Here is a 56,897-nt window from a genome sequence, read left to right as displayed (position 1 = left end):
AGGAGAACACCATGATCAACCCGACTGGGGAGGACGGCATCGGCGGCGACATCCATCAGCGCAGCGAGGTGCCCCACCCGACCGTCGTGGTGTCAGTCGACGATGTCGAAGCGTCCATGAAGGTCGTGATCGAGCAAGGCGGCGAGGCGGTCGGCGACGTCGAGGTGTTGGGCGACATGGGGCGCTACTGCTACTTCCGCGACAGGGAGGGCAACGTGATCGGCCTATTCGACAAGGTGGGCGCCGCGAGCTGATCGCGCGCCCCGGGCGCCGCGAGCTGATCGCGCACGCAGGGCCCAGCGCGGCTCCTGTCGCACGCGCGTGACAGACTTCTCGGGTGCCAGACTCGACCGCCCCCAACCCCCAGGCGGCCGGCGAGCAGTCGGCTGGCGAGCAGTCGGCCGGCGAGCAGTCGGCCGGCGAGCAGGCGGGCGGGGAGCAGTCGGCTGGCGATCAGGCGGGCGGGGAGCAGTCGGCTGGCGATCGCTCGGGCGGCGATCAGGCGGCCCGCGACCAGACGTTCCGCGATCAGACGGGCGGCGAGCGGTGGCGCGCGAAACTCCAGTCGCTGGCGCAGGCAACGGCGCCGGCAGCGGATGCCTCAGTCACGAGCCCGAGCGACCCGCGAGCCGCAGCATCCGATGCCCGCCCCGGTCGTGTGATGGCACTCCAGTTCGAGCTGCGCGAACAAATCCCGGCGGGGGTGCGGCGCTGGGGCGGGCCGACCGCGCGGACGGCGGCGCCCACGACGGGGCTGCTCAATGAGGTGCGGCTCGCGGTGCGCCCCGTCGCGCAGAGTGCGAGCGGCAACTGGTCGCGCGCCGGGCTCACCTGGAGCAACCTGCCGTATCAGGCGAGCAGCGCCAACCTGCTGCCCGAACACCAACTGTGGTTCTCTCAGTTCGCGGCCCTGCACCGCCCGCTGCGCGACCTGCAGGTAAATCGGGAACCCGACTGGATCACCCTCGACGACTATCAGAGCCCGCTGCTGTGGCGACTGTTCGAGGAGGCCCGGGAGCTCGGCATCGCGTTCGTCGGCGGCGCCGGCGGAAGCCGCGGGGCAGAGGTTGTCGTGGCCCGGCAGGCGCGCGTGAGCTTGGATGTGCAAGCCCAGCACGGCGACCTCACCCTGCGGCCACTCGTCACGATCGACGGGGAGGCTGACCCCGAGGCATCCGCTGGACCGGTGGGCGCGCACGGCGTGTACCGGTTTGTGCTGGAGCCGGCACCGCGCATTGTGCTCGCACCGCTCGACCGGCCGCTCACGCCCCAGCGGCGGGACCTGCTCGCGGGCCGCGACGCGATCACCATCCCAGCCGAGGGGGTCGCGGAGTTCCTCGCCGACTTCGCGCCTGAGCTCAGCCGCACGACCGGGCTGACGAGCGCCGACGGATCGGTTGAACTGCCCGCACCTGCCACCCCCGCTCCCCCGCCCGCGCCGCCCGTCGAACGCGAACTCACCGACACCCCGCACCTCGCAGTGCGGACGGTGCCGACCGAGCAGGCCGACTGGTTCGACCTCGGCATCATTGTCACGGTCGGCGACTATGACATCCCGTTCGGTCCGCTCTTCACGGCCCTCGCGAAGGGGCTCACCCGCTACAAACTCATCGACGGCACCTACCTGCCGCTGCGGCAGCCGGTCTTCGAGCGGCTCTTCGAGCTCATCTCGGAGGCAAAGGAGCTCGCCGAGTGGGAGACGGGGCCGCGCATCTGCCGGGCGCAGGCGAGCCTGTGGGCCGACTTCGAAGATCTTGCGGATGAGACGGAGGAGGCCGCGACGTGGCGGGCCTCCGCGCGGGGGCTGCTCGATGCATCCGAGATCCCCGCTGTGAAGCACGGGCTCGCGGCGACCCTGCGGCCGTACCAGCAGCAGGGCTTCGAATGGCTTACATTCCTCTTCGGGCATAAACTCGGCGGCATTCTCGCCGACGACATGGGGCTCGGCAAAACGCTGCAGACGCTCGCCCTCATGGAGCATGTACGGCGCACCCAGTCGGGTCCGCCGTTCCTGGTGGTCGCGCCGACCTCGGTCGTGTCGACATGGGTATCGGAGGCGGCGAAGTTCGCACCCGACCTGCGGGTTGCGGCGGTCAGCTCGACGCGGGCCAGCATTGCGGATGTCGCGGCCGACGCCGACGTGGTGGTGACGTCGTACGCGCTCTTCCGGCTCGACTTCGAGGCGTACCGCGCGGTCGAGTGGGCGGGGCTCATCCTCGACGAAGCCCAGTTCGTGAAGAACCACACGGCACGGGTGCACCGCTGCGCGCGCGATCTCGCGGCACCGTTCACGCTCGCCATCACGGGCACCCCGCTGGAGAACAACCTCACCGAACTGTGGGCGCTGTTCGCGATCGTCGCACCGGGCCTGTTCCCGTCGGCGCGACGCTTCACCGAAGAGTATGTGCGCCCCATCGAGCGCGGCGAGGGTGAACGCTTGGAGCGCTTGCGCCGCCGCATCCGGCCCCTCATGCTGCGGCGCTCGAAAGCGCTCGTCGCGCCCGAGCTGCCGGAACGGCAGGAGCAAGTGTTATCGATCGAGCTGCAACCGGAACACCGGCGCCTCTACGACACCGTGCTGCAGCGGGAGCGGCAGAAACTGTTCGGCCTCATCGACGATGTCGACCGCAACCGGATGATCATCTTCCGCTCGCTCACCCTGCTGCGGATGCTGAGCCTCGACGCCTCACTCATCGATGACGCCGAGCATGCCGGGGTGCCGTCGAGCAAGCTGGAGGTGCTGGTCGAACAGCTCGGCGAGGTCGTGTCGGAGGGGCATCGGGCGCTCGTGTTCAGCCAGTTCACCTCGTATCTCGGCCTGGTCGCGGCGCGGCTGGATGCTGCGGGCATCGCGTATTCCTACCTGGATGGGTCGACGCGGCAACGTGGGCGCACCATCAGCGAGTTCAAGGAGGGTGAGGCGCCCGTGTTTCTCATCAGCCTGAAGGCTGGCGGGTTCGGGCTGACGCTGACGGAGGCGGACTATGTGTTCCTGCTGGACCCGTGGTGGAATCCGGCGGCCGAGAATCAGGCGATCGACCGAACGCATCGCATCGGCCAGACCCGCAACGTGATGGTCTACCGGATGATCGCTGCCGACACCATCGAGGAGAAAGTGCTGGAGTTGTCGCGGCGCAAGGCGGGGCTCTTCACCTCGGTGTTGGATGACGGCGACCTGTTCAGCGCGGAACTCACCGTCGATGACATCCGGTGGTTGGTCGAGGGGTAGCTATTCTCCGGGGCCTGTCCGCTAGCTACTTGTCGACGATGACTTTGCCGAGGGGCATGAGGGCGACGGGCACCATCTTGAAGTTGGCGATGCCGAACGGGATGCCGATGATGGTGAAGCAGAGGGCGATGCCGCTGAGGATGTGCCCGATGGCGATCCAGATGCCGGCGAGGATGACCCACACGATGTTGCCGAGGAGTGAGCCAAGCCCGGCGGTCGGCTTGTCGATGACGGTTTTGCCGAAGGGCCACAGCGAGTAGACGCCGATGCGCCAGGATGCGATGCCCCACGGGATGGTGATGATGAGCACGCACATGATGATGGCGGCGGCGGCGTAGCCGAGGAACAGCCAGATGCCGGAGAGTACGAGCCAGATCACGTTGAGGATGGTTGTCATGGTTGTTCCAGTGTGGTGCATCCGGCCGGGAACATGGTGTGCCACCGACAGTGTGGTCTCGCGCGCGGTTCACCTGGCACGCAGCATTTCGCGCACCGCGGGACTCTTGCTGGGCATCGAGATGGGCCGCTGTTGGGGGTCGACCGTCGGTGGCGGCACGAGCCAGTAGTCGCCGTCGCGCCGTGTGACCTCCCAGTGGTTGTTGTGGAGGAGCAGGTGGTGGTGTCGGCAGAGAAGGATCCCGTCGGCAACGTCGGTGCTGCCTCGGTCTCGCACCCAGTGTTTGATGTGGTGTGCTTCGGTCCAGGAGGGCGGCCTGTCGCATCCGGTCCAGCGGCATCCGCCGTCTCGGGCGGCGAGGGCGACCCGTTGGCGGCGGGTGTAGAGCCGCTGTTCTCGGCCGACGTCGAGTGGTTGGCCGTGCGCATCGAACGTGATCGCTTGCACGCCGTCGCTGCAGACGTGGCGCTCGACGGTGGCGATCGAGATCGGGTCGGCGGCGCCTTCGATGCGGCCGCTCCCCTCGCGCGATGCCAGTGAGCCGGCGGGAACGAGCACGCGAACCGACGGCCGGTGGAGACCGATGAGACTGGTGGGCGCGGCGTCGGCGGCGATGCGGATGAGCTCGAGGAAGCCGTCGGACGCGAGCTGCTCGGTCGTGCGGTCGTCGCGGAGGATGCGTTCGGCGCGATCGGCGTCGGGTGATGCCGCGACGAAGCGGGGCCCGCCGCGGCGGGGCGAGGTCAGCTGGTCGTAGCTTTCGCGGACGATGACGGCGGTTTCCGGATCCATGTCCCAGACGAGTCGGCTCATGCCGCCCGGTCGCTGATAGATGCGGATGGCGCGCTCCGCCCGACGCTGTTCTTCGCGCACGGCGATGCCCGCAGCATCCATCTCGTCGCGGAGGTCGCGCGCGCGGCGGTAGAGGCGATCAGCGTCGAGGGGTGCGGCACCGAGGGCGCTTCCGGACGGCCGCCCACCCGAGGAGGGCACCAGCTTCGGCGAGGAGGGTGGCCGCAGCATCCGCGAGCATGGCCGGAGTGATGGTGTCGGTGGGGGTTCCGAGGCCGTTGGCGATGGAGCCTGCAGAGTCGAGGGAGAGTTCGCCATCAGCTACCGCGCGGGAGACTGCCGAAAGCCAGGGGCGGGTGGGTTCGTGAAGTTCGCCGGTCACCTGGTCGACTCTGCCCCCGCGACGCGCTTCGTCGATGTCCATCCCCATGCGAACGGTTCGCCGGGCGTCACTCGCGGTCGCACCGGTTGCGACTCGCACCATCTCTTCGGGGGTACGGTGTCCGCTGCGCTGGGCGAGGCCTTCTGAGCCAAGCTCGCGAGCCGAACGTCGCGCGATCTGACCGGCCACCAAGGCAGCACGGGAGTCGAGCGTGCGCCGCTGGGCCGCGAGTTCGCGCTGCAACGCGACGACCTCATTGTCATCGAGCGAGTCGTAGACCTCGAGCGCATCCGGGATCTGGCGGAGCGCAGCAGTCGCCGCTGCAAACGCGAGATTCACTCTGGAGGCTGATGGCAGCGGGATTTCATGCCCCGCGGACGACTGCACCGACAGGGCACCCAGGAGGCACTCTTCGGCGTTCAGAACGGCGGTCGGGGTCATACGGCAATCATTCCAACTCGAACACACGTTCGAAAGACCTGGGCGCAGATCAGTGGAGAAGACGTGGCTCGCCGCACGGTGGAGGAGCTTGCTGTGTCCTCCACCGCAGTGTCCGGCTGGAACACACCACAGGTCGGGTGTTCGGCCCCGATATGAGAGACGCAGAACCCTACATTTCCACCATGATCATTGAAGCTGGATACGACCTTTTTGAGGTGCTCGAGCCCCCCGTGTGCCGCGAAGACGACGATGGTGGCGGCCTTTGGGTGCTTGCGATGGATCAGGACCTTCGAAACCTGTTCATCACGAAAGTCTGCAACGAAGTGCCGCGCGACCTGGCTGAGGCTATTCCCGACCTGCTCGCCTCCTTCGACTGCGACTATGGGGTGGTGCGCTACTACGCCCTGGCACACGTCGGCCCCGCCATGTCGCGTGAGTGCACGCACGACCTCTCCGAGGAGGACAGCGTCTTGCGTTCTGCAGCAGAACTGGCGGAGTATCACCTGCTTGGCAGGCTAGTCTTCGGCGCGAATGGCCTTGTCTGCTCCAGCGCTCCGCGATACAGCTTTCGGGACTACCTCGGGCTTGAGCATCTCCCCCGCGTTGCCGCGTTTCCGGGACCCCATGACTTCGAATGCGCGTGCCCCGCCTGCACTCAGCGCGCTGAGCGGCTGGCAGAGCGGCGCGCAATACACGACCGTGGATGAGAGGCGGTCACCCTGTCTCCACCAGCGTGATGAACGCACTCAACTCCGCGACCCCCGCGGGCGTGGCCGGCAGGTGCTCGGTGAGGTGCGGCGAGTGCACAAGGTAGGCGGCCCATTGGGCGCGCGAGATGGCGACGTTGAGCCGGTTGCGCATGAGCAGAAAGGCCATACCGCGCGGCGCCTCGACCGGGGATGACGCGGCGAGGGTGACGATCGCGATGACCGCCTCCTGGCCCTGGAACTTGTCGACCGTGCCGACCCGCACTCCCCCATGCCCGGCGGCGGCGAGGGCGGCGTGCACGAGCGCGACCTGCGCGTTGTACGGCGACACCACGATCACGTCGCGCTCGGTGAGCGGGTCGCCGCGGCGGCGTTCCGCCGTCCAGGCACAGCCGAGCACACTCTCCACAATGCGCACCACTTCGGATGCTTCTTCCACCGACTCGACGGCGTTGCCCGTGTGGGCGACGGGGGTGGGGTGGAGGCCGGGCGCGACGCCGTCGAGGTGGCGAGCCGCAGCATCCGGATGCGAGTGCAACGCTCCGGCGTAGGAGAGCGTGGAGACGGGGGCGGTGACGGCGGGGTGCATGCGGCGGCTGGCGGCGAGGAAGTAGCCGAGTTCGGGCGGGAGCACGTCGTGGCCGTCGCTGATCCAGCCGAGGGCGGAGCCGTCGATGGGTTCCGGATGCGTGCCCTGGCTGACCTGCGGGAGCTGCTGCGGGTCGCCGAGGAGCAGCAGGTTGCGTGCGGCGACACTCGCGGCGATGGTGGCGGCGAGGGAGAACTGGCCGGCTTCGTCGATGACGAGGAGGTCGAGGGAGCGGCGTGGGAACCGGCCCGGATGCGCGAGATCCCACGCGGTGCCGCCCATGACGTAGCCGCGTGGGTTGGTGGCGGCGAAGAGGAGCTGCCCGTCGCTGGGGAGGGCGGTGAAGCTGACGTCCGCGTCGGTGACCTTGCCGACACGCGAGGGGTCGAGCCCGGCGCCGACGATGGCGCTGAGCACGTTCTCGACGACGGCGTGGGATTGGGCGACGACCCCGACCTTCCACCCGTGCTGCTGCACAAGGGCGGCGATGACGCGCGAGGCGAGGTAGGTCTTGCCGGTGCCGGGTGGGCCCTGGACGGCAAGGTAGGAGTCGTCGAGGTCGAGCACGGCCGCGGTGACGGCCGGGATGTAGTCCTCATCGACGGCGGGCGGGAGGGTGCCTGAAAGGGTGCGCGGCGGTGTGCGTCGAAGGAGGTCGACTGCAGCATCCGTGGGCCAGGGTCCGGTGCCGTCGGGGCCTCGCGCGTCGACGATGGCCTTGGCCCATTCGGCGATAGCGGGTTTCTGTTGGCCAGGGTCGGGCGGGGGTGCGGGGCTGAGCGCGACCGGGAGGGTGTCGTAGCGTTCGGTGTCGGCGCCGAGTGTCTCCTGGATGAGGATGCTGTCGTCATCGACGTCGAGGATGGTGATCTGGCGCGTGCTGCGTGCGCCGGGTTCTGCGCGCGGGTTCGCGAAGGGGGCGGGTTGCTCATAGAGCGCGAACGGGCCGGACCGCGCGCTGGGCTTCACGGTGGATCCGGGACCCCAGGTGCCGTAAAGACGCACGTGGCGGCGGTCGGTGCGCTGCCTCCCCTCGCGGAACCACGCCTCCTCCACAGCGCCGCGCGACACGATGAACGCATCGCGGGTGTCGGACCATTCCTGCAGGGGTGAGATGAGCCTAGAGAAGTGGCCCCACCAGAAGGTTTTGTGTTCGCGGCGGTGGTAGTCGATCGCGGCGGCGGCGAAGGCGGCGGCCGTTTCATCCGCGGTGCGGTCGGGCGAGGACCCTGCGAGGGCGATGAGTGCGTCGTGGAGGGGCGACGGCTCGAGTTCGAGGAGCTCGGCGTTGTCCGAGGCGAGCGGTGTGACATCCGCAGCGCTGGCGAGGCTGAGGAGCCAGTCGCGGAGTCGGAGGGTGGAGACGCAGTCGTAGCGGTTGTAGTCGGCGATGTCGTGGAGCTTCTGAGCGAATCCGGCATGGTCGCCGGCGTCGCGGAGCTCGACGGCGTTGGCGTATTCGACGATGGAGTCGGCGGCGTTGGTGACCCCGTCGGCGTCGCGGAGTTCGTCGCCCATGTAGAGGGGTTCGAGTTTTTTGATCGAGTAGGAGCGGCTGCCGACGCGGAGGGCGCGGGTGACGATCGGGTAGAGGTCGACGAGCACGTGGTCGCGGAGGAGCTGGTCAACTTGCGTTTCGCCTTCGCCGTGGCGGGCGGCGAGGGTGGCGAGGTGGGTGCGTTCGTAGGAGGCGTAGTGGTGGATGTGCATGCCGGGGTTGCGGCGGCGGCGTTCGGCCACGTCGTCGAGAAACTCCCGCAGCGCGACCTTCTCTTCGGCGAAGTCGTGCGCCCAGTAGGCGGTGAAGCGGCCGGCGGTGTCGACGTAGCCGAAGAGGTAGTCGAGGCCCCAGCGGCTGCCAGCGCCGTCCGTGTAATGGCCCTCTGTATACAGGGGGTCGCCTTCGAAGTCGAAGAAGATGTCGCCGGGGTCTGGGGTGGGGATGGCGGCGAGGGCGGCCGGGTCGACGACGGCGTAGGGCGGCGCATCCGAGGTTCCGGTGCCGTCCATCGCCTGGAGTTGCAGCTGCGCTTGGGCGCGGAGGCCGGCGATGGTGCTGTCGGCGATGCCGTCGATGGGTCCGGTGGAGGAGGCGAGTTGGTCGATGGTGTGGATGCCGGCGTCGGCGAGGCGGGCGTGCTGGGTGACTCGGAGGTTGGCGACGAGCAGCACGTCGCGGGTGGCGTGGATTTCGGCGTCGCAGGTGTCGCAGCGTCCGCAGATGGCGTAGTGGGGGTCGCCCCATTCGACGGCGGATGCTGCGGCCATCCGGTCGCGGATCATCCGGTGCAGCCGCTCCCGTCGCCGCCGATACACGGGCGCGATGTCGGCGACGTGGTGGGGGCTGATGCTGCCGTCGCCGAGGATGAGTTCGACCGTGTCGCTGGTGGGGATGCCGAGGCGGTGGAGCTGTTCGGCGTAGGCGGCGAGTTGGAGAAGGGCGGTGACGCGGGCGCTGCGAGCGAGCTTGGTGTCTTGCACGATGTAGCGGCCGTCGTCGCCGCGGATGATGAAGTCGGCGAAGCCGAGGAAGGCGATCTCCAGGCCGCTTTCGGGGGTGCCGCGCTCATGGAAGGTGGCCTGGAAGACGACGTCGCTTCCGTCGCGGAACGCCTGCTCGGTGGCGCGCGCCGCCGCGTCGAGCTCTTCGGCGTCGCGGGCGTTGACGCGGGGGATCTCGACGACGTTTCGTGTCTTCTTGTATTCGTCGAGGACCCGGGCTTCGTGCTGGTCGCCGAGGGTGCTGGTGCGTTCGAGCATGGCGTCGGGCGGCATGTCGAGGCCCTCGGCCCTACCGAGCTTCACGTCGAGCGCACGCACGAATGCGAACTCGCACTTGGACGCGGTGGTGAGGTCGCTGGCGCTCGTGTAGACGACGGTGTGGCCGTCAGGTGCTGTGTTCAGGAACATCCACGACTCCCAGATGATGAGTTCAGGGGTCGCCTCACGTAGTCCGTGCTCGGGCCAGCGCCGAGGTTCATGCTTCTCCGTCTGACAGCATTCGGATGAGGAGCGCAACCATGAGGTCTTTCTCTTTCGGGTCACTCATGGCGACCATCAACGTGACGGCAGCGAGCGCGTTGTTGGTGATCAGCGGGCTGCCATTCCGGTCGTGCAGAATTCCGTTGTGGCTCAGGAAGGTCACGAAGAGTGCCGCCGCGCTGCGCTTGTTGCCGTCGGACAGCGGATGGTCTTTCACGATCAGGTACAGGAGGTTTGCCGCCTTTTCCTGCACCGACGGATACAGTTCCTGACCGGCAAAGCCCTGGTAGATGGCTGCGATTACACCATCGAGCGTCTCGCCACGCTCTTTGCCGAAGAGTGTGTCCTGGGGGAATTCCGCGCCCACGCGCGCGATGACTTTTCGCGTCTCCTCTACCGTGAGCACCCAGCCCGGTCTCGCTCCAGGCGAGGCATCGATCTGCCCTTCGTCGTAGTCGCGGAGCAACTGGAGTCCCGGCAGGTATTCGGCGAGCACGCCTGCCACCCCCGCGACGAGTTCGTCTGCGGAACGTGACAGGATGCGCACAATCGATCCGAGATCATCAAGGCGCTTATCGTTAAGCGCGACGCCTTCGAGGAGGTATCTCTTGAGGACGTCGTTCGTCCAGCGGCGGAACCGTACGCCCTCGGCAGACTTCACCCGGTATCCGACGGAGAGCACCATGTCGAGGTCGTAGTGTTCGACCTGCCGCTCGACAAGCCGATCACCCTCACGTTGAACTGTCGCAAATTTTGCGACAGTTGCCGTTTCCATCAGCTCTTCCCGCCGCGCATTGGCAATATGCTTGCCGATCGTTTTCACGTCGCGACCGAACAACAGAGACATCTGCTGGCGCGTCAACCAGACGGTTTCAGCATCAGTTCGAACCTCAAGCGAGATTGAGCCATCGGGCGATTGGTAGAGCTCGAGCCCGCGGGAGGCTTGCTCGTCGATGCTCATCGGCAATTCCTTGGTGTTGTGTCGTCGGGATGTCGAGTCGTGTACCGAATCTAGGGGTAACCGCTGACGCTGCCTAACAGTGATGCACCATCGCGGTCAAGCCGAGCAGACGCGAAGATGCTGATGCCTGCGAACTTGACATCGCCGCATCGACAACGATTGTGAATGCGGTCTGGCCGACTACGGTGCCTGCCACGCGGGAACGGTAGCGTGCGCCACCCACATTCGAACGAGACGTTACGCCACCGTGTAGCTCGTCGTCGAGGTGGCGACACCAGCCACGATCCACGCGGCGGTTGTGAGGATGATGATGCCGAGCGTCACCCCGCCGGTGATGATCCCGGCGACCGAGTTGCCTCGCCCTACGCCGACAGCTTTCGCTTTGCGCAGTCCCACGATGCCGAAGATTACGGCAAGCAGCGCTGGCACGAAGGCGAAGAATGCCGAAACGAGGCCGATGAATGGGATCGGCGTCCAGATGCCGGTGACGATCGCAACGATCCCCAACACGAGCGCGGTGACAGCCATGCCATTCGACGGCGGGCGCACCACCTGCTGGTAGATGACCTGTTGTTGGGGTTGCGGCACATAACTCACGTCCGAAGTATGGCAGCGGTGAGGGCCCGCTGCGCTAGGCCCCAAGCGAGGGGCGGATGTCACGGCGCTAGATAATGTACATATTTATGTACATTTCTTCTCTGGCCGAATAGGTTTGAACCATGGAAGCAGTAACTGCCGTCGCTGACACCCGCGCTGGACTGTCGAAGCTCTTGCGCACATTCCGCACGGACCCGAACGCCGAACCGGTGACGATCGGCTCGCATCGCAAGCCCGAGGCAGTCCTTATGCCGTTCGATCGCTACCGCGCACTAATGAGCGCGAATGCGGCTCTGCCAAGCACCGTGCTCGACGACCTTCGGGGGCGTGCGGACCTCATCCGCCGCATCGCAGCGCTGAACAGAATTGCGGATGTCGCGGTGTTCGGCTCGGTGGGCCGGCAGTCCGAGAGCGCAGACAGCGACATTGACCTCCTGGTGACACCGGCGGATGATGCAAGCCTCTTCGACCTCGCACAGTTCGAGATCGACATGGAGCAGCTCACCGGGCGCAAAGTGCAGGTTGTCTCGAGGGGCTCACTCGACGCGGGTCGGGACGCAGCAATCCTCGCTGAAGCGGTCCCGCTGTGAGCATGCCTGTGGAAGACCGCGTCAGTCGTTGGATGACAGACCTGGCAGCGACCCTCGACTCGGCAGCGGAGCTGGCTGCTCGTGGTGAGGAGTTCCGCGCCGACCCGGCACTTCCGCTCGCGTTCGAGGCGCTCGCGAATCGCGTTGGCAAGCTGTGCAGGCGGCTCATGGCGGCCGCTTCGAAGGCATTCGGGTGGTCGTTCAACGACTACGGCCCCGAGTATTCGGGCATCGTGGCCGCCGACGGTAAGGGCCAGGCGGGCGGGCTTGCGCTCGCGTCTGAGCCGCGCCCGGCCGGCGGTCCGCTCGTGATCCTGTTCTCCGACGATCTGGATGCCACGGAGCAGGCGATTACCGCCGCCGGCGGTCGCGTCGTGGAGGGGCCGTATGTGTTCCCGGGTGGGCGGCGGCTGCACTTTGCCGACCCGAGCGGGAACGAGTTGGCGGTGTGGGCGGAGCGGTAGCTGATGCTTCCGAACGGCTCTTCTTCCCCACTGCTGCTCACCGCCTTCGGTGACAGCTACCAACCCGCTCGCCGATCACTCCGCATTTGCCGCCGGATGCTCCTGGACGACATCTGCTCCGATGGTATTTTTCAGAACAAGCAACGGCGCGCGGGAACGGTGGTGGGGGGATCAGAACGGGTAGGGCGCGATCTCCGCGCGCACCGTGAGCCACTGCGTCGACGTGTAGGCGTCGATGTTCGCGTCGGGGCCCCCGAAACGTGACCCGTTGCCCGATGCCCCGACCCCGCCGAACGGCACGAAGGGTTCGTCGGAGACGGTCTGCTCATTGATGTGAATGATGCCGCTCGGAACGGCATCGGCAACGCGCATCGCAGTGCCCACGTCACCAAGGATGCCGAGCGAGAGACCGTAGTCGGATGCCGATGCCAGGGCAATCGCCTCCTCGATGCTGTCGAACGGGACGACTGGCGCGACCGGTCCGAAGATCTCGTCCGTCCAGGCGCGCATCGAGGTCGACACGTCGGCCAATACCGTCGGGCGGTAAAAGAGACGGTCGTACTCGCCTCCGGCAGCGACCGATGCACCGGCATTCACCGTGTCCTTCACGATCGCATCGACCCTCGCCAGCTGCCCCTGGTCGATGATGGGGCCGAGCGCGACCTGACCGGTGAAGGGGTCACCCACCGGGAGGTGCCGCGCGATCTCGGAGAGCGAATCGACGTACGCGTCGTGCAGGCTGCGATGAACAAGATGACGACCGGATGCCATGCAGATCTGCCCTTGGTGCAGGAACGACCCGAAGGCCCCCGCCGAGGCTGCGCGGCGCAGATCGGCGCCGGGGAGAACGATCAGAGCGTTGTTGCCTCCGAGCTCCAGGTGCACGCGCTTGAGGTGCCGCGAGGCGAGCTCGCCGACCTTCCGTCCGGCCGCCGTCGATCCGGTGAAGGCCACCACCGACGTCTCTGGGGCCGTGATGAGCGCTTCACCCACCTCCGCGCCTCCCGGCAGGACGTGGAGGACTCCTGAGGGAAGACCCGCCTCTTCGAAGATGCGGGCGATCAGCACCCCGCCGCTGACCGCGGTGCGGGGGTCGGGCTTGAGGATGACCGCATTGCCGAGGGCGAGCGCGGGCGCGATCGAGCGGATCGACAGGATGAGAGGGAAGTTGAAGGGTGAGATGACGGCCACGACCCCCGCCGGGCGACGGCGCGCGAAGCTCCATCGCTGCTCGTTCGTCGCGAGGACCGTTCCCTGGGGGTGGGTGGCAAGACCTGCGGCCTCGAAGCAGTCACTCGCGGCGCGATGCGACTCGAGCGCCGCTTTCGGTCCCGTCGATCCTCCTTCGCGGACGATCCACTCGTCCACCTCGGCGGCGTGCTGCTCCCAGAGCGCGCCCGCGCGCCGCATGACCGTGGCGCGCTCCTCGGGGGTCTTGGCCGCCCACGCGACCTGTGCGCGCGCAGCCGACTCGGCCGCCCGCGTCACATCGGCGGGGCCGGCGCGCCCCACCTGGCCGAGCACCGTGCCGGTAGCGGGTTCCACCACATCGCGGCGGCCGTCCTGTCCATCAATCCAGCCGTCGGAGAACACCTTGGCGTTCCACAGTCCGTCTTCGGGCAGCAACATATTAGATCTCCTTGCGATCGTGCGGGGGTCGGGGAAAGTGGATGACGGGCTTGACGACCGGGCCCGATTCGGAGACGGCGAGCGCCCGCTCGATCTGGTCGAGTCCGTACGTCGCTGTCGCCCTCGATGATTCCGCGCAAGATGCGCCCGAAATGACGGGTGAGGGCGCTCGTGGTGAGTACCGGATCTTGGGGCATCTTTGCTCGTCCTGATTTGTCCTGTTTTGCAGGGCATCACTACTGTTATACGAGACATTAGCGTTTCTTGACCCAATCAGTCAACAGTCAGGACGGCTCGGCGAAGGATCCGCGCTGCGGAACCTCCCGCGCCGTGCGCCACCGCCAGGACGTGAGCATCTCGACGTTCGCCGGGGCCGCCGAAGCGACCGCCGCTCCCCTACGCCCCACACCGCCCAGGGGGACCACGAGTTGTCATTGATCGGCTGGCCGTTCAGATGCACCAAGTCGGTGACAACCGCCGGCGCAATGAGGTTAGCTCGCCGGTGACCGCCGCCCCCTACACCCTTCCCTGGTCGAAGATGCTCTGCACCAGCACGGCGACTTCTCCGGCGGCGATCAGCATCGATCCTGCCGCCCAGGTCGCGCTCGAGAGGGAGGACAGAAGCCGATGCATTTCGGCATCCCGATCCGGCACGAGGGCGACCGGGCTCACCCACGCGAGCGCCAGGACGTGCGTTCCATCGAGCCGGATGTCGAGAGCCGACTCCGCATCCGGAGGCGGCTCACCGTCATCTGGATGAAGGCTGCCACTCCGCCGGCTGCGCGTATCTTCGGCGCGGTCTCCTCTCCCGCCGACTCGTTCGAGTCGGTGAGCACGACTTCCGCGCGCTCCGCTGCGAACAGTTCCGCGGTCGCGGCATCCAGCCGGATGCCGCGCCGGTGATCGTCAGGTCGATGTCCGTGCGCTCGAACTGCCATACTGCACTCGAAGTCCAGTAGTCTCTGTAAGTCAGGTGTTGCTCGATCGGAGCGTTGAGCCCAAACACCCCACGCTGGGGCGAGCCACCATTGGCAATTGATCGGAGGCATGCTGTGACCGCAGAGCAGTTGGAAGAACAGCCGCGCCGCCGAGGGCGCGCCTCGAAACGAGAGGCGATCCTGGCAGCTTCGGTCCATCTGTTCAATACACAGGGTTACGACACGACCTCGATGGACGAGATCGCCGCGCGGGCCGGAGTGTCTAAGACGACGGTCTACGCTCACTTCGAGAACAAGCTCGCTCTCTATCGTGCAATGGCCGAGCGTGCCGTCACCCTCTCGGACGTTGACTTCGACCGGTTGAAGAGTGACGAGTCACTCACAGCACTCGAAAAGCTCACCTCGCTCGGGAAGCTGCTCGTGGAATCGCTCACGTCGGAAACCTTCCTTGCATTTCATCGGGTCATGATCCTGGAGGCCAGCGCCCGACCTGACCTGACGAGTCGCTTGGTCCAGGGTGCCCCACATGTGGTCGATGTCGTTGCGGAAGTGCTCAGCGAGGATGCACGGCACCACAAGTACGAGATCAGCGATGTCCGAGGTCATGCTGCCTTATTCGCGCGCACCGCGGCAGCGGGCTTCGAGATAGATGCGCTACTCGACAAAGATTTCCGGCCTAGCCCCGATCTCATCGCAACACAGGCAGCCTGGGTCGCCTTCATGTTCCTGAAGGGTCTCCGGCCGTCATCCGTCACTCAGATCGACGAAGACTTCGGCACGGTGCCGCCCGCTCCCAACTATCTCTGGCTTGCCGAACGCATTCCGTTCGGGGACCACACGCAGAGATGACCGCATAACGGCGATCGGGCTATCAAATGCCGGCGTCGATAACGAGGTTCGTTCCCGTGATGAAGTCGGCGCGGGGGCTCGTGAGGTAAGCCACAGCCCACGCGATGTCGTCAGGGCGACCGACTCGCGGCACCTGCTGTCCGAAGACCTTGGTCGCCACTTCTTTCTCCACGCTGCGCCAATCTTCCGCGCCGAGCACGGCCGCTGCTTTGAGCAGTTCGGCTTCGGAGTCGGGCGTGGCGATGATTCCGACGCTGATGGCGTTCGCGGTCACGCCCGAGCCGCCGAGTCCGCGAGCGAGACTCCGTGCGTAGTTGATCTCGGCCGCCTTGGCCGCCTGGTAGTCGGCAAAGGCCGGCGGCTGGTGCAAGGCGACGGCGCTCGCGACGTGGATGACGCGGCCCCAGCCACGCTCGATCATGCCGGGGACGAGTCGCTGAGTTGTCGATACCGCGCTGAGCACATTGAGTCGATAGGTCGCGAGCCACTGATCGGCGCTCGTCTCCCAGACGGGTTCCGGGGTGAACCCGCCCGCGCGCCCTCCCGCATTGTTCACGAGTATGTCTGCGCCGCCCGCCGCGAGAACGCCGTCGAGCAGAGCGTCGGTCTCGTCGATCGAGGTCAGATCTCCCGTCGCGACCTCGGCCTTCCCTCCCGCCGCCTCGATCTCGTCCGCAACTTGTCTGGTGCGGGTGACATTGCGGCCGTGAACGATGACCGTTGCGCCCTCGCCCGCCAGCCGGAGCGCGATACCGCGACCGATTCCGGAACTGCTACCCGTGACGAGTGCGCGTTTTCCCGTGAGTTCCAGATCCATCAGTGCTTCCCTGCTTCCTGTGGGGCAAACCCACGCTCCTTCGCCTTGCCCACGCCGGGCACTCCTGCCATTCCCGCCGCCGACGGCGAAGTACCGAAGATCTCCCGTCCGGCGAGTTCCGCCGAGGGGTCTAGACGGTTCGATCCGTGGGTGAGCGCTACCCGCACGTCGCGTGCATAGCGTTGGATCGGGTTGTTGAGCGAAACGGTCGCAGAGCCGATCGCGAACTGGATCTGCTCGATCGCCTCTGCCGCGAGGTTGCCGGCGTAGACGAAGTCCATCTGCAACGCGGTTTCTTCAGCCGCACTGAAGGACTCTCCGGCGAGGGCCTTCCGGTCGATGATGTCGGCTCCCGCGAGCAGCAGCGCACGGGCAGCATTGATCGTGGAACGCACCTTCCCGGCGACGATCTGTGTCGCCGGCGTCTCCTGCAGTGAGGGGTAGTCGAGGTTGAACGGCTTCTTGTTCCTGGTCTGCTCCAGGAAGCAATCGAAGGCGCCCTCGGCCATCCCGACGGCGATGCCCATCGTCTCGAGGGAGACGATGATCATCAGCCCACGGGCATCCATCGAGAGGCCGAGGCCGTCGTATTTGCTGCGAATGGCGTCGAGCCGATCGGTGAGCTCGGCGAGCGGCAGGACACGTTCGTCAGGGATGAAGATCTCCTCAGGCACCGTGACGCTGTTGCTGGACGAGCCGGAGAGACCCATGACGTGCCAGTCGTCGACGATCTCGTACTGGCCTCTTTCCAGAAGGACGGCGATCCGGTCGAACTCGCCGTCCGGCTGCTCGACCCCGACACCCACGACCATGAAGGCCGCATGCTTGCTGCCGCTGCCGAACCCCCACTTGCCGCCGGCTTTGACGACATAGCCGCCGTCCACCTTCGTCGCGTGCTGGATGCGGTCGGAGAACAGCGACGCGCTTGCGACCACCGGGCCATCCCAGTCCTGCGTGCTCGAGTAAATCTCCTCGACCGCGTCGTCCGGGAAGGTCAGGACGATCCGAGTGAAGCCGCTGGCGATCATCGCATGCCACGCAGCCGAGCCGTCGGCGCGAGCGATGGCGAGGATGATCTCGGCGAGATCGCGGGCACCGAGAGAGTAGCCGCCGAACTTCTCGGGAAGGGACAGCCGGAAGGCGCCAAGCCCTGCCAGCGCGGTCAGGGTCGTTGGGGGCAGGCATCCGAGCTTCTCTCCCTCACGCGCGTCCCTCCGGATTTGGGGAACGAGCGCGAGGACATCGTCCCTGATGCGGCGGCCGGCTGTCGTCGACAGCGGCGACTCGTGAATAGAAGAGGTGGTCATCGGAGCTCCTTAAGCGCCTTGCCAGCCACTCGTGGTTCCGAGTGGGAGGATCTCCCGGATCTCATCGAAGATCCGGATCTCGTGGTCGACGATCTTGAAAACGACCGCCATATAGAACGAACCGCTGTCGGGACGGCCATTCGGAATTGGATGGAAATCAGCCACGACCATGCTCACGACGAGGCCGAGTTCCTCGTCGATGATCGGATAGCGCCGGTCGGCGACCGTCGGGCGAGCTGGACGGGCGCCCGCGATCATCGACTCGACGGAGTGCACGGCTTTGTCAGGCGACAACAGCAGTTCCAGGTTGTTGGTGACCTTCTTGCCGTTGTGGAACGAATCGCATCGGTACCCTACGGGGACCATACTTCCGTCACCCTGCTCCAGCGCCTTCCAATAGCTGTCCGCAATGCGCACCAGCTCCTGGGAGCCGCTTCGGCGCTCGGTCGGCACCGGCGCCCGGTAGAGGATGTCCGGCTTGACGAGCTGATCGACGGCGTTGAAGAATCCGGTACGTCCGGAGCTGACGATCGCCTCGGCTTCGCTTACGCAGTCCCCCTCGAAGCGCAATCGCAGCGCGAAGGCATCCTGACCGTCCGCGAACACGGCAAGCCCGATAAGGACCACATGTCCTTGAGATGCATCGACGTACGTCTGCAACCCCACATAGCCGTGTGCGCGGGCGAGCCGACCGTCGTTGTCCACTGTGTCCACGCCGTTCTCGGTGAACCGGAAAGTCCCGTTCACCGGGCGAGATGGCTCGCCGAGACCACGCAGAAACGTTTCACCCATCTCGGCGAGCCGAGACGAGGTCTCGTGGATGCCGTTCACAACAGTCACCGCCCGCACATCCCCTCTCGCTAGTCGTCGACGTCAGTTGTTGGTGCCGGTGAAGGTGTGCTTCTCGAAGGTGTGGTCCATAGGCAGGACGTCGACATCACCCTGAGGCTTCTCTCCCACCCACGGAATGTGATCCGGGGAGACGAACGGCACGGGGTGGACCTCCTTGAAGTACCAGCGCCCGTCGATCTTGGTGAGGAGGTTGTCCCAGTAGCCGATGCCGAATACGAACGTCGCCATGTAGTCGACCGCGAACTGGGGGATGTGAAAGAACGCCTTCGCTCGTACGTCGTCACCCTCGGGCGTAAGCACGAGGTGGCTCAGCAGGTGGAGGCGCCCGAAGAACGCGTTCTTGCGTCCGTACCACAGGTGGTAGACCTCGTTGGTAATCGCCTCGTGTCCGACACGACGCTCGCCGCCGACCGAGGAGAGCCAGCCGTCCTCGGTGAAGCAACCGAGGAAGCCTTCGATATCGCCCGTGTCCAGCGCCCACGCATACCGCGCGAACAACTCCTGGATCTTCAGACGGTCTTCGACCGAAATGGACTCAAAATATACCGGCTCTGTCATCGTCTGAGCTCCTCGCTGCATTGGGAAGTGGCACTCTGGTCGAAGTGCACTGTACTGAACTGTACCTCAGAGGATTCGATCTGTCCATTGCTGACGGGAATCCATCTGAGACTCGGCAGAACACTGTTGTGTTTCGTGATCCTTGCCCATAGAGTGAACTGAACTGGACTGGACTCACCCGAGTCTCCAGCATCCGCTCTCACGGCGATTCAGTGAAGTCTCACCGTGTTGAAATGAAGGGCCAACGATGTTCCGAAGAATAACCGCGACCGCAGCTGCAGCAGTTGCCGTTGCATTGTTCCTGTCCGGATGTGCCACATCAGGACAAGAGCAGACCGACGAGGCCGCCACCGCGGGCGAACTCAAGATTGTGACGTTCATACCGCCGTCAAGCCTGAACCCTGCCGCAGACGACGGATGGGGCGAGCTGCGGCCGTACTTCCAAACCATCTATGACAGCGTGCTCAGCCAGAGTGCCGACGGCACAATCGAGCCGTGGCTGGCAACTGAATGGGCATACAACGATGACGCCACCGAACTCACGCTCACGCTGCGTGACGACGTCGTCTTCAGCAACGGCGAGGAGCTCAACGCCGACGCGGTGAAACAGAGTCTGGAGCAGTTCCGCGACGGTACATCGCCGAACGCCGGGCACCTGGCGGGAACCTCGTATGAGGCGGTCGACGAGACCACTCTCGTCATCACACTGGAAGCCCCGAACCCGGCATTCTTGCTCTACCTTGCGGGCGACTCCGGGTGGGTCGGGGCGCCGGCGATGTGGAGCGATGAGAACGCCGGCACGGAACCGATCGGCTCCGGCCCCTACACTCTCGACGCCGAAAACACCGTCATCGGCACGACGTACGCGTACACCGCCAACGAGGACTACTGGAACGCCGAGGCGGTCGACTACAGCGGCGTGACGATCACGGCGATAACGAATCCGACAACCATGTTGAACATGATCAAGTCCAACGAAGCGAGCGTCGTCCGATACATCGACACGACAACCAATGCGGAGATCGAGGGCGCCGGGTGGACTCTGAACACCACCGAGGTCAGCATTCTCCTGATGATGCTTCTGGACCGTGATGGAACCGTCAGCGAGCCGTTCGGGGATGCGCTCGTGCGCCAAGCGTTGAACTACGCGATCGACCGCGACGCAATGCTGTCCGCGATCGGCGGCGGATACGGCGAGGTGACGAGTCAGCTGTTCCTGCCGGCGGCGGAGGGGTATGTCGAGGATCTCGACAACTACTACACCTACAACCCCGAAAAGGCCATTGAGCTGCTGGCCGAAGCCGGCTACCCGGATGGCTTCGCCGTCACGCTTCCCGCCTCGGCGTTCGCACAGACGCAATTCGACCTGGTCGGACAGTACCTGGCAGATGTCGGGATCGATGTGACATGGGACTTCAACACCGTGATCGCGGATCTCTACAGCAGGAACTTCCCGGCCTTCATCCTGTCGCCTGCAGCGAGCACCAACGACATGGCGCTCATTGAGACCTTCATCTCGCCTGACGCTCCGTTCAACCCTTTCGGTTCGACGACCACCGAAACCGAAAGTCTGATCAGCGAGGTTCGCGCAGGCGGCGACGACGCCGGAGCGTCGGCGCAGCAGTTGAACGAGTACCTCGTCGAAGAGGCGTGGTTCGCACCGCTCTATCGCGAGACAGCCTTCGTGGCCTCCGACCCGAGCACCTCGGTGACCATGTCGTCCTACAACACCTTCCCGTCACTATTCGACATCAGCCCGCGCGGCTGATGTCGAAGCGCCCCAGCCACCCACCTTTGCGTGGTTGGCTGGGCCGCAGTGCCGCGTCTGGCGGCATCGAACCGAGAAAGAAATCATGTTTACATTCCTCGCGAAACGAGTTCTCAGCGGACTCGTGTTGCTCGTAGCGATCTCGGCACTGGCGTTCTTTCTCCTGCACAACAACGGTGATGACATTGCTCGAAACCTCATCGGTCCGGGTGCGTCGGAGGAAGCTGTCGCGCTCAAGATGGAGCAGCTCGGGTTGGACCGGCCCGTCGTCGAACAATACTGGGCGTGGGTCACATCTGCGCTCGGGGGCGACTTCGGACGGAGTTGGGCCAACAGCCAGTTGATCACCGCCAGCATCGCTACACGCCTTCCTGTGACTCTCAGCCTGGTCATCGGCACCACGATCGTGTCCGCCGTCGTCGCGGTGCTTCTCGGAGTGTGGGCCGCGCGGCGCGGCGGCTGGGTCGACGGCGGTGTCCAGATCGTCACTCTGCTAGGGTTCGCCATCCCCGGTTTCCTTGTCGCCCTCTTCTTGGTGCTCGTGTTCGCGGTCAATCTGGGGTGGTTCAGGGCGACCGGTTACACGGACTTCTCCACGTCGTTCGTCGGCTGGCTATCGTCCATCACCTTGCCAATCATCGCGCTGTCGATATCGGCCATGGTCGCGGTGGCGCAACAGGTCCGGGGATCCGTCCTGGACGGTCTTCGCCGTGACTACGTAAGAACCCTCCGGGCTCGGGGCGTGCCGACGCGTCGCGTCGTCTACCGGCATGTGCTCAGGAACGCTGGTGGGCCCGCTCTCGCTGTGCTTTCGCTCCAGTTCGTCGGTCTCCTTGGAGGCACTGTGTTCGTCGAGCAGATCTTTGCTCTTCCCGGAGTCGGACAGCTCGCTGTCACGGCGACCATCGAAAACGACATACCCGTTGTGATGGGTGTCGTCATGGTCTTCGTCGTCATCGTCATCGTGGTCAACCTCGCCAGCGAGATCGCGCAATCAATCCTGAACCCGAAAATCCGACTGTCATGACAACAACTGCGCCTCCCCCCATTCCCGCGTTCCAGGTGGAACCCCGCCGATCGCTCGTGAAGCTCGTCCTCCGCCGCCCTCTCGGCTTGGCGTCATCGATCTTCCTCGTCCTCGTCGCGTTGACCGCGATCTTCGGACCGATGGTCGCACCGCAAGACCCGAGCAGGACGGATCCCTATTCGATCTCTGCGCCTCCGAGCGCTGAGCACTGGCTGGGCACGGACATCGCGGGGAGGGATGTCCTGTCACGTCTGCTCGCCGGCGCACAGACGAGCATCGGCGCCGCACTCCTCGCGCTCGTCGTCTCGCTGCTGCTCGGCGTGACGTTGGGCCTCATCGCGGGGTACTACCAGGGCCGAGTCGGCACTGTCTTCGGCTGGGCGACCAACCTGGTCATGGCCCTTCCCGGAATGGTCGTGCTGCTCGCCGTCATCTCGGCCCTCGGCTCGTCGATTTGGCTTTCGATGGGGGTCTTCGGCATCCTCTTCTGGCCGGCGTTCTATCTGCTGGTCTACACGATGGCCGTGGCGGTTCGCGCGGAGCTCTATATCGACGCAGCCCGCGTCTCAGGTCTGAGCGACATCCGCATCATCGGCCGGCACGTTCTCTCGGCCGTGCGGGCGCCCGTGATCATCCAGGCGTCGATGGTCGCAGGAATCGCCATCGGCGTGCAGGCGGGGCTGGAGTTCTTGGGCGTTGCCGGCGGCTCATCGCCCACGTGGGGCTCGATGCTCAGCGACGGCTTTCGACAGATATATGTCCAGCCGGTCCTGATGCTCTGGCCGGCACTCGCCATCGGTTTGACGTGCGTATCGCTCACACTGTTGGCCAACGTGATGCGCGACGAATTGGAACGCGTCGTTCCCGTCCGCAGGGTGAGGAACCGCGCCGTGACCTCGCGCACGGGTTCGGTCCTGACTGTCACCACGTCGATCTCGATGCAAGGCGGTGACGGGGACCTGCTCCCCGACCTGCTTCCCTCGGAGCACGTCACGCATCCCGATGACGAGCACACCAGCGGATCGAGCCACGACGCCCTCCTTACCTTGCGGGACTTGTTCGTGGGATACGACAAGCCAGGTGGCCACGAGGTCGAGGTGGTCCACGGTGTCAACCTCACGGTTCGCCGGGGCGAGATCCACGGGTTGCTGGGTGAGTCCGGCTCGGGGAAGACACAGACTGCGCTTGCGGTTCTGGGACTGCTGCCGTCCGGGGGCCGAGTACTGCGCGGATCCATCGAGTTCGACGGAATGGAGTTTGCGGACGCGGACAAGAGGTCGCTGGAACGCCTTCGCGGTGTGCGTATCGGCTACATTCCCCAGGAGCCGATGTCCAACCTCGACCCGTCGTTTCGCATCGGAAGCCAGCTCATCGAGCCGCTACGTCTGATGGGATTGTCCAAGCGAGAAGCGACGGAGAGGTCGCTCGCCCTGCTGGAGCGCGTCGGTATCCCCGACCCTGCGCGCACAATGGCCGCCTACCCGTTCGAGATCTCCGGCGGCATGGCGCAACGCGTGCTCATCGCCGGCGCCGTGTCCTTGGATCCGGACCTCATCATCGCCGACGAGCCGACGACGGCGCTCGACGTCACGATTCAGGCTGAAGTGCTCGACCTCTTGCGAGGACTCCAGCGCGAACGCGGCATGACAATGCTCTTCGTCTCACACAACGTCGGGGCTGTCGCCGACATCTGCGATCGCGCGACGGTGATGCGACATGGCCAGGTGATGGAGACTGGCCCGGTGCGCGCGATTCTCCGGCATCCGGAACACCCGTATACGCAGTCGCTCCTCAGCGCCAATCTCGAGGACCTTCCCCCGCGTAAGGCACTGACATCCGCAGACCAAGGAGGTCGAGAGTGAACACGTTGCTTCAGGTCACCGACCTGGTGGTCCACTACCCCGGAAAGGGGCTCCGCGCAAAGCCCTTCGAAGCGCTCAAGGGCGTCTCTCTCGACCTTCGGGCGGGCGAGACGGTGGGTCTCGTCGGCGAGTCCGGATCGGGCAAGTCGACCCTCGGCCGAGCGATTCTCGGCCTTGCTCCGGCAACGAAGGGCAGCATCACCTACAAGGGCCAAGAGATCGCACATCTTCACAGACGTGAGCGCCGCAAACTCGCGAGGGAGATCCAAGTCGTGTTCCAGGATCCGTACTCATCCCTCAACCCGTCTTTCACAGTCGAGCAGATCCTCATCGAGCCTCTGACGGCTCAAGGCGTCAGCAAGACGGAGGCGAAAGCGCGCATCGCACACCTGCTCGAGCGTGTGGGGCTGTCGCCCGACGCAGCACGCCGCGTTCCTCGTGAGTTCTCGGGAGGACAGCGTCAGCGCGTCGCCATCGCGCGTGCGCTCGCGCTCGACCCCAACGTCATCGTGTGCGACGAACCGGTCTCGGCGCTCGATCTCACCACACAGGCAAGGGTCCTCGATCTGCTCGTTGAGATTCAGGAAAGAACAGGGGTCGCCTACCTGTTCATCTCGCACGACATCGCCGTGGTCCGCCACATCAGCCACAGAGTCGCCGTGATGTACCGGGGCGAACTCGTGGAGACCGGGGATGGCGACCAGGTGACGTCTCAGCCGAACCATCCCTACACGCAGGGGCTGCTACTTGCTGCCCCGGTCGCGGACCCGGACAAGCAGGCAGAGCGTCGAGCCGCCCGTCGCCAACTCGTCGACGGCTGAGCACAACGTGCGGGCCAGAGCCAACCAATGAAGAAGGAAGAGAGACTCATGGAGAATTCGCTCGACGCCAATAAGGCGGTGGCACAGCGCGTGATGAAACTGCTCATCAACCCGGATACCGCCGAGCAGGCACGCGAATACCTTACGGAGGAGTACGTCCAGCACAACCCGGAGATCGAGTCCGGCGCCGACGGCATCATCGCGTTCACCCAGAGCGAGAAGGCGCGTGCCGCGAGGCGGAACATGCATACGGCACCGGAACCGCCCGTGTTCGTCGCGGAGGGCGACAAGGTCGTCATGATGATTTCCCGCGATCTTCCGGACCCGGAAAACCCTGGAGAGACGTATCGCGCCTACTGGTTCGACATGTGGCGTGTCGAAGACGGTCGGTTGGCCGAGCACTGGGATGCCGTCACCAAATCCGCCGCCACCCTCAAAGCCGAAGGAGAGAAATGACCACCGAAGAGACCGACAACTCAGCGAACCAGGTCGAAATCAACAAGTCGATCGTTCAGAAGACGTTTGCGCTGATGCTCGACGCCAGCACGATCGACGAGGCGCTGCAGTACATTTCACCCGACTACGTCCAGCACAATCCCAACGTCGCTTCTGGCCGCGACGCGCTGATCGAGCTTTCCCAGCGAACCGTGGCGGGCGATGTCACACTGCCCGAACGGGCCGGTGAGCCGATCTGGCTCGGCGAAGGAGACCTGGTCATGGTGACGTTCCCGGTAAGGCGACCTCACCCGAACAAGGCCGACACCACCTACGTCTCCCACGTCTTTGACATGTGGCGGCTCAAGGACGGCTTGATCGTCGAGCATTGGGATGCAGAGCAGATCAACGACGCCTGGTAACCCTCGGGTGGCACCGTCAGCGCTCAGCCGATCTGAGCGCTGACGGTGGAAGCCGCAGTGCGCAGCTTCCGGATCCACTCCGAAACGACTGTGCCGGGAACGTCTTGCTGGAGTTGCGTTAGCCGGAGCAGCATCGCGACCGACCTCTCTGCGGCGTGAACCGGCACCACGAGATGTCGTATCGCTCTTCGCCGTCGACTTCGTCCTTGTAGAAGGAGTGCGTCAATCGCGCCAGGTCTGTGAGCAGAACACTCTCGCGTGCCGGGGTGAGGCCCGCCGTCCGGCGCTCGGCGATGAGCGCGGCGAGTCGCTGCGCTTCCTCCGGTCGAGTCGATGAGGCGGCGCCAGCCGCACCTTCTTCGTCACCGCACTCCACGTCTTGAAACCGCGAGCCTCGATGTGGGGGGTCTGCTGCACGGATAGGTGACATCTTCACCTACCCGTGCAGCAGACCCGTATGGCAGCGGGGAGGGCCTGCTTCGCTAGGCCCCAAGCGAGGGGCGGAGGGCGCGGCTGTCCTTGTGCCGTTCGATCGCTTCCGCGCATTGACGAGTGCGCAGCCGAACCCGCCAAGCACCGTACTCGACGACCTTCGGGGGCGTGCGGACCTCATCCGCCGCATCGCAGCGCTGAACAGAATTGCGGATGTCGCGGTGTTCGGCTCGGTGGGCCGACAGTCCGAGAGCGCAGACAGCGACATTGACCTCCTGGTGACACCGGCGGATGATGCAAGCCTCTTCGACCTCGCACAGTTCGAGATCGATATGGAGCAGCTCACCGGGCGCAAAGTGCAGGTTGTCTCGAGGGGCTCACTCGACGCAGGTCGGGACGCAGCAATCCTCGCTGAAGCGGTCCCGCTGTGAGCTATCCAATCTTGTGGAGAGTGCTTTGCTGAAGCGAAGGCGCAGGAGTAGCAGCCACAGAGGCATGGGCGGTGCGCGGGTCTCAGATGCCGCTGCTACCGTGTGCGCATGTCGCCGAAGCCACTGCACCATTCGATCAACTATGTCGAGCTGACCGTCACCGATCTGGATGCCGCGAAGGCCTTCTACTCGAAGGCGCTCGGGTGGTCGTTCAACGACTACGGGCCCGAGTATTCGGGCATCGTGGCCGCCGACGGCGAGGGCGAGGCGGGCGGGCTTGCGCTCGCGTCTGATCCGCGCCCGGCTGGTGGGCCGCTCGTGATCCTGTTCTCCGACGATCTGGATGCCACGGAGCAGGCGATCACCGCCGCCGGGGGTCGTGTCGTGGAGGGGCCGTACGAGTTCCCGGGCGGGCGCCGGCTGCACTTCGCCGACCCGAGCGGGAATGAGTTGGCGGTGTGGGCGGAGCGCTGAGCGGCTCAGCCTCGCAGCTCTCAGTCTCGCAGCGGCGATCCGACCACGGAAAACTGGCTGCCGCCCATCTCGCCTGACAGCAGCGGCATCGCTTCGGCAATGGCGGCGCGCACGCTGTCGAGCTGTAGTGACGCACGGTGCGCTTCGGCAGAGGTCCAGAGCTCGGCGACGAAGACCGTGTCGGGTTCGTCATCGTTTACTCCGACTTCGTAGAGCAGGCAGCCGGCGTCGCTGAGTTCGGGGCTGCGGCGCGTGAGGATCGCGACGACCTTGTCACGCCTGCCAGGCTTGGTACCGAGGGTTCCCACGTTCGCGAATGTCATGAGGTCACGGTAGCGGCAGGGTCCGACGCTGGCGACGCTGATGTGAGGATGCCGCGGCATCCCACTGTTCTACTGGTCGACGATCTGCTTGCCTAGGGCATGAGCGCGACGGGCTCTTTCTGGCATCGGCGCCCTAGTCGAGGGCTAAAGCGTCAGTTAGGGCAATTTCGGCGGTCGTGCCCTCGGTAGCCGCAGTTGCTGCATTGTCCCGCGTTCACGCGGACCGTGCAGGTGCGAATGTCGTGCCCCTGCTCGCCGCAATTGCTGCATGTTCGCGTACCGGTGCCGCTCATGTGCTCTCCTCCTGTTGCCGAAATGATAGAGGACAAGACGCGAACGACTCTAGGCTCGGGTCTGCTGAACGAGTAGGGCAGGTCAAGTTGTGTCACCTATCCGTTCAGCAGACCCGTGCGGCTACTGCCGCAGAGGGTGCTTAGGCACATATCTGGGCGGGGTCTGCCCTTTCCCCGCCGTAATCTCTCTCGCAAATGACAGAATTGGCCCGGCAGCGCGCTTTCGTCTACGGGCCGGCGGCATCACCAGGTTCCACACCTTTTCGAACTCGACATGCAAGGACTTCGCAAAGCCTGGGTCCACTGAGCGTGCGAATAGAATACGCCCTCGCATCCTCCGCGCGAAGTACTCCACGGGCTGCTCGCGGAAGTCGGCCTGATGCTCTAGTCCGTTCTTCGAAGCGAAGTACATGTCCGTCCGCAGATCGGCTTTGAAAGAGCGTCGAAGACGTGGTCGATCGACACCAGAAACGCTCAGTCCGGTTACAAATAGGGGTTGGCCGTATCTGCGTAGAGCCGTCTTGCTACGATTCACCCGAAAACCGCTGGAGGCAACGCATTGCTCGACGCGATCAAGGAAGGTCTTGTCGATCGCCCGACCAGAAAAAACAAGATCATCGGCGTAGCGCGTATATACCAATCCAGACTCTCTAGCCAGCTTGAGGCAACGAGCATCGAGGGAGGCGGCAACGAAGTTCGAGATCGTGGGACTTGAGGGAGGCCCCATGGGCAGCTTGCCGTTCCGCGTGACAAGTCCTGAAATGGCGATCGCAGCCCTACTGCCAATGCCGATGTCCTTAAGACTAGCGATTACCATGCTTTCGGTAATCGAACCGAAATAGTCTTCAAGATCGATACGTAGAACAACAGTCGCTCCGACATGCGGATCAGCATTCGAGACAATCGACCGGCCTGGGACGTAACCATTCACCTCCCGGGGAAGCTCACGGGAAGCGTACGCAAGGAAGTCGGCGATCCGGCGTTGCACGCTCGCTAGTTCAGGAACCGGGCTCTCAATCAGGCGTAGTTTGCCCTTGCGACGCACTGGGAAATCAACGTAGTCATGCCCCGCACGAATGCGGGCGACCTGCTTCCTCAGCTCCTTCGGCCTTAACCCCAAGAAGGGCGCCAACGACCGAACGGAAGACACTAGCTGATACGCGGGAGCTGGGGGCTTCTCTATGGTGATTAACGAAGTTCTAGAACTCATCGGATCCTAACCAGACCCCGGATAGCGAAGCCCCCAGCGTCACAAGACTAGCGTTCCTCGCCTTGAATGGCGCAAATTGTCAAAGTCGAACACGTGGGCGACACTGCGGGAGAGCTCAGCAAACCGACGCTTTCGAAAGTCGGGGCTGTCTGCAGCGAGGATGCCGGCGGTCGATCCCATTACATAGTCCGCCAGCGACAGGAGGGGAGCCGTCTTGTCCCCGATGAGGACGTCTACACGCGGCGCTTGGCCCGACTCGTCCATGACAGCTTGGCGCGCCTTCTCGGCGACGGCACGAAACCATGGATTGAGCGAGTTGTTCTGCTCGAAAACGAGCCGAAGGTGATCGGCTCTATATCGCGCGATAAGTCCCTTGAGAAGGACAGAATACAGATTCAGAAGCAGATCTGTGTCGCTGACCTTGTCACCCCAGGGCTTCGCCGAAAATCCGACATGTGCCCTAACATTCAGGCTGCCGTAGAGGTCTAGCAACTCCTTACGTATGTCATCCGAGTCTTTCGTGAAATGGAACCCTTCCCGGACAAACCGCGAGTGCTTCTCCGGAAGCTCCCACAGCCCGGGGCGTCCGATCAGGGACCGGTACAGCTCAACGACTGATTTCTCTGCGCTCTTCACGCCCATACTTACCACCGCAGCCACCAGTATGTATGGCGTTCCCGCCGGCCGGATCGACTCGTCTAAGAAGACAGTCACTTTGCTCATCTTCCGACCACCAGACAGAGTTCTCCACGCGTCGCTACGCCCACGTTTGTCACTGCGGCTCCGGACGGACGCAGTCGGTTGTTGCTTACCACCATGTGTAAACCATCTATGAGCCCCACTGCTCGTCGGCCAAAGGAGCACCGTTCAATTCGTCGCGCCGGGCCCTCCAATCAGGAAGGAACTGATCCATCAGCTCAACGAAGCGTTGGTTGTGACCGCGTTCGTGTAGGTGCATGAGTTCGTGGACGATGATGTACTCGAGACTCCGAGGGTTCTTCTTCGCCAGCTCAGGGTTGATCCAGATCGTGCGGGAGCGCGGCATGCAAGTGCCCCACTTCGTTTTCATGCGACGCACGACGATCTTGTCGGCCTGGACTCCGATGATCGCCTGCCACTTGCTCAACAGATCAGGCAGGGCTGCTTTCAGTTCGCGCCGATACCAACGATCGAGGGCCGCCCGCTTGGCGTTACTATCTGAGTCGGGCGGAGTGATCACCCACAGCGTTCGCCCCTTGGCCTCTACATGAAAGTTGCCGGAAGTACGTGACACATCCAGCCGGTATCGCTGACCCCAGACATAGTGGGTTTCGCCGGACTTCATTTCGCGCTCAGGTTGGCGATCCGCTTGAAGGAGCTGCTCTCGCTGCCGTTTGATCCACGGCAGCCGCTGCACGATGGCAAGGCGGATGGTTTCCTCATCGGTGGTATCTGGAGCGGCCACGCGAACTCGTCCAATTGGCGGGTAGACCGAGATGTGCAGGTTCTTAATGTCTTTGAAGACGACATCGATCCCAAGACCAGCGACGGTGAGGTAGGCGTTAGCGGTACTCATCATGCCCCTTTAGCAACGTGACGAGTGCATCCAGCATCTCCGGTTCGAAGCCGTCCGGCAGTTCGCGGCGAAGCGTTCTGGCAAGAGCACGCTCCTTGATCGGGTTGCCGACCCAGCCGTGCTCCTTGTCGTTCTGGATGACCTTGCTCAGGTACTCAATATCGATGATGATGTCGCTCGGCCAGCTGAAATCAACCAATGCCCGACGGGCCGGGGTCGAAGCCCAGTCCGGATAGGTGACGTCAGATTCTTTCTTGCCGACCTGAGCGGTCAAGGTAAGCAAGTCGTTCAGGTAGTCGGCGTACTCCTCAGCGTCCTTGCGACGTCGCTCAATAATGGCGTCTAGGAGGGCAGACATACGGTCGTAGTACTTCGGGTTCAGTGCCCGCTCGTCGACGATGGTCTTGCGAACGTTGTTGATGATCGTCTCAGCCACAGCATCCCGGTTTTTACGGATGCCATCCGGCAAGCTGTCGAGAGCACCGGCCCCACGCTCAACAATCAGCTGGACTAGACCCTGGTCTAGCGTGGCAACCGTTTCGGATGGCTCGGCCAGAATGTAGGTGTCAAGCAGGGAACGCATGCCTGCCTCGAACTGCTTCATGTCGATGTTCTCGCCGGCACCACGCTCAACCTCGTTGCGGACGGCGACGTAGTGGGTTACCTCGTTCTTGATTGCCGCAGCCTCAGCTGTGCTGTAGCCGGCCGATTCCATGTCGTTGGCAAGGGTGCCGTAGGCACGCACCAGCGAAGCGACCGACTTGTACAGCTCGACACGCTTGGGCTCGTTGACCTTGATCTGCTCGGCATCCCCCGGCTCGGACGAGACGAAGTAGTGCTGGTACTCCAACGTGCCATTCGGCGGGGCCACCGGCTCACACAGTGCTCGAACTCGCTCGAGTGCGTCGTCGAGATCCTGACGGTCCTGGTCGGTTCGATCCTTGAGCAGACCCTCGATGTCTTCCTTGGCGTAGCCGTCTAGAGCACCAGAGGTGTAGTCGGAGATCGCCTTGTCGAGCGACTTGAACAGGTCGCGGTAGTCGATTACGTAGCCGTAGGTCTTGTCGTCACCGTCGAGGCGGTTGACTCGGCAGATGGCTTGGAACAGTCCGTGATCCCGCATCGACTTGTCGATGTAGAGGTAGGTCGCACTTGGGGCGTCGAAGCCGGTAAGGAGCTTGTCGACCACGATCAGCAGCCGCATCTGGCCGGGTTCTTCGATGAAGCGACGCTTGACGTCCTTCTCGAACTCCGCGATCCGCGACACGGCTTGGTCTGCCGACTCGTTGAAGTAAACGGCCAGCATTTGGCGATAGATGTCGTACTTGAGCAACTCCTCGTTGTCGCCGTCGCCTGCGTCCTCTTTCGAGATAGCGGACGCGTTCGGGACATAGCTCGACACGATGGCGACCTTGTCCTTGAAGCCGGCCTGTACAAACATCTCGTAGGACTTGCACGCCTGATAGACGCTGTCACTGACCAGCATCGCGTTGCCTCGGCCAGAAATCAGACGAGGCTCACGCTCGAAGTCCATCAGGATGTCCTGCACGATCATGGCGGCACGGGAACGCGCCGACACGACTTTCTGCATCGTGCCCCACTTCTTCTTGAGGCGCGCCTTGCTGAGGTCTGTCAGACCCTTGGTCTTGATGTCGAACCACTTGTCGACGTGGTCGGGGCCGATCAATTCCTGCTCGATGTTGCGGGCAGTGTACCGCAGATCAAGCACCACGCCGTCGCGGACGGCCTCGTCGAACTTATAGGTGTGGATGAACGAGCCGAAGGTCTCGATGCTAGTCATCTTGTCGGCCTTCAATAGCGGTGTACCGGTGAAGCCGATGAACATCGCATTCGGCAGAAGAGCCGTCATCGCCTTATGCAGCTTGCCGCTCTGGGTGCGGTGAGCCTCATCGACGAAGACAAACATGTTGCCCTTGGCCTTGAAGCCTGCCGGGATGCGGGAGTTGAGTTCGGCGATGAACTCGTCGCTGTTGGTCTCGTCCAAGTCGTCGGTCTGCTCTGTCGTGCGGAACTTGTGAATGAGGGAGCTGATCAGCCACGGCTGGCTCTGGTCGAGCTTGCCGATCAGGTCAGTGCCGGAGGTCGTGCGGTAGATAGACTCGTTGACACCGCCAAAGACCTTCTCGATCTGCTCGTCCAGTTCGGTGCGGTCAGTGATGATCAGGACGCGAGCATCGGTCTGGTGCTCGCGAATCCACTTCGCCAGCCACACCATCGTCAGGCTCTTACCCGATCCCTGGGTGTGCCAGATGATGCCGCCCTCCCGTGAACGAACCCGCTCCTGGGCCGCCTTGACGCCGAAGAACTGGTTGTGCCGGGCCGTCTTCTTTACTCCGGAATCGAAAACGATGAAGTCATGTATGAGTTCCAGGAAGCGATCCTTGGAACACATCTGAAGCAAGGAACGATCGAGCGGGTTCGGCTCCTCTCCCGGCTCCTTCCATTCGAGCCAGTACTTCTCCGGCGTATCGATTACGCCGTGCCGCAGACCCTCGACGTCGTTGCCAGCGAAGAGCAACTGCACCGTCGTGAAGAACGGTCGCACGAAGTGCTGCTTCTGGTTACCAATGTTCTGGCGGATGCCCTCACTGACGCTGACCCACGAACGCTTCAACTCGATGACACCCAAAGCAATGCCGTTGACGTAAAGTACGATGTCGGGCCGTTTATGATGCTCGCCCTTGATCGCGACTTCCTCAGCCACCACGAAGTGGTTGGCCTCCGGTGTTGACCAGTCGATCGGCCACACCGTCTCGGTCGTCTCGCCAATGTCACGCTTCACTTTGACGCCGTAACGAAGCAGCTCGTAGAACTTGCGGTTCGAATCGTAGAGTTTCTGCCCGCCCGCAAGCGATGCAGCGGCAAGCAACTGTCCCAGTGCTCGCTTGATCAGTGCCTCGTCGTAGCCGCGAGCCAGGAGGTTCTCGATCAGGAGGCCCTCATCGATGTTGCGATTGTCGCGATCTTCGAGGTTGCCGCCGTACTCGTAACCGAGCCGCTCACGGAACAGGTCCACGACGCGATTCTGGGTCTTGCGTTCGACCTGACCTACCGTGCTCATGCTGCAAAATTCGCAAGCAGGCGAGTGCGACCGGTCAGCAACTCCTGCATCATGCCCTGCTTGATCGCACGAGCAGAATCTAGACGGACTTCGAGGGCGGCAATTTCGTTGTCGGCATCACCAAGCACACGAGAGATTGCCCTCTGCTCTTCGATCGGTGGCATCAGAACCTCGAGGTTCTTGATAATCGTCAGGTTCAGTCCACCTCGGCCACCATCACCTGTCGACTCGCCTCTCAACTCGTCGTACCGGGTATCGAGGTTGTAGTACAGGAAATCAGGATCATGCCCGCCGTCAGGCAGGATGCCTGCGATCGACTGGTTCGTCGATAGCTTGACTAGCGACACCGCAACGGTGCCACGGGTCTTTCCTTGTCCGGCAAGGGCCATGAGCACAGTTCCAACCGGAAAGAGCTGAGCAGCGGAGTATCGGAGTCCGTCGTGAGTGATCCGACCGTCAACTTCAACCACCCGCTTTTTGTGAATCTCGCCAGAACTCATCCATCGAATCGGGCCACCCCAATAGCGAGCTACCAGCGTGGAAGGGGTGCCGCCGGCCTTGACTTGTGCGAAGTCTCCGATTCGTTTGGTAGTCCACTTGGTATCGAATCCAGGGAGCCGATTCGAGGCTGTCAGCAGCTCCTGCATCATGCCGAACTTGACGTCTCGCTTCTTGGCGATGAGACGTTCAAGAGAAGCGATCAAGTCGTCGACAGATCTCAATGCGGCCGAAATTGCTCGCTGCTCTTCGGCTGGTGGCACCGGCAAAGGCAGATCAAGCAGCCTCGTCTTCGGGATATTCTTCATGCTGTTGCTCGTGCCAGTGGCAAGTTCTCGCACCCTGGCAGCAACATCTCCAAAGCCGAGCATGTAGCTAAGCCACCGCATATCAGTGGAAACACTCCGCTTGTTGCGTGCCAGCCATAGGCGGTCTGGCAAATACACTCCGGGCTCATCAGTCTCAACGTATCCGACGGCCCCAACCAAGGCTGGCGTGTTCATGCGGCTGATGATAATGGAGTCACGAACTGGCGGGCACTTCGCCCTGGCGACGTCCGCGGTGACGATCGCTTTTACTTCCCGGAAGTTGACCTTGCCGTCTGCAACGGCTGAGGTCTTTAGGACAGCGGGGCGGGTGAGATCTCCGTCGCGGGACCGGACGCTCACTCCAGCCGCAAACCCGTCGACAAGATCGCCGACCTTCCTTTCGTTCCAAGTCGTCATTTAGTCACCCCCATGGCTGTGAGATTCTCCGAGACTTTGGCACTCAAGACATCAGCCTCGTAGCCGAGCTGACCCACAGTCGCCTCATAGCGTTTTGCCAGCACATGCAAGCGTGCGGTGAAGCGCTGCACCGACGCGACGAGCTCACCCTCGATGCCAGCCTCGACAGTGGCGCCCCACTTGTCATCGATAACTAGCTTTTTGATGTCCCCGGCGGGGAGTTTGCTGTACTGAGCCAGAGCCTTCTCCTCGAGTTTTAGGGTGGCTTCCTTGACCGCCTTCTTGGCAGCATTCTCTGCAGCGAAAAGGCTGGCGACGTAGTTCAGAGTTTGGATCTCGTCCTCGTCCGCACCCTCGGCCTGGGCAGCACTCAGCCGGTTCTTGACCGTGGTCGCGGTTATCTTGTCGTCCTCGACGGCTTCCCACAGCAAGCCCTCTTCGATTGCGTGCTCTTCGGTGTATTCCTCTATCGCCTGGCTCACTGCTTCAAGGTCCACCTTCATTTGGTCGAGCTTGGCCCGCTCATCCGCGAAGAACCGTCTGATTATGTAGCTCGGTGGGATCAGATCCATAACCCATCGTTTGGCTTTGGCCCCGGTGCCGAAGATCAGATGAGCGTCCTCGTACTTGGTCTTGTTGTTCTTGTCTTTCCAGGTGCGGGCAGGTCGAGGCTTGACAGCAATGTCCCAGCCTTCGCCGACGATCAGCGTAACGTCGTCGTGCATCGAGGCGTTCCAGTAGCTCATCAGCTGCTCGTACACGGCGTACTCATTGAGAAGACGGTGTGAGCGGAATCGCTCAAGGAGCGACTCCCCGAGATCGTCTGCTATATCAGTCGGGCGGGTAGAAGCGTCGATGCTCTCCAAAGCGGCACGGTTGCCCTGCCACCATGTTCTCACTAGCTCGGTCGCGCTTGAGCTGATGATCGGGTACTGGTTGAAGCTGAGTACGGTCGCCTCGATTTCGGCCTTGCCGATGGTCAGCTCTGAATAGCCCTCTCGTAGTGGCTTGAATAGTCGGTCGCGAAGGCCAGGGAAAGCGTCCCAGTACAGATGCAAGTCGTCGAGGTCACGGTTCGGGATACCGCCCTGTAGATGGGCACGGAGATCTTGAATGTCTTCCGGCTCAGACGAGTCGATGTATCGAGGGATGTTGAGGTTGCAGTCGTTCTTTGGGTCGGCAATCTCGCTAACCGGCACCATGCGGGAGAACCGTTCAGTGTCCTCCTGACGCAGGTAAGCATCGACGATCTTGTGCATGTCACGCGGGCGCAAGCGGTTCTTCGGGCCGTCCTTCTCTAGACCCTTGGAAGCATCGATCATGAGGATGTCGGTGCGGTTTGCCGCGTCCTTCTTATCGAGCACAAGGATGCAGGCCGGGATTCCGGTTCCATAGAAGAGGTTCGCCGGCAGACCGATAATGGCCTTAATATAGCCCCGCTTGACAAGTTCCTTGCGGATCTGCGACTCGGCGTTGCCGCGGAAGAGCACACCGTGCGGCAAGATGACGGCACCGCGTCCCGTCGATTTGAGCGACTTGACCATGTGTAGCAAAAAGGCGTAATCGCCGTTCTTGTCAGGCGGCGTTGCGAAGCCGTCGAACCGGCCGTACTCCTTCTCAAAGCCGTTCTTCCACGTCTTGACTGAGAACGGCGGATTAGCAACCAGATAGTCGAAGGTCGTGAGCTTGTCACCCTCGCGGAATTTCGGGTCGGCAAGCGTGTTGCCCTGGACAATCTCGTGGGTCTCGTTGCCGTGGAGGATCATGTTCATACGAGCCAGAGCCCAGGTGGCGTTGTCGTTCTCCTGGCCGTAGATGGTCAGGCCGTTCGGTGCGGCATCGGCCACTTTGATAAGCAGCGAGCCCGAGCCGCACGTGGGATCGTAGACTGTCGCAGATTTCGGTGTTCCAGCAGGGATCTGGAGCAACTGGGCGATCACCCGAGAGACCTCTGCAGGCGTGTAGAACTGTCCCTTACTCTTGCCGGACTGCGTCGCGAAGTGACGCATCAAGTACTCGTAGGCGTCCCCCAACAGGTCGTCGCCCTCGGCCCGAGAGCCGGTGAAGTCGATGTCCTGGAAGATGCCAATCAGGTTCGAAACTCGGTCCTGAAGATCCTTGCCAGAGCCAAGCTTGGTCGGGTCGTCGAAGTCAGCGTTGTTAATGACGCCCTGCAGACTGTTGGCTTCGGCCAGCTTGCGGATCGCAATGTTGACCTTCTCGCCGACATCCGGCTTGCCTTTGAGGGTGATGAGGTAGTCGAAGGAGCCATCCTCGGGTACCTGAATCAGGGAGTAGCGGTCAGCCTTTGCCTTGTCCGAAACGTACTTCACGAACAGCAGCGTCAGGACGTAGTCCTTGTACTGGCTGGCGTCCATCGAGCCACGAAGCTCGTCAGCACTGCTCCAGAGAGAGCTGTAAAGGTCTGACTTCTTAAGAGCCACTCGCTATCCCTCCGTCCATGTCGTTGCGCACATCACGCGCGATTGATCGGACGTCGAGTGGGTCATGTCGGGCACGTTCTCCTTCACCGGAAGTGGTTCGGTTGGTTTTCCACAACGGTCTCCCTCAGGCTATCGGCAGCCTGCGACGGACGCTTCTCCCTCTTCGGGTGGCGCTTTCCCTCTACGCGACGGGCAGAGGCGGGTCCGTCTCGACGTCTCCTTGAACTCGTGCCGACTCACGACCTGCAACAATATGGTTCAGACGTCGATCGGGGGATCACATGGCGGCCGGGGGTTCTGCAGCACAGCAGGCACAGCGCTTGAGCGCGCTCAGCGCCAGCTTTGAGCGCGAGGCGGCCAACGCCAGAGCCGAGGCCGGCCGCTATGCCGCCGCTGCGATCGCCGAGCGCAAGCTCGCCCATCGGCTCGCGCCGCTTCTCGCCCACGGCTATCACCTGCTCGCCGACCGCAAGTGGCCCGGTTCGCGCAGCGCCCAGCTCGACCTCATCGTCGTCGGCCCGTCGGGCGTGTGGATTGTCGACTCCAAACACTGGAACGACTTCTCTATCGCCGGCGGCAGCATCTTCCGCGGGCAGGCGGATGTCACGGACGAGGTCCTGCGCCTCGCCGACGTCGCCTACGACGCCGAAGCCGCCTTCGCCGATGTGGGCCTCGCGCCCGGTGAAGTCCGATCAGTGCTCGCCATGCAGGGACGCAGCAAGAGCATCGGCGAAGTCGGGCCCGTCGAGGTGGTCGGCGCCGACGACATCCACCGACACTTCGCGAAGCGCGGCACTCGGCTCAGCATCGGTGAGGTCGAGCGGGTGCTCACGGTCGCGCTGCAGTACTTCCCCGCCTACGTCGGCCCGCAGATCGAGTCGATCCCGACGATCATTGCCGAGCCAGCCATCACAGAACTCGTCGACGAGATCCCTGAGGAGCTCTTCAACCAGGAGACGTACAACCCCGGCCTCCTCACGGAGGCCGAGGTACTCGAAGCGCTCACCCTCGCCGAACTTGCGGCACCAGTCGAGCAGTGGATGACGTTCCTCCACCCCAGCCAGGCGAAACTCGTGCGGCGCACATTCAACGGGCCGGCGCGAATCCGTGGTTCCGCCGGCACCGGCAAGACCGTCGTCGGCCTGCACCGCGCCGCCTACCTCGCCCGCATGCAGCCCAAGGGCAAGGTGCTGTTCACGACTTTCGTCAGCACCCTCCCCGCCGTCATGTCGAACCTGCTCAAACGCCTCGACCCGAGCGTCGCCGAGCGGGTCGAGTTCGTCAACGTGCACAAGTGGGCGCTGAATCTACTCAAGGACCGCGGCATCCGCTGCACCCTGGACGGCCGCGGCGCCACGAAGCAATGGAACGCTGCTTGGCAGACCCTTCCCGTCGAGCACAAGGACCGCCTCGTCGCCCGCGCTGGCACCCGCGACGACGACTACTGGCGCGAAGAGGTCGACTCGGTGCTCAAGGGCCGCGGCCTCGGTACGTTCGAGGCCTACGCCGAATGTGCCCGCCCCGGCCGCAGCATCCGCCTCAACATGGATGACCGTCGCGCCGTCTGGGCGCTGCACCGCGCCTACGAAGACGGGCTGCGCAAGGCCGGCATCCACGACTTCAACGATGTGGTGCTGCTCGCGGAACAGTCCCTGCAACTCCAGCCCCTCGAGGGCTACAGCGCCGTCATCGTGGACGAGGCGCAAGACCTTTCGCTCGCCATGATCCGGATGCTGCACCACCTCGTCGGCGACGGCACCGACGCGTTCACCCTCATCGGCGACGGCCAGCAGAGCATCTACCCGGGCGGTTACGTGCTCAGCGAGGCGGGCATCTCGCTTGCCGGCCGCGGCGTCGTGCTCAACGTCAACTACCGCAACACGGTCGAGATCCTCGAGTTCGCCAACAAGACCATCGCCGCCACCGGCTACGTCGACATCGACGACAGCACCGGAACAGCGGATGCCACAGCCGACGACACCTCGTCGCTCGAAGCCCTGCGCCGCCACGGGCATCCGCCGGTCTTCGACCACTTCCCCACGCCTGCCGAACACGACGCCGCCATCGTGCGGCGGGTGCGCCAGGCGGCCGCCAACGACGACACGTCCCTGGGCGACATCGCGGTGCTGTGCGACACGAACTACCAGGCCGGTCGAGTGATGAAGATGCTCGGCGCGGCTGGCCTGGAGTCAATCAACCTGCACGACTACGACGGCAACCCGGTGGACCGCGTCAAGGTGGGCACCATCAAACGCGCGAAGGGCCTCGAGTTCAAGGCGGTGCTGCTGCCGTGGACACCCCCGCTGCCCGACACCCCCGACCCCAACGATGAGCGGATGCTGCGGGCCTACCGTGAGCGGTACGTCGCCGCCACCCGCGCCCGTGACCGCCTGTGGATCGGGAGTTGCTGAGGGGCGCTGCCGGGCACCATGCCGCCTACGCTGGCGTGATGAGCGAAACATCCGCAGTCACCGTCGTATCCGACCTGCTCGCGAACGCCCCCATCGAACCGGGCAAGCTGGGGCATCACACTGTGCTGAAGTCCGAGAATGTGCGGGTGGTCGTGCTCGCGTTTGAGGCGGGGTACGTGTTGAAGGATCACGCTGCGCCGAAGACGCTCATTATGCAGGCGCTCGACGGGATGCTGCGGGTGACGAGTGAAGGCACGACGCACACGCTCGTTCCGGGCACAATCGTGCGCTTCGACAGCGGGGTGCGACACGAGGTCGAGGCGGTCGCCGACTCGCGGCTGATGCTGACGCTCATCGGCTGACCGACGCCCTGAGATCTGGGTTGTGCACCTTCCCGCGGCGCGGCAGGGTGCACGAGTCGGACCTCGCCGCCGGGCGCGGGGCAAGGCCCGGCCGCTCCTGTGGAAAGTTCCGGTCGACCCCCTCGGCACCGCAATACGCTGACCGGATGCTGCGCCCCACCGCCCTCGCACCGCTCGCCGTGCTGGCGCTCCTCCTCGGCGGGTGCACAGCCTCCCCGGCCGAGCGGACCTCACCCTCCCCCGCCGCGTCGTCGGCGCCCTTCGACTCCGAAGAGGAGGCGCTCGCTGCAGCCGACGCTCTCATCAAGGAGTACTGGGCCGCGACCAACGAGGTGTTCCAGTCCGGGGGCGACGGAGTCGAGATCTTTGAATCTCTCGTCACCGACGAGCAGTTGGAAGTCGAGATCGAGCTGGCAGACGCGTTCCAGCGGCAAGAGCTGACCCAGATAGGCGACTACTCCGTCGTCTCGACTTCCTTCCAGCAGATGTACACATCGACTGACGGCGTCCATCTCATCGTGACAAGTTGCATCGACCATTCGGTAGTTCAGATCGTTGATCCGTCCGGTGCAACATATGTCGATCAAGCCACGGCGGCACGAATACCTCATCAGGTATCTCTCACACGCAGTCTCGACACCGAGGCGACCCTGCTTCTGGACAAGACGGAGCCATGGGTCGACCAGGTCTGTTAGTGCGTAGCGCCGTCAAGACGGTTCTCTGGGCAGGGGTCCTTTCAGCGACGCTGCACGGCGCTGCTATGCCGTCGCCCACCCCAACACCTCCTCCCCCGCCGCCGCCCGCACCATCCGAATCTCCCGCGGCTCGAGTGCTTGTAAACAGTTCGCTCGAAGGCGGGGTGCTGCAGCTCGAGGCGACGGAGACTCGGCAGGGCGGCGTGTCGCCACCGGGCACCGGGACACCGATTCAGACCCTCGCACCAGAACCAGTGGCTTGGCTCCCCCACGACCCGTGCCCCGGCAACGTCTGGGTCGACGGCGCGTGCTGGGTCGTTCCAGACGGGGAGCGTGACCCGGCTGCGCCGGTCACGATCTCCGACTTCGTCTCGTTCGCACCCGCGCCTGCCGCTCCCGCTGCCGAGCCCGGCGCGGTTGCCCTCCGCAATCTGCACACCAACTTCATCGCTGCCGCCACCACCCACACCCGCACCGGGCAACTTCTCGGTCAACCAGCATCCGCCGAGTTCACACCGGTCGCCTACGAGTGGCACTACGGCGACGGCACCTCCCGCATGGTCACCACCCCCGGTGCAACCTGGGCTGAACTCGGCCTCAGCGAGTTTGACCCCACGCCGAGCAGCCACCGCTACAGCGAGAAGGGCACCTACTCGGTGACGCTCGTCACCCACTACGTGGTGCGTGCCGCCTACGCCTCGGACGGGCAGTGGTGGAGCGTCCCGGGCACGCTCGCCGTCGCATCCGCCCCCCTATCGCTGCAGGTCGTCACGATCAACACGGTGCTCGTCGACAAAGACTGCACGCAAGACCCCACCGGCCCCGGATGCTGAGCCGCGGGTGCTGAAGCGCAGAGCTGCAACGCCCCCCTGAACAACGCGGGACCGGCACCGTGCCACACTCACAAGATGGACTTCGACTGGCAGACCCTCTTCACCCGCGCCGCGCCCATCGACCTCTCCCCCTGGGTGATGCTCGCGATCGTGGCGGCCGCCGCCCTCATCAGCATCCCGCGCGCGACCTGGAACATTTTCGGCCTCTTCACCACCCTCGTGCACGAGCTTGGGCACGCGATCGCGGCGATCCTCACCGGGCGGGTGGTGCGCGGCATCCGCATTCGCCGCAACCACTCCGGCGAAGCGCTCAGCATCGGTTCGGGCCGCGCCATCGTCAGCGGCCTCATGGGCTACCCGGCACCGGCAATCGTCGGCGCCGGCCAGCTGTGGGCCGTGTTCGCCGGCTACCCGTCGATCGCCCTCTTCGCGGGCGGGGTCGTGCTGGTGTTGACGCTGCTCGTCATCCGGAACCTCTTCGGCGTCCTCGTCGTGCTCGCCTCCATCGCGGTCAGCGCCGCCCTGTGGTTCACCGCCCCCGCCGACGTGCAGGCCTACGCGCTGCTCGTCCTCGGCATCGCCCTCCTCGTCGGTTCGGTGCGCGGCCTCGGCGCCGTCATCGCCGTGCACACGCGCCGCCGCGACCAGCTCGCCACCTCCGACGCCTACCTGCTCTTCAAGCACACGGGCGTGCCGTCGCCCGTCTGGCTGCTGCTCTTCGCGGTCGTGATCGCCGGATGCTGGGCGCTCGCCATCTGGGCATACCTCTGGTACCTCGGCTGAGGCAGAGGGTGCGGGCGCAGCCGCGGCAGCTCTAGCCGGGCTGCAGGGGCGCCGCACCGCGCACCGGACCCCCAGTTCGGCCGGGAGTTGAAGGAATGTCAGTGGCATCCGGAATACTGGCTAATGCAGTGAGCTAAGGGGAACCGCTCCTGCACGCTGCCTTCACGAGAGGGCGAACTTCCCTGCCATGCGCCGTAGGCGCGTGAGCATCCGCACCACATCACAAGGAGAACTATGTCCGATTCACAGCTCACCGAGCCGGCGCCGACGCCGGCAGCAGCTCCCGCACCACCCGCAACGCCCAAGGCGAAGAACGGCCTTGGCCTCGCCGGGCTCATCGTCGGTATCGTCGCCCTGGTCGGCTCCATCATCCCCTTCTTGAACTACGTGACGGGGTTCATCGCGGTGGTCGGGCTCGTCCTCGCCATCATCGGCCTCACCCGCAAGGCGAAGCCGAAGGGTCAGGCACTCGCCGGCACGATCGTCTCGGGCGTCGCCCTCATCCTGTCAATCGTGCTCGCCGTGGCCTACACGGCAGGGTTCATCTCGGCCGTCGACGACGCGCTGCCACAGACCTCCGTGCAGGAGTCGGCCACAGACCAAGCCGCCGCGGAGGGTGATGAGGCACCCGCGGAGAGTGACATCGGTACACGCGAAAACCCGGCACCCGTCGGCACGGTCATCGAAATGTCGTCGAACGGCGCCCCCACCTATGAGATCACGCTCGGCACCACGGTGCTGGATGCGAATGCTGCTGTTGCCGAGGCGAACATGTTCAACGATGCGGCACCAGCAGGCCACCAGTACATCATGGTGCCGGTCTCGTTCACCTACGCGGGCACAGAAACCGGAACTCCCTGGCTCGACCTTTCGATCGAGTTTGTCACGGCAGCGGGGACAACCCACACGGAGAGCGACACCCTGGTCGTCGCGCCGGCCCCGACCATGATGGACAACAACGACCTGTACCCGGGCGCCAGCGGCACAGCCAACGTCGTCATCGCGGTGCCGTCAGACAGCATCGAGACCGGCGCCTGGACGGTCTCCGACCTGTGGGGCGGCAACCCGTTCTTCGTCGCCGTCCAGTAGGCACACCGCGCTGAACGTGGGGGTGGCGACAGTGTCGCCACCCCCATTTGTCAGCGCGCGAGCACGCCCGCCCGCGCGAACCGTCGCCGCACCGCCAGCAGCCCCAAGCCCAGCCCGAGCAGGCTGAGGCCCGCGACGCCGAGACCCGAAGCATCCGTTGCGCCGGTCGCCTGCAGGGCGCCGATGCGGATGTCGGTCCACCCGATCACCGAACCGTCGGCCGCGAGCACCACCAGTCGGTGTGCGCCCGCCGGCGTGCCTGCCGGGATGACCACCGACACGGTGCCCGCCGCACTCACGGTGCGCGTGCCCAAAAACGTCGGCGTCGAGTGCAGCCACACATCGACCGACTGGCCCGCATACAGCACACCCACCGTGACCGTCACGGTCTGGCCAGGCATCGCGGATGCTGGGGCCGACACACCACCGCGGGTCGCGTCGGTCAGCTGGTCATCGGATGCCGCGGGGTTGCGCGGTTCACCGGCCGCAGGCGGCGTCGTGCCATCGCCCGAGCCGCCGTCACCACCGGAGCCACCATCACCGTCGCCACCGCCATCGCCGCCACCGTCACCGTCACCCGGCGCAGCACCACAGTCGAGCGTCCCAGCGCGCAGCGAGTGCCCGTCGGTGTCGGCGTCGTCGGCCCAGTACGCCGCGCGCTCCCCGTCGAGACAGGTCGCCGCAAACGCGAAGCCTTCGTTCGCGATGTTTTCCATGCCGGTCGGGCGCTCATACACCGTCTCGACCGCGAACGCACCGTCGACCACGTCGAGCACGGCGATCCGGCCCTCACACACCTCATCGCAGACGGCCCACAGCGAGCCGGATGCCGTGTCATACGCCAGCTCCATGACCCCGGCGAATCCGCTCGAGAATGATGCAACCCGATCGAACGTGCCGTCATCGGCGAGCGCATACGCGTAGATGAGCCCGTTCTGCTCCACCCCGACGAAGAAGAGTCCATCTCCGTGGCCCGGGTAGTCGGTGGGCACATAGGCCAGGCCCGTGGACTGGTCGATGAAGCCGGCCTCGGTGAGCGCAGCATCCGGAATCCACGCGATGCCCTCAAGCCCGCCGTTGCCGCCGAGCACGGGAAGATCGGATGCGAGATTCCACTCGGTTGTCGCCGACAGGGTCGCCCCCGGCGCCGCAAGCGCACCATCGACGTCGTAGCGCAGGATCGACGGTCGGCTCACCCCGCTCGCATCGTTGTTTCGCTCGGTCGCGACGTAGACCCCGCCCGATGAACCGGCCGAGGTCACCGTCACACCTTCAGCATCTGGCGTGCCCGTCCCGTCGGCATAGGCCAGGGTGCGCATGCCGGCGTCGGCCCAGACCGAACCGTCCCACGCGAGCTCATAGAGCAGCCCGTCGCCGTTCTGCACCGCCCACAGTGCACCGGACTCTGTGCCGTCTGCCTCGTGCACGAGCCCACTGAGGTCACCCTCGAACGTGTCGGCGCTGTCGACCACCGACACTGCCGAGCCGCCAGGCCACGGTTCCGTGACGGTGGGGTCGGTGGGTTCGTCGATGGGGCCGTCGCACGCATTGGGAGCCGCCTTCGTGCCGCCGCCGGTGAGGATGAACTCGCCCGTGCCATCCGGGCAGCGGCCGAACGTGGTCGTCGCGTGCGAGGTCCACGAGTACTCGTCGATCACCGTGAAGCCATCCGCCGCATACACGCGCGCCGAATCTGCAGCACCAAGCCCGAAGCCGAGCAGCGACTCCTCGATCACGTAGTATCCGCCAGCGGGGATGATCGTGCCAGCCGGAATGCGGGTAGTGCGGGTGTCGTCGTTGTCTTTTACGAGCCAATCGCTCGCATCGACGGGCTCTGCGCCGGTGTTGATGAGCTCAATCCAGTCACCGGGAACCCCACCGTTCGATTCAACCTCATTGATGCGCACTGGGGATGCTGCGGCCGGCGCGAACGCATTCGCGGCGCCCTTCGTTGGCTCCGAGGTTGCCTCGAACGGGCCGATGCCGTCGGGGTTGCGGCCGTAGGTCGTCGCCGCGTGCGCCGTCCAGCTATAGGAGTCGATCAGGGTCGCGTCCTCGAACACCCGCACCGAGTCGGCACCGCCGAGCCCGAAACCAAACGTGCTCTCGTCGAGCACCAAGAACCCGCCAACCGGGATGGTGGTGCCCTCAGGAACCACGTAGGTGTGCGTGTCGTCGCTGTCGCTCACGATCAGCCCCGAAACATCCGCCTCGCCGAGGCCGATGTTGGTGAGCTCGATCCAGTCGCCGGGGGTGCCGCCGCTCGACTCGACCTCATTGATGCGCACGGCATCGGATGCCCGCACCTCACAGTCGTTCGCAGCCGCCTTCGTCGCGGCGTTCGTTTCGCGGAGCTCACCGACACCGTCGGCGCACCGCCCGTAGGTCGTGGCCGCATGGCCGTCCCACGCGAACGAGTCGACCAGGGTGGTGCCGTCCGCCGTGAAGAGGCGCGCGATGTCGGCCCTGCCCAGGCCGAAGCCCGCATTCTCCGCCGTCTCGGTGTCGACATCGACCGCGAGGTACCCGCCGGCCGGAATGATGGTGTCGGCCGGCAGCACGTACTGCCGCGTGTCGTTGTCGTCGCGAATCATCCAGCCCGACACATCCGCCGCCTCGGTGCCAGTGTTCGCCAGTTCGACCCAGTCACCCGGCGTGCCACCGTCAGACTCAACCTCATTGATCACCACCGGCGAGAGCGGCGCCGCCACAGCGAGGCTCGCCTGCGGGGCGACAACGAACAGTGGCACGAGCAGCAGAGCGGATGCGACGGCGGCAATGCCGGCGCGACGCTGAAATTTGGGCATGGCAGGCCTTTCGGTTCGGATGCTGCCGAGCATGGCGACGCCGACCGAAGCGGGGGTGAACCGCGGGTGAACGGCGCAGGAGCCTTTGTGGCTGCGCCGGGGTGAGCGCTGTCTAGAAAGCCGGTTCGGCTCGGGACGACGCGTCCCACCGCCGCGACACCCACAGCACCCCCACCGCGACCGCGCAAATCACCAGCGCGATGAGCACGGTATAGAACGCGACAGACAGGTATCCGTTCTCCGACAGGTTCGGGTTCAAGAAGGGGTATGGATACCAGAACGACGCGCCAGTCCCCTCATCGAACAGCAACGGCCCACGCACGAGCGTGTACACAACCCACACGATCGGATAGATCACGATGAGCCCCGCTTTGCGCACCGGCAGCGGACGCCGACCGGGCGCGAACAGCCAGTCGAGCAGCAGATACACGGGCGCCACCAGGTGCAGCACCTCGTTCGACCACGCGAGGGTCGAGCCCTGCGGCAATTCGATGCCGCGCAGCAGCAGGTTGTAGACGACGCCGGTCGTCACCATGTAGGTGGTTGCGGCCGCGCGAAGGGTCGCGAACCACGGGGCATCCGTCACCCCGCGCCGCAGCAGCGTGACCGCACCGATCGCCAGCACGACCGCCGCGAACACGTTCGACTGGATGGTGAAGAAACTCAAAAAGTTCACGACATCACCGGGGATGTTCTCATCGCCGCGGGCAGTCCAGAAGTCGAGACTCGTGAGCAGCTGGCCGATCACCGCCGCGACAATCGCCAACGCCATCACCGCACGCAACACCGCGAACAGAGGTCGCATCGTTCTCCCACCCTCGTAGGAGTCGATCACACCATGATTCGTTCGCTGAGCGCCACTCATTCGGCGAGCGCCACGAGTTTGCGCACTGTCGTCAGGTTGCGCGACGTGCCGGCGACCCCGAGCAGCCGGCCCACCTTCGTCATTCCCGGGTTCGCCTGGCCTGCCCCATTCGCGTACCGCACAAACAATTCGCGTCCCCGCACCGACCACACATCGTCGCCGGTCGGCACCTCCCGGGCGGCCGTGACGGCTTCTGGTGTCGGCTCCCCGACGAGGAACACGATGTGCGCGAACTTTGGCTCCTCGTCGCCGAACGGGTATGCCTCGAGCGCCTCCACGAGGTCAGACCGGTCGCGCGAGATCACCTCGCGAAAGAACCCGAAGCGCTCCTCCACAGCCTGCTCCAGCGCACGATCAAACCTGTCGGCGTCACTCGGCGGCGTGCACACCAGGTTGCCCGATTGGATGTAGGTCGCGACATCCGTCGCCCCCAGCTCCTCGGCGATGGCCCGCCACTCCGCCATCGGCAGGCGTGCCGTGCCGCCCACGTTCACCGCCCGCACCATGCACACCCGTCGCGTCATGCGCCCAGCATGGCACCGCGCTGCATCTTCCCGCCGCAGCGCGCGCATCGCACAATAGAAGAATGGATGCCCCACCCTCCCCCACAGGCGACCGCCGCATCCGCGCCGTGGTGCACGGTGGGGTGCAGGGGGTCGGGTTCCGCTGGGCAACCGCCGGGCACGGCACCGAGATTGGTGCGAGCGGCTGGGTGAAAAATCAGAGCGACGGCACCGTGCTCACCGAAGTGCAGGGCACGCCGGCGCAGGTCGCCGCGATGCTCGAGTTTCTGCACCGGGGCTCACAGTTTGCGCGGGTCGACCGCGTCGAACATGAGGACATCCCGCCGATCGACGGGACCGGCTTCACAATCCGCTGAGGCCTCCGGGGAGGCGCGCCGTCGCGCGCTGTCCGCGCGCATCATGCCCTGGCGATCTCCCTCGAGCGATGACCCCGTGAGAGGTCACTTTTCGCGCTTCCGGCGCGCTCTTGGCGCAACATTTGACCTCTCACGGATGCTTCGACCCACGCCCGGCACACGCCCGGCCCAACCCCAACCCGCGCCCAACTCGCGAGCGCAGCATCCGCCCACATCACTCGCGCAAGGCACCCTGCGCGCGTTCGCTCCGCTCGCCGAGCGCGCGCTGCAGCCGGCCGAGCGCCCAATCGAGCCCGAAAAAGATGAAGCCGATCGCGAGGAAGGCGATGAAGAGACCGCCGATGTTGAGCAGCACGGCGTTCCAGCCGAATTCGTCGATGTCGAGGAAGAAGTAGGGGTAGCGGCTGTTGACGCTGCTGAGCAGGGGGCCAACCTCGGCGCGGATGAGCGCGAACACCGCATAGGCGGCCGGCACCACAAGCCAGACGAACGCGAACCACCAGCGGAATCGACCTTTGCGCGCGAACAGCACCCAGTCGGCGAGCACCAGCAGCGGCACGACCGTGTGCACGAGGGTGTCGGCGAGGTCGCCGCCCTCATAGGTGCCGAGGGCGACGTCGCGCGGCACCAGCACGAAGTTGTAGACGATGCCGGTGATAGAGATTGCAACGAGGACAAGCCCGGCGAGCACGGGTGGGAGCACCGGTGTGACGGGATGCGGGCGAACGACCTGCGCGACGGTGCGTGCGGTCAGCACGGCGAACACGCCGAACACGAGCGCGTTGCTGAGGATCGTGAAGTAGTTGAAGGTTTCGAGGCTGAGGGCGCCGTCGGAGAGACCAGTGTTGAGGAAGAGACCGTAGCCACTCGCCCCGAGCAGCACGAGGCGGACGGCAACAGCGACGAATGGCATGGGTAGGAGCCTAAAGGTTGGGGGCGGGTGGGTTTCGATACGGCGCTGGCGCGCCTACTCAACCGGCGAGCGACGGGCGGGTTTCGATCCGGCGCTGGCGCGCCTACTCAACCGGCGGATGGGTCGACGCGGCGGACATGGCGAAGGCGGCAACGCCGTAGCGCCGCCGCCCTGCGTCGACAGGGGCCGAACTAGTTCTTGAACGCGTCCTTCACGTTCTCGCCGGCCTTCTTGAGGTTGGCTCCGGCCTGGTCGGCTTTGCCTTCCGCCTCGAGGTTCTCGTTGTCGGTGGCCTTGCCGGCCGCCTCTTTCGCCTTGCCGCCGAGGTCCTGCGTCGTGTTCTCAAACTTTTCAGATGCACCCATGGGGGTCACCGCCCTTTCTCGATTGACGTTCAGGTGCTTGCGACGGTAGTCCCGCTTCGCAGAAGGTGCGCTGACTCCCACATGACTCTCAGGTCGATACGGATGCTGCGCGCCATGGTAGATAGGAGTGTGACGATTCTCAGCCGCAGGGCCCGCGCGCGAAGCCGGATGCGGCGGGCGAGCCACAGCCGCCTGGTGCGCTCTCTCGCGCGTGCCGGGCTTATCGCGAGCGCGATCGTGCACATCCTTATCGGCGTGCTCGCGTTCTCGGTCGCAGAAGGCTATGAGGGCCACGCCGATCAGACTGGGGCGCTTGAGGCGATCGCCGACACCCCCGGTGGCGTCGTGTTGCTCTGGGTGTCGGCGGCAGCGCTGGTCGGACTCGGCGTGTGGCAGTGGACGGGGTCGCTCACGGTGCGCCCCGATGAATCGAAAGTGTTTCCGCGGTGGCTCCGCAACCATGTGAAGGCGATCGCGTTCACGGCGGTCGGTTTCGCGGCACTCGCGTTCGCGGTCGGCGGCCGGCCGAATGCGGCGGAGTCGACGCAAACCGTGAGCAGTGTGCTTATCGACCTGCCCGGCGGCGTGTTTGTGCTCGCCGCGATCGGCGGCATCGTCGGCGGAGTCGGGGTGGCGTATGTGTTCCGGGGCGTCACGCGCAACTTTCTCGAGGACACGTCGCCACCGCACAACTGGGTCGGCACTGCGGTCATCGTCATCGGCATCATCGGCCACGTCATGAAGGGTCTTTCCCTGCTCATGGTCGGGGCGCTGTTCGCGGGCGGCGCGTTTTTCACCGACTCGAGCTGGACGTCGGGCCTCGACGGTGCCATCCGCTACCTCGCCGGGCTGCCGACCGGGCCGTGGCCACTCTTCGCGGTCGCCGGCGGGTTCATGATCCACGGGCTGTATCTCGCCGCGCGGGCCGTCTACATTCGCCGGTAGACAAACCCCCACAACGTCAGCTCCCGTCGAGGTACCTCCACTCACCGCCGACCCGCACGAAGCGGCTCACCTCGTGCAGCTGCCCCGCCTCGCCATCGATGCCAGGCTTCGGCCGGTGGTACGCCGTGAATTCGACGATGCCCGCCGCGTCGCCGATCCCGCCGGCCTCCGTGCCCACGATGTCGAGCCGGTACCACCGAAGGTGTTCGTCGAGCTTGAGCGACGCCGGCCGCGTCGATGGATGCCACGTCGCCAGCAGGTAGGCCGCATGATCCACCGCGAAGGCGGAGAAGCGTGCACGCATGAGGCGTTCGGCAGTGGGGGCGGATGCTTCGCCCTGGTGGTAGCGGCCGCAGCATCCGTCATACGGCTCTCCACTGAGGCACGGGCATCGCGTTGGGGCTGCAGTCATCCGACCATCCTCGCCCACGCACACCGTCGCGTGGTTACTCGCGTCGCCGCTCGTCGCCCCCGGCATCGCTCGTCTCCGTGGCATCCGCTGTGCTCGAGGCATCCAGCGCACTGCCCGCACCCGCACCGCTCGCACGCCCGGCACCAGCACGCCCGGCGCCGATCCGCGCAGCCCGCTGCTCAGCGTCGAGCCGGTCAGCGTCTACCCCATCGACGGCTTCTCCGCGTGCCACCATGCCGGCTTTGTTGGAGAGCGGGATCTGCTTGAGGAAGAGGGCGAGCACGAATGCCAGCAGCATGAACGGAATGAGGTACCAGAAGACGGGTGCGAGCGAATCTGCATACGCTGAAACGACGCCCTCGCGCACCTCGCCCGAGAGCTGGTCGAGGGTTTGCGGGTCGAGGGTCGCGGTCGCCGTGGCGGCCTCTTCTGCGCTGGCGCCAGCGTCGGTGAAGACGCCGTAGAGGCTTTCGGCGAGGCGGTTGGTGAAGAGTGCGCCGAAAATCGCGACGCCGAGTGACGCCCCCACCTCGCGGAAGTAGTTGTTGGTGCTTGTCGCCGTGCCGACGTCTTTCGGGTCGACCGCGTTCTGCGTCACGAGCACGATGACCTGCATGACGAGGCCGAGGCCTGCGCCGAAGAAGAACAGGTACACGCAGATGAGCCAGAGGGGAGTTTCGACACTGAGTCCGGTGAGCGCCAGCATTGCGAAGGCGGTCAGCAGCGTGCCGACGATCGGGTAGCGCTTGTAGTTTCCGGACTTCGAGATGGCGAGGCCAGACCAGATTGAGGTGCCCATCAGGCCAATCATCATGGGGACCATCAATAGACCAGACACGGCAGCCGAGGTGCCGGATGACATTTGAAGGAATGTCGGCACAAACGCGATTGCTGCGAACATGGCGAGGCCCAGCGTGAAGCTGATCGCAGTCGCGTTGACAAAGATGGGGTTTTTGAAGAAGCCGAGCGGGATGATCGGATCCTGCGCTCGCGACTCAACCCACACGAAGAGCACTGCGGCGACGAGCATGCCGGCGCCCCATGCCCAGGTCTGGGGCGCAGTCCAGCCGTAGGTGCTGCTGCCGCCGAATTCGCTGAAGAAGATGAGGCAGGCTGTGGCACTCGAGAGGAACATCACCCCGAGGATGTCGATCTTTTTTGTCGCCTTCTTGCTCGGCAGTCGCAGAGCGAACCACGCGACGAGGAACGCGGCGACACCGATCGGGATGTTGATGTAGAAGGCCCACTGCCAGGTGAGGTGGTCGACGAAGAAGCCGCCCAAGAGCGGGCCAGCGACGGCCGAAATGCCGAAGACGGCGCCGATGGGGCCGAGGTATTTGCCGCGCTGGCTCGCCGGCACGATGTCGGCGATGATCGCCTGCGAGAGGATCATGAGCCCACCGCCGCCGAGCCCCTGCATCGCGCGGAACGCGACAAGGCTCCAGAAGTCGCCGGCGAATGCGCACCCGATTGAGGCGATCGTGAAGATGCCGATCGCGAGGAGAAACAGGTTGCGCCGGCCAAGCACGTCGCCGAACTTGCCGTAGATGGGCATGACGATCGTGGTGGCGAGCAGATAGGCCGTCGTGATCCAGGCTTGGTGCTCGACGCCGCCGAGTTGGCCGACGATGGTCGGCATGGCGGTCGAGACAATCGTCTGGTCGATGCTCGCGAGCATCATGCCGGCCATGAGCGCGGAGAAGATGATCCAGATTCGGCGCTGAGTGAGCGCCACAGGCGCGTGCGCGGTCATTGACGTCATGGAGTTCCTTGCCTTGTTGTGGGGAGATCATCGGCACCGGTGGCGATGGTGGTGGTGCGGTTCGGGGGCGCGCCGCAGGCGGCTGCGAAGATGGTCTTTGCCGCCTGCACCTGCTCGTCGAGGATGTCTGAAAGCATTTTGGTGTTGCCGGGGGCGATGAACTGCTGCATGCTCGAGCGCATGAGGCCGCTGACGATGGTCACGGCCGCCTTTGGCACCGGATGCTCTGAGTCGAGACCCTCGCGGGCGGCGACCATCAGCGCGAGGTAGCGGTCGTTTTCTTCGATGCGACGCAGGAGTTGCGTGAAGAGTTTCGGCTCGGTGCGCACCGCTTCGACGAAACCGTAGGCGCCGTCTGGCGTGAGCCCGATGGTGTCGAAGTTGGTGACGGCGAAGGCGACAAGGTCTTCGACGAGGGTCGGCGAGATCCCTACAGTGCCGTCGAGGCGGCCATCGAGAAACGCTGCGACAACGGCGGGGTCGAACTCGTCGTTGTGGTGACCGAGCACCGCCTGCTCTTTGCCCGGAAAGTAGTTGAAGAAGGTGCGGCGCGAAATGCCCACGTGCTCGCAGAGGTCCTCGACCGTGAAGCCTTGCAGGCCCGACTGGGCGGTGAGTTGGCGGGCGTAGGCCGAAATTTCGCGCCGCGTGCGGGCACGACGCAGTACCGCAGGTGTCTCAATTGCACTTTCGGTCACAGAGTGCATTCTTGCACTCTCACTATCAGAGTGCAACTTGTCCTAGCGTGCGCGGTCGCCCCACGTCGCGGCCGGGGCGGGATGACCGAAGAGGTACCCCTGCCCGAGCTCGTAGCCGTGCTTGACGAGCAACCGCACCTGATCGGGAGTCTCGACACCCTCTGCGAGCGCGAGCGCGCCCACCTCATGTGCCGCCGCACAGTACTTCGCCAACCCGGTCGTGTCGGGCACAGCATCCGTGGCCGCGCTCAGCACGCTCTTGTCGACCTTCACAATCGACGGTGCTGACTTTGCCACCCGTTCCAAGTCAGAGAACCGGGCACCCGCGTCGTCGATGAGCAGCACGACGCCGAGATCACGAATGACCTCCTGAAGCCGGTCATAGAAGCTCACGGCCGACATCTCCGAGAGTTCGATACCCCACTCTCGGGAGTGATTCTCGTGAATCATGGTCGCCAGACGTGAATCTACGAGCGTTTCGGCGCTCGCGTTGAACGCAACAAAGTGCTCGGCGGGCAGCTCCCTGCTCTCGTCGAGCGCCGTCGCGATGAGTGCCAACTCAAGCTCGACCAGGTCACCGAGCTTGCGGGAATCGTAGAGGTGCTCGATCGGCGAGCGTCCGTCTTCAAATCGCGCGAGAGCCTCATAGCCGAGGATTTGCCAGTCGGCAAGGCGGACGATTGGCTGGAACACCACCTCGTGTTTCACAGCAAAACTCCCTCTTCGGCACAGACTCGTCACCACTCGCGGGTGTCGCCGTCCTGCTACTCTGACCCTACAACGGAACGGTTTGATGGCGTACCGAAGGCGGAGCGGGCGAATGGACGATCGCATCCACGGGGGGAGCCCGGTGCAGCGCCCCAACGAGCCCAGCGCTTCAGACGGCGTTCACCGTAGTGCCGGCCAGATGACCCCCAGGCCCTCGACGATTCCCGATCCCCACCCCTTTGTGCCAGACTCCTCCGGGCTCATACACCGCTATGGAATTGTCATCGGCGCGAGCTCGAGGCTCCCGGATGCTGTCGTCGTTTCTATCTCCGATTCGTGCGAAACGCTGTGGGGGGTGCGACCTGAGGAGATACTCGGGCGCCCCGTCGTCGACTTCATTCGGTGGCCGAAACAGCGCAAAGTGTCACCGGGGGTCGAGCGCCTCGGGCCAATCCGCGCTCAGGACTTCGCGGGCACCGAGTGGTTCGTCACCCTGACCTCCGCGTTCAGGCAGCCAATGGTGCACCTCGAACCGGTGACCGACGATGCCGATACCGATACGACCCTCTGGCTCGCGACCTCCATCGAGCGCATCGAGTACATCGAGAACATCGATGAGCTCTGGGAGGAGGGGTGCGAGAACATCCGCGATCTTCTGCGGTTCGACCGCACCATGGCGGTGCGCATTCACAATGACAGTCACGGCGAGGTCATTGCAGAGTCACTCAGCGGTGAGATGTCGTCGTGCCGCGGCTTTCACTTTCCGCCGACGGCCGGCCCGGTGACCGAGCGCGTGCAGCTCATGTCGGTGCGCTCCGTCAGTGCGCACAACGTTGACGAAGTGCCGTCGCTGATCGTGCCAAGGGTCGACCCACACGGTCGGCCGTGGGATCTCTCGCTTTCGCCACTTCGTCGGCCATTCGCCGCCCGCTTCGAGATCACGCGGTCGCTCGGCGCGGCCGCGAGCTTCATCCTTCACCTCGCTGGGCTCGACGACACGTCGTATGCGATCGTCTCGCATTCTGTGACACCACGCTCTGTGACGCCGCTGGTTCGATCGGCCGCTGAACTCTATGCGCGCGCACTTCACGCGCGGGTCGACACGATCCAGCGTTCGGCCGACGCTCAACGCCGAGCCGAGATCGCAGAGCTGCAGCGCCGCATCGTCAGAAGCGTCGACTTGAGCGCGGCGTCGCACGACGCCGAACACCGCGATGCACTGTCAGATCTGCTTCGTCTCGTTGCCGCGGATGCCGCGATCATCTCGATCGGCGATGACCGCCGTGTGCTCGGCAACCTCAAGGACGACGAGCTTGCGGCGGTCGACGAAACCGTGCGTGTGTGGCTCAAGACGTTGAGCCGGCACGGCGCCCTCATGACCGACCACGCCCGGCAACTGCATCCTCGCCTCGCTCTCGCTGCGCCGAATGTCGCCGGGCTGCTCGCCGCGTCGGTCGGGTCGGTCGGCGACTATCTGTGCTGGGTGCGGCGGCCGGTCGAACGCACGGTGCGCTGGCTTCCCATGGGCTCTGTGACCGAACCTGGCGAAACCCCGGCGCCGTGGACGGAGCAGATTACCGACCGCTCAAAGGTATGGAATACGCGCAACCGCCTCTCCGCAGAGTCGCTCGCGCGCGAGCTGGAAGACACCATGCTGCGACGTGCACAGGCTGAACTCGCCCAGCTCGCGCTCGTCGATGCGCTGACAGGCCTGCCCAACCGCAGGCTCGTGCTCGACCGTGTCGACAAGGCCATCGGACGCGCCGACCGCGGCCACCACTTCACGCTGCTCTTTCTCGACCTCAACGATTTCAAGGCCGTCAACGACCGCTACGGCCACCTGGCTGGTGACGAGGTTCTCATCGAAACAGCGAGGCGACTCGAAGCGTCTGTGCGCGACGGCGACACCGTGGCGAGACTCGCGGGTGATGAGTTTGTTGTCCTCTGTGAAAACACCAAGCCCGGCGAAGAACCGATCGTCGCCGAGCGCATCCGCGAGAGCTTCGCCACACCGTTCGTGGTAAACGGCCGCGAGTTTGAGGTGGGCGTCGCCATCGGTGTCGCCGATCTCGAGTTGGGCCTCGATGCCCCGAGCCTGCTCGACCGAGCCGACCACGCCATGTATTCGGCGAAGTCGGCGATGAAGCGTCCGTAACGCCAGCATCGATACGCGCAGCGGCGTGGAGGCAGGGTCAGACTGAGACTATGCATCGTCTTGTTCGTCTCCTCACGCGGTACCCCGTCATCACGGCGACGCTTGCCGTTGCGATCGTCGTGCTCGCGCTCGAGCTCGGGGGTCTGCCCGTCGTCGCGCGCTGGACTGCGAGCGTTTTCGTCGCGCTGGTGATTGCGCGCACGGCATTTGGCATGGTGAGCGATGTTGTGCGCGGACACTTCGGGCTCGACATCCTCGCCGTCATCGCGATGGGGGCGACCCTCGCGGTGGGCGAATACATCGCGTCACTCATCATCGTGCTCATGCTCTCGGGTGGCGAAGCGCTCGAAGATTTCGCGCAGCGGCGTGCCGCCCGCGAGCTCACGGCGCTGCTCGACCGTTCGCCCCAGCTCGCTCACGTGCTCGCCGGTTCAGATCACGACATTGAGCGTGTGCGGGATGTCGCCGCCGACGCCGTGCAGGTTGGCGACGTGCTGCTGGTGCGACCGTCTGAGATTGTTCCCGTCGATGGTGAACTCCTCAGCGGTGGCACGTTCGATGAATCGTCGCTCACGGGCGAGAGCCTGCCGGTGAGCAGGGACGCTGGGGAGGAGGTGCTCTCCGGCGCGATCAACGGCTCGCGGGCGGTGCGGATGCGCGCGGTGCGCAGCAGCGCCGACAGCCAGTACCAACAGATCGTCGCTCTTGTGCGCGAAGCTCAGGCGTCGCAGGCACCGGTCGTGCGTCTCGCAGACCGCTTCGCGATCCCCTTCACCGCCGTGTCGCTCGCGATCGCTGGTGTCGCCTGGGCGGTGTCGGGCGACGCCTCGCGGTTCGCCGAAGTGTTGGTGCTCGCCACCCCGTGTCCCCTCCTTATCGCCGCGCCCGTCGCGTTTCTCGGCGGTCTCTCCCGGGCGGCAAAGGCGGGCGTCATCGTGAAGGGCGGCGCAGTGCTCGAACAGCTCGCGCGGGTGCGCTCCGCCGCATTCGACAAGACCGGAACGCTCACGCAGGGCAGGCCAGAACTCGTCGCCGTTGCTCCGGTTGATGGGGTTGATGCCGACGAGCTGCTGCTGCTCGCGGCATCCGCCGAGCAGTATTCGAGCCATGTGCTCGCCGACAGTGTGTGCCGTGCCGCGACCGAACGAGGGCTGACGCTGCTGCCGGCGAGCGAGGCAAGCGAAATCGCGACCGCCGGCGTCACCGCGGTCATCGGCGGCAGAGTTGTCGTGGTCGGCAAGCCCGCGCACGTGGCCGAGATCGCCCCCGAGACCAGCATCGTGCCGCTGCCGGCAGGGCAGGCCGCCGCCTACGTCGCCATCGATGGGCGG

The 56,897-nt window shown here is 64.6% G+C and carries 52 protein-coding genes (2 of these 52 only partly in view); 24 read left to right on the top strand and 28 right to left on the bottom strand.

Annotated features, from left to right (window positions below):
- Nucleotides 1-254, top strand: the 3' portion of a protein-coding gene (locus tag ACY48M_RS06320; RefSeq protein ID WP_462819428.1) for a VOC family protein. 103 nt of this gene lie to the left of the window's left edge; the window shows 254 of its 357 coding nt (coding positions 104-357); its start codon lies beyond the left edge, outside the window; it ends in the stop codon at nucleotides 252-254.
- A gap of 83 nt (nucleotides 255-337) precedes the next feature.
- Complete coding sequence (locus ACY48M_RS06315; protein WP_462819427.1) at nucleotides 338-3,229, top strand: DEAD/DEAH box helicase; 2,892 nt, start codon at nucleotides 338-340, stop codon at nucleotides 3,227-3,229.
- A gap of 25 nt (nucleotides 3,230-3,254) precedes the next feature.
- Here the strand turns inward: ACY48M_RS06315 and ACY48M_RS06310 are convergent, their stop codons facing one another.
- From ACY48M_RS06310 to ACY48M_RS06300, 3 genes are all read right to left on the bottom strand, one after another.
- Nucleotides 3,255-3,626, bottom strand: a complete 372-nt coding sequence (locus tag ACY48M_RS06310) for a YccF domain-containing protein (RefSeq protein ID WP_462819426.1) — start codon at nucleotides 3,624-3,626, stop codon at nucleotides 3,255-3,257.
- Nucleotides 3,627-3,695: 69 nt separating this feature from the next.
- Nucleotides 3,696-4,649, bottom strand: coding sequence for a DUF222 domain-containing protein (locus tag ACY48M_RS06305; RefSeq protein WP_462819425.1), 954 nt, complete (start codon nucleotides 4,647-4,649; stop codon nucleotides 3,696-3,698).
- Nucleotides 4,558-5,241: a hypothetical protein gene (locus ACY48M_RS06300; RefSeq protein ID WP_462819424.1), complete on the bottom strand. Its 684-nt coding sequence runs from the start codon at nucleotides 5,239-5,241 to the stop codon at nucleotides 4,558-4,560. The genes ACY48M_RS06305 and ACY48M_RS06300 overlap by 92 nt, the downstream gene beginning before the upstream one ends.
- Nucleotides 5,242-5,423: 182 nt before the next feature.
- On the opposite strand from ACY48M_RS06300, the gene ACY48M_RS06295 reads away from it, so the two are divergent.
- Nucleotides 5,424-5,948: a hypothetical protein gene (locus ACY48M_RS06295; protein WP_462819423.1), complete on the top strand. Its 525-nt coding sequence runs from the start codon at nucleotides 5,424-5,426 to the stop codon at nucleotides 5,946-5,948.
- A 7-nt stretch (nucleotides 5,949-5,955) separates the two neighbouring features.
- Here ACY48M_RS06295 and ACY48M_RS06290 read toward each other — a convergent pair whose 3' ends face one another.
- The 3 genes from ACY48M_RS06290 to ACY48M_RS06280 all read right to left on the bottom strand — a co-directional run bounded on the left by ACY48M_RS06290 (nucleotide 5,956) and on the right by ACY48M_RS06280 (nucleotide 11,077).
- Nucleotides 5,956-9,447 (bottom strand): TM0106 family RecB-like putative nuclease, encoded by a 3,492-nt coding sequence (locus ACY48M_RS06290; protein WP_462819422.1) that lies wholly within the window; start codon nucleotides 9,445-9,447, stop codon nucleotides 5,956-5,958.
- 67 nt (nucleotides 9,448-9,514) lie between these two features.
- On the bottom strand, nucleotides 9,515-10,480 hold the full coding sequence (gene rhuM, locus ACY48M_RS06285) for a RhuM family protein (RefSeq protein WP_462819421.1): 966 nt from the start codon (nucleotides 10,478-10,480) through the stop codon (nucleotides 9,515-9,517).
- Between the two features lie 237 nt (nucleotides 10,481-10,717).
- Nucleotides 10,718-11,077, bottom strand: a complete 360-nt coding sequence (locus ACY48M_RS06280; RefSeq protein ID WP_462819420.1) for a hypothetical protein — start codon at nucleotides 11,075-11,077, stop codon at nucleotides 10,718-10,720.
- Nucleotides 11,078-11,199: 122 nt separating this feature from the next.
- Between ACY48M_RS06280 and ACY48M_RS06275 the strand changes: the two genes are divergently transcribed.
- The gene (locus ACY48M_RS06275; RefSeq protein ID WP_462819419.1) at nucleotides 11,200-11,667 is read left to right on the top strand and encodes a nucleotidyltransferase domain-containing protein; all 468 of its coding nucleotides are present in this window, start codon (nucleotides 11,200-11,202) and stop codon (nucleotides 11,665-11,667) included.
- Between the two features lie 32 nt (nucleotides 11,668-11,699).
- Nucleotides 11,700-12,131, top strand: coding sequence for a VOC family protein (locus tag ACY48M_RS06270; protein ID WP_462819418.1), 432 nt, complete (start codon nucleotides 11,700-11,702; stop codon nucleotides 12,129-12,131).
- Between the two features lie 171 nt (nucleotides 12,132-12,302).
- Here ACY48M_RS06270 and ACY48M_RS06265 read toward each other — a convergent pair whose 3' ends face one another.
- Entirely contained in the window at nucleotides 12,303-13,760 is a 1,458-nt protein-coding gene (locus ACY48M_RS06265; RefSeq protein ID WP_462819417.1) for a benzaldehyde dehydrogenase, read from the bottom strand.
- Nucleotides 13,761-14,428: 668 nt separating this feature from the next.
- A complete protein-coding gene (locus tag ACY48M_RS06260; RefSeq protein ID WP_462819416.1) occupies nucleotides 14,429-14,698 on the bottom strand; it encodes a hypothetical protein in 270 nt (89 codons plus the stop codon).
- A gap of 114 nt (nucleotides 14,699-14,812) precedes the next feature.
- Between ACY48M_RS06260 and ACY48M_RS06255 the strand changes: the two genes are divergently transcribed.
- Nucleotides 14,813-15,547, top strand: coding sequence for a TetR/AcrR family transcriptional regulator (locus ACY48M_RS06255; protein WP_462819415.1), 735 nt, complete (start codon nucleotides 14,813-14,815; stop codon nucleotides 15,545-15,547).
- 22 nt (nucleotides 15,548-15,569) lie between these two features.
- Here ACY48M_RS06255 and ACY48M_RS06250 read toward each other — a convergent pair whose 3' ends face one another.
- From ACY48M_RS06250 to ACY48M_RS06235, 4 genes are read right to left on the bottom strand one after another with little or no spacing between them, the layout of a single operon-like run.
- Nucleotides 15,570-16,364: an SDR family NAD(P)-dependent oxidoreductase gene (locus ACY48M_RS06250; protein ID WP_462819414.1), complete on the bottom strand. Its 795-nt coding sequence runs from the start codon at nucleotides 16,362-16,364 to the stop codon at nucleotides 15,570-15,572.
- The gene (locus ACY48M_RS06245) at nucleotides 16,364-17,671 is read right to left on the bottom strand and encodes an acyl-CoA dehydrogenase family protein (protein WP_462819413.1); all 1,308 of its coding nucleotides are present in this window, start codon (nucleotides 17,669-17,671) and stop codon (nucleotides 16,364-16,366) included. The genes ACY48M_RS06250 and ACY48M_RS06245 overlap by 1 nt, the downstream gene beginning before the upstream one ends.
- 9 nt (nucleotides 17,672-17,680) lie before the next feature.
- On the bottom strand, nucleotides 17,681-18,511 hold the full coding sequence (locus ACY48M_RS06240; protein ID WP_462819412.1) for a DUF8021 domain-containing protein: 831 nt from the start codon (nucleotides 18,509-18,511) through the stop codon (nucleotides 17,681-17,683).
- Between the two features lie 33 nt (nucleotides 18,512-18,544).
- Nucleotides 18,545-19,081 carry a nuclear transport factor 2 family protein gene (locus tag ACY48M_RS06235; protein ID WP_462819411.1) on the bottom strand — a complete coding sequence of 179 codons (537 nt, stop codon included), beginning with the start codon at nucleotides 19,079-19,081 and terminating at the stop codon, nucleotides 18,545-18,547.
- A gap of 247 nt (nucleotides 19,082-19,328) precedes the next feature.
- Here ACY48M_RS06235 and ACY48M_RS06230 point away from each other — a divergent pair, with 247 nt between their 5' ends.
- The 8 genes from ACY48M_RS06230 (at nucleotide 19,329) to ACY48M_RS06195 (ending at nucleotide 26,753) form a co-directional block, all read left to right on the top strand.
- On the top strand, nucleotides 19,329-20,849 hold the full coding sequence (locus tag ACY48M_RS06230) for an ABC transporter substrate-binding protein (RefSeq protein ID WP_462819410.1): 1,521 nt from the start codon (nucleotides 19,329-19,331) through the stop codon (nucleotides 20,847-20,849).
- Nucleotides 20,850-20,934: 85 nt separating this feature from the next.
- Nucleotides 20,935-21,876 (top strand): ABC transporter permease, encoded by a 942-nt coding sequence (locus tag ACY48M_RS06225; protein WP_462819409.1) that lies wholly within the window; start codon nucleotides 20,935-20,937, stop codon nucleotides 21,874-21,876.
- The gene (locus ACY48M_RS06220) at nucleotides 21,873-23,738 is read left to right on the top strand and encodes a dipeptide/oligopeptide/nickel ABC transporter permease/ATP-binding protein (protein ID WP_462819408.1); all 1,866 of its coding nucleotides are present in this window, start codon (nucleotides 21,873-21,875) and stop codon (nucleotides 23,736-23,738) included. Before ACY48M_RS06225 ends, ACY48M_RS06220 begins: the two co-directional genes overlap by 4 nt.
- Complete coding sequence (locus ACY48M_RS06215) at nucleotides 23,735-24,559, top strand: ATP-binding cassette domain-containing protein (RefSeq protein WP_462819407.1); 825 nt, start codon at nucleotides 23,735-23,737, stop codon at nucleotides 24,557-24,559. Before ACY48M_RS06220 ends, ACY48M_RS06215 begins: the two co-directional genes overlap by 4 nt.
- Before the next feature lie 27 nt (nucleotides 24,560-24,586).
- Complete coding sequence (locus ACY48M_RS06210; protein ID WP_462819406.1) at nucleotides 24,587-25,015, top strand: nuclear transport factor 2 family protein; 429 nt, start codon at nucleotides 24,587-24,589, stop codon at nucleotides 25,013-25,015.
- On the top strand, nucleotides 25,012-25,416 hold the full coding sequence (locus ACY48M_RS06205) for a nuclear transport factor 2 family protein (RefSeq protein ID WP_462819405.1): 405 nt from the start codon (nucleotides 25,012-25,014) through the stop codon (nucleotides 25,414-25,416). Before ACY48M_RS06210 ends, ACY48M_RS06205 begins: the two co-directional genes overlap by 4 nt.
- Nucleotides 25,417-25,937: 521 nt before the next feature.
- Nucleotides 25,938-26,279, top strand: coding sequence for a nucleotidyltransferase family protein (locus tag ACY48M_RS06200; protein WP_462819404.1), 342 nt, complete (start codon nucleotides 25,938-25,940; stop codon nucleotides 26,277-26,279).
- A 108-nt stretch (nucleotides 26,280-26,387) separates the two neighbouring features.
- Complete coding sequence (locus ACY48M_RS06195) at nucleotides 26,388-26,753, top strand: VOC family protein (RefSeq protein WP_462819403.1); 366 nt, start codon at nucleotides 26,388-26,390, stop codon at nucleotides 26,751-26,753.
- Between the two features lie 20 nt (nucleotides 26,754-26,773).
- Here ACY48M_RS06195 and ACY48M_RS06190 read toward each other — a convergent pair whose 3' ends face one another.
- The 7 genes from ACY48M_RS06190 to ACY48M_RS06160 form a co-directional block, all read right to left on the bottom strand.
- Nucleotides 26,774-27,076 (bottom strand): putative quinol monooxygenase, encoded by a 303-nt coding sequence (locus ACY48M_RS06190; protein ID WP_462819402.1) that lies wholly within the window; start codon nucleotides 27,074-27,076, stop codon nucleotides 26,774-26,776.
- Between the two features lie 414 nt (nucleotides 27,077-27,490).
- Nucleotides 27,491-28,414, bottom strand: coding sequence for a reverse transcriptase family protein (locus ACY48M_RS06185; protein WP_462819401.1), 924 nt, complete (start codon nucleotides 28,412-28,414; stop codon nucleotides 27,491-27,493).
- A gap of 204 nt (nucleotides 28,415-28,618) precedes the next feature.
- On the bottom strand, nucleotides 28,619-29,302 hold the full coding sequence (locus ACY48M_RS06180) for a hypothetical protein (protein ID WP_462819400.1): 684 nt from the start codon (nucleotides 29,300-29,302) through the stop codon (nucleotides 28,619-28,621).
- A 106-nt stretch (nucleotides 29,303-29,408) separates the two neighbouring features.
- Complete coding sequence (locus tag ACY48M_RS06175) at nucleotides 29,409-30,134, bottom strand: M48 family metallopeptidase (protein WP_462819399.1); 726 nt, start codon at nucleotides 30,132-30,134, stop codon at nucleotides 29,409-29,411.
- Entirely contained in the window at nucleotides 30,121-33,216 is a 3,096-nt protein-coding gene (locus ACY48M_RS06170) for a type I restriction endonuclease subunit R (RefSeq protein WP_462819398.1), read from the bottom strand. Before ACY48M_RS06170 ends, ACY48M_RS06175 begins: the two co-directional genes overlap by 14 nt.
- Nucleotides 33,213-34,439 (bottom strand): restriction endonuclease subunit S, encoded by a 1,227-nt coding sequence (locus ACY48M_RS06165; RefSeq protein WP_462819397.1) that lies wholly within the window; start codon nucleotides 34,437-34,439, stop codon nucleotides 33,213-33,215. Before ACY48M_RS06165 ends, ACY48M_RS06170 begins: the two co-directional genes overlap by 4 nt.
- Entirely contained in the window at nucleotides 34,436-36,883 is a 2,448-nt protein-coding gene (locus ACY48M_RS06160) for a type I restriction-modification system subunit M (RefSeq protein ID WP_462819396.1), read from the bottom strand. The genes ACY48M_RS06165 and ACY48M_RS06160 overlap by 4 nt, the downstream gene beginning before the upstream one ends.
- Before the next feature lie 320 nt (nucleotides 36,884-37,203).
- Here ACY48M_RS06160 and ACY48M_RS06155 point away from each other — a divergent pair, with 320 nt between their 5' ends.
- The 6 genes from ACY48M_RS06155 to ACY48M_RS06130 all read left to right on the top strand — a co-directional run bounded on the left by ACY48M_RS06155 (nucleotide 37,204) and on the right by ACY48M_RS06130 (nucleotide 43,056).
- Nucleotides 37,204-39,294, top strand: a complete 2,091-nt coding sequence (locus ACY48M_RS06155; RefSeq protein ID WP_462819395.1) for a nuclease-related domain-containing DEAD/DEAH box helicase — start codon at nucleotides 37,204-37,206, stop codon at nucleotides 39,292-39,294.
- A 38-nt stretch (nucleotides 39,295-39,332) separates the two neighbouring features.
- Nucleotides 39,333-39,656 (top strand): cupin domain-containing protein, encoded by a 324-nt coding sequence (locus ACY48M_RS06150; protein WP_462819394.1) that lies wholly within the window; start codon nucleotides 39,333-39,335, stop codon nucleotides 39,654-39,656.
- Nucleotides 39,657-39,802: 146 nt separating this feature from the next.
- On the top strand, nucleotides 39,803-40,351 hold the full coding sequence (locus ACY48M_RS06145) for a hypothetical protein (protein ID WP_462819393.1): 549 nt from the start codon (nucleotides 39,803-39,805) through the stop codon (nucleotides 40,349-40,351).
- A gap of 134 nt (nucleotides 40,352-40,485) precedes the next feature.
- Nucleotides 40,486-41,184, top strand: coding sequence for a PKD domain-containing protein (locus ACY48M_RS06140; RefSeq protein ID WP_462819392.1), 699 nt, complete (start codon nucleotides 40,486-40,488; stop codon nucleotides 41,182-41,184).
- A gap of 75 nt (nucleotides 41,185-41,259) precedes the next feature.
- Entirely contained in the window at nucleotides 41,260-41,967 is a 708-nt protein-coding gene (locus ACY48M_RS06135) for a M50 family metallopeptidase (RefSeq protein ID WP_462819391.1), read from the top strand.
- 234 nt (nucleotides 41,968-42,201) lie between these two features.
- Nucleotides 42,202-43,056, top strand: coding sequence for a DUF4190 domain-containing protein (locus tag ACY48M_RS06130; protein WP_462819390.1), 855 nt, complete (start codon nucleotides 42,202-42,204; stop codon nucleotides 43,054-43,056).
- Nucleotides 43,057-43,106: 50 nt separating this feature from the next.
- On the opposite strand, the gene ACY48M_RS06125 is transcribed toward ACY48M_RS06130, so the two are convergent.
- From ACY48M_RS06125 to ACY48M_RS06115, 3 genes are all read right to left on the bottom strand, one after another.
- Entirely contained in the window at nucleotides 43,107-45,863 is a 2,757-nt protein-coding gene (locus tag ACY48M_RS06125; RefSeq protein ID WP_462819389.1) for a lamin tail domain-containing protein, read from the bottom strand.
- A 112-nt stretch (nucleotides 45,864-45,975) separates the two neighbouring features.
- The gene (locus ACY48M_RS06120) at nucleotides 45,976-46,668 is read right to left on the bottom strand and encodes a Pr6Pr family membrane protein (protein ID WP_462819388.1); all 693 of its coding nucleotides are present in this window, start codon (nucleotides 46,666-46,668) and stop codon (nucleotides 45,976-45,978) included.
- Nucleotides 46,669-46,724: 56 nt separating this feature from the next.
- Nucleotides 46,725-47,252 carry a DUF1697 domain-containing protein gene (locus ACY48M_RS06115; RefSeq protein ID WP_462819387.1) on the bottom strand — a complete coding sequence of 176 codons (528 nt, stop codon included), beginning with the start codon at nucleotides 47,250-47,252 and terminating at the stop codon, nucleotides 46,725-46,727.
- Between the two features lie 62 nt (nucleotides 47,253-47,314).
- Here ACY48M_RS06115 and ACY48M_RS06110 point away from each other — a divergent pair, with 62 nt between their 5' ends.
- A complete protein-coding gene (locus ACY48M_RS06110) occupies nucleotides 47,315-47,608 on the top strand; it encodes an acylphosphatase (RefSeq protein WP_462819386.1) in 294 nt (97 codons plus the stop codon).
- 214 nt (nucleotides 47,609-47,822) lie between these two features.
- Here the strand turns inward: ACY48M_RS06110 and ACY48M_RS06105 are convergent, their stop codons facing one another.
- Both ACY48M_RS06105 and ACY48M_RS06100 read right to left on the bottom strand, forming a co-directional pair.
- Nucleotides 47,823-48,521: a Pr6Pr family membrane protein gene (locus ACY48M_RS06105; RefSeq protein ID WP_462819385.1), complete on the bottom strand. Its 699-nt coding sequence runs from the start codon at nucleotides 48,519-48,521 to the stop codon at nucleotides 47,823-47,825.
- A 191-nt stretch (nucleotides 48,522-48,712) separates the two neighbouring features.
- Nucleotides 48,713-48,886 (bottom strand): CsbD family protein, encoded by a 174-nt coding sequence (locus ACY48M_RS06100; protein ID WP_462819384.1) that lies wholly within the window; start codon nucleotides 48,884-48,886, stop codon nucleotides 48,713-48,715.
- 129 nt (nucleotides 48,887-49,015) lie between these two features.
- On the opposite strand from ACY48M_RS06100, the gene ACY48M_RS06095 reads away from it, so the two are divergent.
- Nucleotides 49,016-49,831 (top strand): DUF1206 domain-containing protein, encoded by an 816-nt coding sequence (locus ACY48M_RS06095; protein WP_462819383.1) that lies wholly within the window; start codon nucleotides 49,016-49,018, stop codon nucleotides 49,829-49,831.
- Nucleotides 49,832-49,847: 16 nt separating this feature from the next.
- Here the strand turns inward: ACY48M_RS06095 and ACY48M_RS06090 are convergent, their stop codons facing one another.
- From ACY48M_RS06090 to ACY48M_RS06075, 4 genes are read right to left on the bottom strand one after another with little or no spacing between them, the layout of a single operon-like run.
- Nucleotides 49,848-50,243: a YchJ family protein gene (locus tag ACY48M_RS06090; RefSeq protein ID WP_462819382.1), complete on the bottom strand. Its 396-nt coding sequence runs from the start codon at nucleotides 50,241-50,243 to the stop codon at nucleotides 49,848-49,850.
- A 34-nt stretch (nucleotides 50,244-50,277) separates the two neighbouring features.
- Nucleotides 50,278-52,005: an MDR family MFS transporter gene (locus ACY48M_RS06085; protein ID WP_462819381.1), complete on the bottom strand. Its 1,728-nt coding sequence runs from the start codon at nucleotides 52,003-52,005 to the stop codon at nucleotides 50,278-50,280.
- Nucleotides 52,002-52,703, bottom strand: coding sequence for a TetR/AcrR family transcriptional regulator (locus ACY48M_RS06080; RefSeq protein ID WP_462819380.1), 702 nt, complete (start codon nucleotides 52,701-52,703; stop codon nucleotides 52,002-52,004). Before ACY48M_RS06080 ends, ACY48M_RS06085 begins: the two co-directional genes overlap by 4 nt.
- 42 nt (nucleotides 52,704-52,745) lie before the next feature.
- Nucleotides 52,746-53,411 carry an EAL domain-containing protein gene (locus tag ACY48M_RS06075; RefSeq protein WP_462819379.1) on the bottom strand — a complete coding sequence of 222 codons (666 nt, stop codon included), beginning with the start codon at nucleotides 53,409-53,411 and terminating at the stop codon, nucleotides 52,746-52,748.
- Nucleotides 53,412-53,610: 199 nt separating this feature from the next.
- On the opposite strand from ACY48M_RS06075, the gene ACY48M_RS06070 reads away from it, so the two are divergent.
- Nucleotides 53,611-55,566 (top strand): diguanylate cyclase domain-containing protein, encoded by a 1,956-nt coding sequence (locus tag ACY48M_RS06070; protein WP_462819378.1) that lies wholly within the window; start codon nucleotides 53,611-53,613, stop codon nucleotides 55,564-55,566.
- 50 nt (nucleotides 55,567-55,616) lie between these two features.
- On the top strand, nucleotides 55,617-56,897 hold the 5' portion of the coding sequence (locus tag ACY48M_RS06065; RefSeq protein ID WP_462819377.1) for a heavy metal translocating P-type ATPase. Its footprint extends 624 nt past the window's final position; only the first 1,281 of its 1,905 coding nucleotides appear in the window; it begins with the start codon at nucleotides 55,617-55,619; its stop codon lies off the right edge, out of view.

This window comes from Homoserinimonas flava (assembly GCF_054969005.1).
Note: the sequence above shows the minus strand (reverse complement) of the source record. Positions and strands in the feature narration are given on the sequence as shown.

Excerpts from the sequence above, each read along its gene's own strand:
- ACY48M_RS06310 (WP_462819426.1), bottom strand. The coding sequence starts at position 3,626 with ATGACAACCATCCTCAACGTGATCTGGCTCGTACTCTCCGGCATCTGG.
- ACY48M_RS06305 (WP_462819425.1), bottom strand. The coding sequence starts at position 4,649 with ATGCTGCGGCCACCCTCCTCGCCGAAGCTGGTGCCCTCCTCGGGTGGG.
- ACY48M_RS06300 (WP_462819424.1), bottom strand. The coding sequence starts at position 5,241 with ATGACCCCGACCGCCGTTCTGAACGCCGAAGAGTGCCTCCTGGGTGCC.
- ACY48M_RS06295 (WP_462819423.1), top strand. The coding sequence starts at position 5,424 with ATGATCATTGAAGCTGGATACGACCTTTTTGAGGTGCTCGAGCCCCCC.
- ACY48M_RS06290 (WP_462819422.1), bottom strand. The coding sequence starts at position 9,447 with ATGTTCCTGAACACAGCACCTGACGGCCACACCGTCGTCTACACGAGC.
- rhuM (WP_462819421.1), bottom strand. The coding sequence starts at position 10,480 with ATGAGCATCGACGAGCAAGCCTCCCGCGGGCTCGAGCTCTACCAATCG.
- ACY48M_RS06275 (WP_462819419.1), top strand. The coding sequence starts at position 11,200 with ATGGAAGCAGTAACTGCCGTCGCTGACACCCGCGCTGGACTGTCGAAG.
- ACY48M_RS06270 (WP_462819418.1), top strand. The coding sequence starts at position 11,700 with ATGACAGACCTGGCAGCGACCCTCGACTCGGCAGCGGAGCTGGCTGCT.
- ACY48M_RS06265 (WP_462819417.1), bottom strand. The coding sequence starts at position 13,760 with ATGTTGCTGCCCGAAGACGGACTGTGGAACGCCAAGGTGTTCTCCGAC.
- ACY48M_RS06260 (WP_462819416.1), bottom strand. The coding sequence starts at position 14,698 with ATGGCAGTTCGAGCGCACGGACATCGACCTGACGATCACCGGCGCGGC.
- ACY48M_RS06250 (WP_462819414.1), bottom strand. The coding sequence starts at position 16,364 with ATGGATCTGGAACTCACGGGAAAACGCGCACTCGTCACGGGTAGCAGT.
- ACY48M_RS06245 (WP_462819413.1), bottom strand. The coding sequence starts at position 17,671 with ATGACCACCTCTTCTATTCACGAGTCGCCGCTGTCGACGACAGCCGGC.
- ACY48M_RS06235 (WP_462819411.1), bottom strand. The coding sequence starts at position 19,081 with ATGACAGAGCCGGTATATTTTGAGTCCATTTCGGTCGAAGACCGTCTG.
- ACY48M_RS06230 (WP_462819410.1), top strand. The coding sequence starts at position 19,329 with ATGTTCCGAAGAATAACCGCGACCGCAGCTGCAGCAGTTGCCGTTGCA.
- ACY48M_RS06225 (WP_462819409.1), top strand. The coding sequence starts at position 20,935 with ATGTTTACATTCCTCGCGAAACGAGTTCTCAGCGGACTCGTGTTGCTC.
- ACY48M_RS06220 (WP_462819408.1), top strand. The coding sequence starts at position 21,873 with ATGACAACAACTGCGCCTCCCCCCATTCCCGCGTTCCAGGTGGAACCC.
- ACY48M_RS06210 (WP_462819406.1), top strand. The coding sequence starts at position 24,587 with ATGAAGAAGGAAGAGAGACTCATGGAGAATTCGCTCGACGCCAATAAG.
- ACY48M_RS06205 (WP_462819405.1), top strand. The coding sequence starts at position 25,012 with ATGACCACCGAAGAGACCGACAACTCAGCGAACCAGGTCGAAATCAAC.
- ACY48M_RS06195 (WP_462819403.1), top strand. The coding sequence starts at position 26,388 with ATGTCGCCGAAGCCACTGCACCATTCGATCAACTATGTCGAGCTGACC.
- ACY48M_RS06190 (WP_462819402.1), bottom strand. The coding sequence starts at position 27,076 with ATGACATTCGCGAACGTGGGAACCCTCGGTACCAAGCCTGGCAGGCGT.
- ACY48M_RS06180 (WP_462819400.1), bottom strand. The coding sequence starts at position 29,302 with ATGAGCAAAGTGACTGTCTTCTTAGACGAGTCGATCCGGCCGGCGGGA.
- ACY48M_RS06175 (WP_462819399.1), bottom strand. The coding sequence starts at position 30,134 with ATGAGTACCGCTAACGCCTACCTCACCGTCGCTGGTCTTGGGATCGAT.
- ACY48M_RS06170 (WP_462819398.1), bottom strand. The coding sequence starts at position 33,216 with ATGAGCACGGTAGGTCAGGTCGAACGCAAGACCCAGAATCGCGTCGTG.
- ACY48M_RS06165 (WP_462819397.1), bottom strand. The coding sequence starts at position 34,439 with ATGACGACTTGGAACGAAAGGAAGGTCGGCGATCTTGTCGACGGGTTT.
- ACY48M_RS06150 (WP_462819394.1), top strand. The coding sequence starts at position 39,333 with ATGAGCGAAACATCCGCAGTCACCGTCGTATCCGACCTGCTCGCGAAC.
- ACY48M_RS06145 (WP_462819393.1), top strand. The coding sequence starts at position 39,803 with ATGCTGCGCCCCACCGCCCTCGCACCGCTCGCCGTGCTGGCGCTCCTC.
- ACY48M_RS06135 (WP_462819391.1), top strand. The coding sequence starts at position 41,260 with ATGGACTTCGACTGGCAGACCCTCTTCACCCGCGCCGCGCCCATCGAC.
- ACY48M_RS06130 (WP_462819390.1), top strand. The coding sequence starts at position 42,202 with ATGTCCGATTCACAGCTCACCGAGCCGGCGCCGACGCCGGCAGCAGCT.
- ACY48M_RS06125 (WP_462819389.1), bottom strand. The coding sequence starts at position 45,863 with ATGCCCAAATTTCAGCGTCGCGCCGGCATTGCCGCCGTCGCATCCGCT.
- ACY48M_RS06120 (WP_462819388.1), bottom strand. The coding sequence starts at position 46,668 with ATGCGACCTCTGTTCGCGGTGTTGCGTGCGGTGATGGCGTTGGCGATT.
- ACY48M_RS06115 (WP_462819387.1), bottom strand. The coding sequence starts at position 47,252 with ATGACGCGACGGGTGTGCATGGTGCGGGCGGTGAACGTGGGCGGCACG.
- ACY48M_RS06110 (WP_462819386.1), top strand. The coding sequence starts at position 47,315 with ATGGATGCCCCACCCTCCCCCACAGGCGACCGCCGCATCCGCGCCGTG.
- ACY48M_RS06105 (WP_462819385.1), bottom strand. The coding sequence starts at position 48,521 with ATGCCATTCGTCGCTGTTGCCGTCCGCCTCGTGCTGCTCGGGGCGAGT.
- ACY48M_RS06100 (WP_462819384.1), bottom strand. The coding sequence starts at position 48,886 with ATGGGTGCATCTGAAAAGTTTGAGAACACGACGCAGGACCTCGGCGGC.
- ACY48M_RS06090 (WP_462819382.1), bottom strand. The coding sequence starts at position 50,243 with ATGACTGCAGCCCCAACGCGATGCCCGTGCCTCAGTGGAGAGCCGTAT.
- ACY48M_RS06085 (WP_462819381.1), bottom strand. The coding sequence starts at position 52,005 with ATGACGTCAATGACCGCGCACGCGCCTGTGGCGCTCACTCAGCGCCGA.
- ACY48M_RS06070 (WP_462819378.1), top strand. The coding sequence starts at position 53,611 with ATGACCCCCAGGCCCTCGACGATTCCCGATCCCCACCCCTTTGTGCCA.